This window comes from Bordetella muralis (assembly GCF_965139205.1).
GTDB classification, from domain to species: Bacteria; Pseudomonadota; Gammaproteobacteria; order Burkholderiales; family Burkholderiaceae_B; genus Bordetella_A; species Bordetella_A muralis.
Genome location: NZ_CBCSIU010000024.1, coordinates 1 through 56,905 on the forward strand (window position 1 = coordinate 1; position 56,905 = coordinate 56,905).

The 56,905-nt window shown below is 60.4% G+C and carries 53 protein-coding genes and 1 tRNA gene (1 of these 54 cut by a window edge); 37 read left to right on the top strand and 17 right to left on the bottom strand.

The annotated features are described in order from the left end of the window. Nucleotides 1-431 precede the first annotated feature (431 nt). The 4 genes from xerD to ACNA0I_RS23025 all read left to right on the top strand — a co-directional run bounded on the left by xerD (nt 432) and on the right by ACNA0I_RS23025 (nt 3,394). A complete protein-coding gene (gene xerD / locus ACNA0I_RS23010) occupies nt 432-1,361 on the top strand; it encodes a site-specific tyrosine recombinase XerD (protein ID WP_415808358.1) in 930 nt (309 codons plus the stop codon). Between the two features lie 165 nt (nt 1,362-1,526). Next, nucleotides 1,527-2,015 (top strand): Cys-tRNA(Pro) deacylase, encoded by a 489-nt coding sequence (ybaK, locus tag ACNA0I_RS23015; protein WP_415808359.1) that lies wholly within the window; start codon nt 1,527-1,529, stop codon nt 2,013-2,015. Between the two features lie 204 nt (nt 2,016-2,219). Then, nucleotides 2,220-2,798, top strand: coding sequence for a DJ-1/PfpI family protein (locus ACNA0I_RS23020; RefSeq protein ID WP_415808360.1), 579 nt, complete (start codon nt 2,220-2,222; stop codon nt 2,796-2,798). 215 nt (nt 2,799-3,013) lie between these two features. Beyond that, on the top strand, nt 3,014-3,394 hold the full coding sequence (locus ACNA0I_RS23025; RefSeq protein WP_094821483.1) for a ribbon-helix-helix domain-containing protein: 381 nt from the start codon (nt 3,014-3,016) through the stop codon (nt 3,392-3,394). A gap of 129 nt (nt 3,395-3,523) precedes the next feature. On the opposite strand, the gene pbpG is transcribed toward ACNA0I_RS23025, so the two are convergent. Together pbpG and ACNA0I_RS23035 are read right to left on the bottom strand one after the other, a co-directional pair. Then, nucleotides 3,524-4,720, bottom strand: coding sequence for a D-alanyl-D-alanine endopeptidase (gene pbpG, locus ACNA0I_RS23030; protein WP_415808362.1), 1,197 nt, complete (start codon nt 4,718-4,720; stop codon nt 3,524-3,526). Nucleotides 4,721-4,912: 192 nt separating this feature from the next. Next, a tRNA-Arg gene (locus ACNA0I_RS23035) sits at nt 4,913-4,987 on the bottom strand. Between the two features lie 318 nt (nt 4,988-5,305). Here ACNA0I_RS23035 and ACNA0I_RS23040 point away from each other — a divergent pair. The 3 genes from ACNA0I_RS23040 (at nt 5,306) to katG (ending at nt 8,924) form a co-directional block, all read left to right on the top strand. Beyond that, entirely contained in the window at nt 5,306-6,511 is a 1,206-nt protein-coding gene (locus ACNA0I_RS23040; RefSeq protein ID WP_415808363.1) for an MFS transporter, read from the top strand. A 1-nt stretch (nt 6,512) separates the two neighbouring features. Then, complete coding sequence (locus ACNA0I_RS23045; protein ID WP_415808364.1) at nt 6,513-6,647, top strand: hypothetical protein; 135 nt, start codon at nt 6,513-6,515, stop codon at nt 6,645-6,647. Nucleotides 6,648-6,785: 138 nt separating this feature from the next. Next, the gene (gene katG, locus ACNA0I_RS23050; RefSeq protein ID WP_415808365.1) at nt 6,786-8,924 is read left to right on the top strand and encodes a catalase/peroxidase HPI; all 2,139 of its coding nucleotides are present in this window, start codon (nt 6,786-6,788) and stop codon (nt 8,922-8,924) included. Nucleotides 8,925-9,015: 91 nt separating this feature from the next. Here katG and ACNA0I_RS23055 read toward each other — a convergent pair whose 3' ends face one another. Both ACNA0I_RS23055 and ACNA0I_RS23060 read right to left on the bottom strand, forming a co-directional pair. After that, nucleotides 9,016-9,993 (bottom strand): tripartite tricarboxylate transporter substrate binding protein, encoded by a 978-nt coding sequence (locus ACNA0I_RS23055; RefSeq protein WP_415808366.1) that lies wholly within the window; start codon nt 9,991-9,993, stop codon nt 9,016-9,018. Then, nucleotides 9,990-10,841, bottom strand: a complete 852-nt coding sequence (locus tag ACNA0I_RS23060) for an amidohydrolase family protein (RefSeq protein WP_415808367.1) — start codon at nt 10,839-10,841, stop codon at nt 9,990-9,992. Before ACNA0I_RS23060 ends, ACNA0I_RS23055 begins: the two co-directional genes overlap by 4 nt. Nucleotides 10,842-10,982: 141 nt before the next feature. On the opposite strand from ACNA0I_RS23060, the gene ACNA0I_RS23065 reads away from it, so the two are divergent. After that, nucleotides 10,983-11,867, top strand: coding sequence for a LysR family transcriptional regulator (locus ACNA0I_RS23065; protein WP_415808368.1), 885 nt, complete (start codon nt 10,983-10,985; stop codon nt 11,865-11,867). Nucleotides 11,868-11,882: 15 nt separating this feature from the next. Here ACNA0I_RS23065 and ACNA0I_RS23070 read toward each other — a convergent pair whose 3' ends face one another. Both ACNA0I_RS23070 and ACNA0I_RS23075 read right to left on the bottom strand, forming a co-directional pair. Further along, on the bottom strand, nt 11,883-12,437 hold the full coding sequence (locus ACNA0I_RS23070; protein WP_415808369.1) for an anti-virulence regulator CigR family protein: 555 nt from the start codon (nt 12,435-12,437) through the stop codon (nt 11,883-11,885). A gap of 174 nt (nt 12,438-12,611) precedes the next feature. Next, nucleotides 12,612-14,006 (bottom strand): APC family permease, encoded by a 1,395-nt coding sequence (locus tag ACNA0I_RS23075; protein WP_415808370.1) that lies wholly within the window; start codon nt 14,004-14,006, stop codon nt 12,612-12,614. A gap of 354 nt (nt 14,007-14,360) precedes the next feature. On the opposite strand from ACNA0I_RS23075, the gene ACNA0I_RS23080 reads away from it, so the two are divergent. Continuing rightward, nucleotides 14,361-14,702, top strand: coding sequence for a hypothetical protein (locus ACNA0I_RS23080; protein WP_415808371.1), 342 nt, complete (start codon nt 14,361-14,363; stop codon nt 14,700-14,702). Between the two features lie 83 nt (nt 14,703-14,785). Here the strand turns inward: ACNA0I_RS23080 and ACNA0I_RS23085 are convergent, their stop codons facing one another. Continuing rightward, complete coding sequence (locus ACNA0I_RS23085; protein ID WP_415808372.1) at nt 14,786-15,988, bottom strand: MFS transporter; 1,203 nt, start codon at nt 15,986-15,988, stop codon at nt 14,786-14,788. An 83-nt stretch (nt 15,989-16,071) separates the two neighbouring features. On the opposite strand from ACNA0I_RS23085, the gene ACNA0I_RS23090 reads away from it, so the two are divergent. The 3 genes from ACNA0I_RS23090 (at nt 16,072) to ACNA0I_RS23100 (ending at nt 18,879) form a co-directional block, all read left to right on the top strand. Next, nucleotides 16,072-17,025 (top strand): diacylglycerol/lipid kinase family protein, encoded by a 954-nt coding sequence (locus ACNA0I_RS23090; RefSeq protein WP_415808373.1) that lies wholly within the window; start codon nt 16,072-16,074, stop codon nt 17,023-17,025. 17 nt (nt 17,026-17,042) lie between these two features. Next, entirely contained in the window at nt 17,043-18,038 is a 996-nt protein-coding gene (locus ACNA0I_RS23095; RefSeq protein ID WP_415808374.1) for a metallophosphoesterase family protein, read from the top strand. Nucleotides 18,039-18,108: 70 nt separating this feature from the next. Beyond that, nucleotides 18,109-18,879, top strand: coding sequence for a phosphatase PAP2 family protein (locus ACNA0I_RS23100; RefSeq protein ID WP_415808375.1), 771 nt, complete (start codon nt 18,109-18,111; stop codon nt 18,877-18,879). Here ACNA0I_RS23100 and ACNA0I_RS23105 read toward each other — a convergent pair. After that, the gene (locus ACNA0I_RS23105; protein ID WP_415808376.1) at nt 18,811-19,272 is read right to left on the bottom strand and encodes a PaaI family thioesterase; all 462 of its coding nucleotides are present in this window, start codon (nt 19,270-19,272) and stop codon (nt 18,811-18,813) included. The two genes, ACNA0I_RS23100 and ACNA0I_RS23105, sit on opposite strands and share 69 nt — an antisense overlap. A gap of 359 nt (nt 19,273-19,631) precedes the next feature. Between ACNA0I_RS23105 and ACNA0I_RS23110 the strand changes: the two genes are divergently transcribed. The 16 genes from ACNA0I_RS23110 to ACNA0I_RS23185 all read left to right on the top strand — a co-directional run bounded on the left by ACNA0I_RS23110 (nt 19,632) and on the right by ACNA0I_RS23185 (nt 36,079). Next, nucleotides 19,632-20,750, top strand: a complete 1,119-nt coding sequence (locus ACNA0I_RS23110; protein WP_415808377.1) for a porin — start codon at nt 19,632-19,634, stop codon at nt 20,748-20,750. Nucleotides 20,751-21,032: 282 nt separating this feature from the next. Next, the gene (locus ACNA0I_RS23115; protein ID WP_415808378.1) at nt 21,033-21,392 is read left to right on the top strand and encodes an NADH-quinone oxidoreductase subunit A; all 360 of its coding nucleotides are present in this window, start codon (nt 21,033-21,035) and stop codon (nt 21,390-21,392) included. A gap of 34 nt (nt 21,393-21,426) precedes the next feature. Further along, nucleotides 21,427-21,903, top strand: coding sequence for a NuoB/complex I 20 kDa subunit family protein (locus ACNA0I_RS23120; RefSeq protein ID WP_006217960.1), 477 nt, complete (start codon nt 21,427-21,429; stop codon nt 21,901-21,903). A gap of 66 nt (nt 21,904-21,969) precedes the next feature. Further along, complete coding sequence (locus ACNA0I_RS23125; protein ID WP_415808379.1) at nt 21,970-22,602, top strand: NADH-quinone oxidoreductase subunit C; 633 nt, start codon at nt 21,970-21,972, stop codon at nt 22,600-22,602. 3 nt (nt 22,603-22,605) lie between these two features. Next, complete coding sequence (locus ACNA0I_RS23130; RefSeq protein ID WP_415808380.1) at nt 22,606-23,862, top strand: NADH-quinone oxidoreductase subunit D; 1,257 nt, start codon at nt 22,606-22,608, stop codon at nt 23,860-23,862. 40 nt (nt 23,863-23,902) lie between these two features. Further along, the gene (nuoE, locus tag ACNA0I_RS23135) at nt 23,903-24,397 is read left to right on the top strand and encodes an NADH-quinone oxidoreductase subunit NuoE (RefSeq protein ID WP_094821466.1); all 495 of its coding nucleotides are present in this window, start codon (nt 23,903-23,905) and stop codon (nt 24,395-24,397) included. Further along, entirely contained in the window at nt 24,394-25,761 is a 1,368-nt protein-coding gene (gene nuoF, locus ACNA0I_RS23140; RefSeq protein WP_415808381.1) for an NADH-quinone oxidoreductase subunit NuoF, read from the top strand. The genes nuoE and nuoF overlap by 4 nt, the downstream gene beginning before the upstream one ends. Nucleotides 25,762-25,776: 15 nt before the next feature. After that, complete coding sequence (gene nuoG, locus ACNA0I_RS23145) at nt 25,777-28,104, top strand: NADH-quinone oxidoreductase subunit NuoG (RefSeq protein ID WP_415808382.1); 2,328 nt, start codon at nt 25,777-25,779, stop codon at nt 28,102-28,104. A 1-nt stretch (nt 28,105) separates the two neighbouring features. Continuing rightward, on the top strand, nt 28,106-29,179 hold the full coding sequence (gene nuoH / locus ACNA0I_RS23150; RefSeq protein WP_415808384.1) for an NADH-quinone oxidoreductase subunit NuoH: 1,074 nt from the start codon (nt 28,106-28,108) through the stop codon (nt 29,177-29,179). 21 nt (nt 29,180-29,200) lie between these two features. Continuing rightward, nucleotides 29,201-29,689 (top strand): NADH-quinone oxidoreductase subunit NuoI, encoded by a 489-nt coding sequence (nuoI, locus tag ACNA0I_RS23155; protein WP_094821462.1) that lies wholly within the window; start codon nt 29,201-29,203, stop codon nt 29,687-29,689. Nucleotides 29,690-29,706: 17 nt separating this feature from the next. Continuing rightward, a complete protein-coding gene (locus ACNA0I_RS23160) occupies nt 29,707-30,354 on the top strand; it encodes an NADH-quinone oxidoreductase subunit J (protein WP_415808385.1) in 648 nt (215 codons plus the stop codon). Further along, entirely contained in the window at nt 30,351-30,659 is a 309-nt protein-coding gene (gene nuoK, locus ACNA0I_RS23165) for an NADH-quinone oxidoreductase subunit NuoK (RefSeq protein ID WP_094821460.1), read from the top strand. The genes ACNA0I_RS23160 and nuoK overlap by 4 nt, the downstream gene beginning before the upstream one ends. A gap of 17 nt (nt 30,660-30,676) precedes the next feature. Beyond that, on the top strand, nt 30,677-32,701 hold the full coding sequence (gene nuoL / locus ACNA0I_RS23170) for an NADH-quinone oxidoreductase subunit L (RefSeq protein WP_415808386.1): 2,025 nt from the start codon (nt 30,677-30,679) through the stop codon (nt 32,699-32,701). Continuing rightward, nucleotides 32,698-34,200, top strand: coding sequence for an NADH-quinone oxidoreductase subunit M (locus tag ACNA0I_RS23175; RefSeq protein ID WP_415808387.1), 1,503 nt, complete (start codon nt 32,698-32,700; stop codon nt 34,198-34,200). Before nuoL ends, ACNA0I_RS23175 begins: the two co-directional genes overlap by 4 nt. Before the next feature lie 9 nt (nt 34,201-34,209). Further along, nucleotides 34,210-35,694 (top strand): NADH-quinone oxidoreductase subunit NuoN, encoded by a 1,485-nt coding sequence (gene nuoN / locus ACNA0I_RS23180; protein WP_415808388.1) that lies wholly within the window; start codon nt 34,210-34,212, stop codon nt 35,692-35,694. Between the two features lie 61 nt (nt 35,695-35,755). Next, nucleotides 35,756-36,079, top strand: coding sequence for a DUF2818 family protein (locus ACNA0I_RS23185; RefSeq protein ID WP_415808389.1), 324 nt, complete (start codon nt 35,756-35,758; stop codon nt 36,077-36,079). A 624-nt stretch (nt 36,080-36,703) separates the two neighbouring features. On the opposite strand, the gene ACNA0I_RS23190 is transcribed toward ACNA0I_RS23185, so the two are convergent. The 4 genes from ACNA0I_RS23190 to risA all read right to left on the bottom strand — a co-directional run bounded on the left by ACNA0I_RS23190 (nt 36,704) and on the right by risA (nt 40,058). Next, nucleotides 36,704-37,222 carry a carboxymuconolactone decarboxylase family protein gene (locus ACNA0I_RS23190; RefSeq protein WP_415808390.1) on the bottom strand — a complete coding sequence of 173 codons (519 nt, stop codon included), beginning with the start codon at nt 37,220-37,222 and terminating at the stop codon, nt 36,704-36,706. Nucleotides 37,223-37,276: 54 nt separating this feature from the next. Then, nucleotides 37,277-37,825, bottom strand: coding sequence for a peroxiredoxin (locus ACNA0I_RS23195; RefSeq protein ID WP_415808391.1), 549 nt, complete (start codon nt 37,823-37,825; stop codon nt 37,277-37,279). A gap of 69 nt (nt 37,826-37,894) precedes the next feature. Beyond that, the gene (gene risS, locus ACNA0I_RS23200) at nt 37,895-39,289 is read right to left on the bottom strand and encodes a sensor histidine kinase RisS (protein ID WP_460478166.1); all 1,395 of its coding nucleotides are present in this window, start codon (nt 39,287-39,289) and stop codon (nt 37,895-37,897) included. 34 nt (nt 39,290-39,323) lie between these two features. Further along, the gene (gene risA, locus ACNA0I_RS23205) at nt 39,324-40,058 is read right to left on the bottom strand and encodes a response regulator transcription factor RisA (protein ID WP_094821448.1); all 735 of its coding nucleotides are present in this window, start codon (nt 40,056-40,058) and stop codon (nt 39,324-39,326) included. A gap of 133 nt (nt 40,059-40,191) precedes the next feature. Here risA and tsaB point away from each other — a divergent pair, with 133 nt between their 5' ends. Next, on the top strand, nt 40,192-41,520 hold the full coding sequence (tsaB, locus tag ACNA0I_RS23210; RefSeq protein WP_415808393.1) for a tRNA (adenosine(37)-N6)-threonylcarbamoyltransferase complex dimerization subunit type 1 TsaB: 1,329 nt from the start codon (nt 40,192-40,194) through the stop codon (nt 41,518-41,520). Next, nucleotides 41,517-42,554: a uracil-DNA glycosylase gene (locus tag ACNA0I_RS23215; protein ID WP_415808394.1), complete on the top strand. Its 1,038-nt coding sequence runs from the start codon at nt 41,517-41,519 to the stop codon at nt 42,552-42,554. Before tsaB ends, ACNA0I_RS23215 begins: the two co-directional genes overlap by 4 nt. A gap of 154 nt (nt 42,555-42,708) precedes the next feature. Here the strand turns inward: ACNA0I_RS23215 and lplT are convergent, their stop codons facing one another. Further along, nucleotides 42,709-44,019 carry a lysophospholipid transporter LplT gene (gene lplT / locus ACNA0I_RS23220; protein ID WP_415808395.1) on the bottom strand — a complete coding sequence of 437 codons (1,311 nt, stop codon included), beginning with the start codon at nt 44,017-44,019 and terminating at the stop codon, nt 42,709-42,711. A 262-nt stretch (nt 44,020-44,281) separates the two neighbouring features. On the opposite strand from lplT, the gene smc reads away from it, so the two are divergent. Genes smc through ligA form a run of 3 tightly spaced genes read left to right on the top strand, consistent with a single transcriptional unit; the run spans nt 44,282 to nt 51,023 of the window. After that, the gene (gene smc, locus ACNA0I_RS23225) at nt 44,282-47,812 is read left to right on the top strand and encodes a chromosome segregation protein SMC (protein ID WP_415808396.1); all 3,531 of its coding nucleotides are present in this window, start codon (nt 44,282-44,284) and stop codon (nt 47,810-47,812) included. 44 nt (nt 47,813-47,856) lie between these two features. Continuing rightward, nucleotides 47,857-48,924 (top strand): cell division protein ZipA C-terminal FtsZ-binding domain-containing protein, encoded by a 1,068-nt coding sequence (locus ACNA0I_RS23230; protein ID WP_415808397.1) that lies wholly within the window; start codon nt 47,857-47,859, stop codon nt 48,922-48,924. Next, nucleotides 48,924-51,023, top strand: coding sequence for an NAD-dependent DNA ligase LigA (gene ligA, locus ACNA0I_RS23235; RefSeq protein WP_415808398.1), 2,100 nt, complete (start codon nt 48,924-48,926; stop codon nt 51,021-51,023). Before ACNA0I_RS23230 ends, ligA begins: the two co-directional genes overlap by 1 nt. A gap of 513 nt (nt 51,024-51,536) precedes the next feature. Here ligA and ACNA0I_RS23240 read toward each other — a convergent pair. The 4 genes from ACNA0I_RS23240 to msrB form a co-directional block, all read right to left on the bottom strand. After that, complete coding sequence (locus tag ACNA0I_RS23240) at nt 51,537-52,313, bottom strand: peptidylprolyl isomerase (protein WP_415808399.1); 777 nt, start codon at nt 52,311-52,313, stop codon at nt 51,537-51,539. A 9-nt stretch (nt 52,314-52,322) separates the two neighbouring features. Further along, on the bottom strand, nt 52,323-52,601 hold the full coding sequence (locus ACNA0I_RS23245; protein ID WP_415808400.1) for a BolA family protein: 279 nt from the start codon (nt 52,599-52,601) through the stop codon (nt 52,323-52,325). Between the two features lie 103 nt (nt 52,602-52,704). After that, nucleotides 52,705-53,289, bottom strand: a complete 585-nt coding sequence (locus tag ACNA0I_RS23250) for a septation protein A (protein WP_415808401.1) — start codon at nt 53,287-53,289, stop codon at nt 52,705-52,707. Then, nucleotides 53,286-53,687, bottom strand: a complete 402-nt coding sequence (msrB, locus tag ACNA0I_RS23255) for a peptide-methionine (R)-S-oxide reductase MsrB (protein ID WP_094821438.1) — start codon at nt 53,685-53,687, stop codon at nt 53,286-53,288. The genes ACNA0I_RS23250 and msrB overlap by 4 nt, the downstream gene beginning before the upstream one ends. Before the next feature lie 65 nt (nt 53,688-53,752). On the opposite strand from msrB, the gene ACNA0I_RS23260 reads away from it, so the two are divergent. From ACNA0I_RS23260 to ACNA0I_RS23275, 4 genes are all read left to right on the top strand, one after another. After that, entirely contained in the window at nt 53,753-54,430 is a 678-nt protein-coding gene (locus tag ACNA0I_RS23260) for an energy-coupling factor ABC transporter ATP-binding protein (protein ID WP_415808402.1), read from the top strand. Beyond that, on the top strand, nt 54,430-55,026 hold the full coding sequence (locus tag ACNA0I_RS23265; RefSeq protein ID WP_415808408.1) for an energy-coupling factor transporter transmembrane component T family protein: 597 nt from the start codon (nt 54,430-54,432) through the stop codon (nt 55,024-55,026). Before ACNA0I_RS23260 ends, ACNA0I_RS23265 begins: the two co-directional genes overlap by 1 nt. Next, nucleotides 55,026-55,589, top strand: a complete 564-nt coding sequence (locus tag ACNA0I_RS23270; protein WP_415808403.1) for a biotin transporter BioY — start codon at nt 55,026-55,028, stop codon at nt 55,587-55,589. Before ACNA0I_RS23265 ends, ACNA0I_RS23270 begins: the two co-directional genes overlap by 1 nt. 332 nt (nt 55,590-55,921) lie before the next feature. Beyond that, nucleotides 55,922-56,905 carry the 5' portion of an ABC transporter substrate-binding protein gene (locus ACNA0I_RS23275; protein WP_415808404.1) on the top strand. Its footprint extends 183 nt past the window's final position, so the window shows 984 of its 1,167 coding nt (coding positions 1-984); its start codon is at nt 55,922-55,924; the stop codon falls past the right edge of the window.

Below are 56,905 nucleotides of genomic sequence, written 5' to 3' on the forward strand. Positions count from 1 at the left end.
TGGCAAAACAGGTTCGGCAGGCTCTACGGGCCAGCACGCCCTTNACACGACGAGCCCCGGCTCAGAGCTTCTCGTATTCATCGATGTTGGCCAGCGATATATGAGCTCTCGCGGATTCGCTGATGCTGGCCACCTATAAGGTCTAGACTACATGCATCGATGGCAAGTCACCATTGTGAGTCCCTGTCGCGTGCCGGAGTGTGATGCCGGGCCTATCGCACGGACTCGGCCCATGACCAGGGGCCTCGGCCCGCTTCGCGGGCTAAATCCGCGCTCAACGGCCCGGCATCACACTCCGGCACGCGACAGGGACGTTTTAATAGCGATCATCTCTCATCAGACGTAGATATAACCTTGCAAACTCAGAGACCACCGCGATAGCGATAGGCATCGCTCCCGTGGCACCAGAGATCATCTTTTAGAATCGCCACATGACCTCCACACCGTTAACTTCCCAGCCGGATATAGACGCCTTCATCGACGCCGTATGGCTGGAAGACGGCCTGGCCGCAAACACGCTGGCGGCATATCGACGTGATCTGACTGCGTTTGCACAGTGGCTGGAAAATCCGGCCGAGCATGGCGGCGCCGCGATGGCCACCCAATTGCGAGAGGTTGCGGCCGGCGATATCGAGGCGTGGTTTGCCGCGCGCCACGAGGAGAGCCGCGCGACGACTGCGAATCGCCGATTGGCGGCATTGCGGCGGTTTTATGCGTGGGCGTTGCGGGAACATCGCGCAGAGAAAGATCCCTGTCTGACGCTCAGCGCTGCAAAGCAGCCGCCCCGCATGCCCAAGACGCTGTCCGAGGCGCAGGTCGAGGCGTTGTTGTCGGCGCCCGATTTGAATACCGCGCGCGGGTTGCGAGACCGCGCCATGTTGGAAACACTGTATGCCACGGGGCTGCGCGTGTCTGAGCTGGTCAACGTCAAGGTGCTTGAAGTCAGTTTGAACGAGGGCGTGGTGCGCGTTGTGATGGGCAAGGGCGGCAAAGACCGCCTGGTGCCGCTAGGGGCCGAGGCGGCGCATTGGATCGAGCGTTATATGCAGTCTGCGCGCCCAGAGCTTGCCGGTGCACGGGTGAGCGACGCTTTGTTTTTGACGGGTCGTGCGCAACCGATGTCGCGACAGGCATTCTGGCAATTGATCAAGAAGTACGCCATCATCGCAGGCGTACAGGCACCGTTGTCGCCGCATGTGCTGCGCCATGCGTTTGCCACCCATTTGCTGAATCACGGGGCTGACTTGCGTGTCGTGCAGATGCTGTTGGGACATGCGGATATTTCTACGACGCAGATCTACACGCATGTGGCACGCGAACGGCTCAAAGCGCTGCATGCGGCGCATCATCCCCGCGCTTGAATGCAAGGCACGGCAGGTGAACCGGTTTTCATCAGCGTGATGGATATAGAACACGTGTGAGAGGCGTGTCAGGCCGCTGCGCACCGTGGTATTTTGACGCGCTCTGATTGCCGTCCAGGTCTACACTAACGGGCTTCTGGATTACGCCTAATTGCTGCTTGTGCCATGAGTAAAGCCCGTCACGTTTCCGAAACGCCCGCCACCCAGCTATTGAAGAAAAACAAGGTGGACTACACCGAGCATACTTATGACTATGTCGATCATGGGGGCGCAGGCGAGGCGGCCCGCCAGTTGGGGCTGGACCCTCATGCGGTGGTCAAGACCTTGATCATGGAAGACGAGGCGGCGCGGCCTTTGATTGTGGTGATGCACGGTGACCGCGAAGTCTCGACTAAAAATCTGGCTCGCCAGGCAGGCTTGAAGAAGGTCGCTCCTTGCCATCCCGAGGTCGCGCAGCGGCATTCCGGGTACCAGGTGGGCGGAACATCGCCATTCGGTACGCGCAAGCGTATGCCTGTGTGGGTCGAGGCACAGGTGCTGGAGTATCCCGTGGTCTATATCAACGGCGGACGCCGAGGGTATTTGATCGGCATTGATCCCAAGGTGCTGGTGAGCCTGTTGGGGGCCAAGCCTGTGTCCGTTGCGCTGGAATAGTTCGTATTGTGCGCTGCCGCGGCGGCTTGCCGTGCGGCTGCAATGCGGTAGTTTTCGGTCCGGCCGTATTCCTGTCCAGGCGGTATTCGGTTACCACCTCTTGTTCCGCCTCATGCCGCACAATGTCCTTTCTCATTCAGGCGGCGCTGGACGCGTCGAGCGCCGCCTGAATGTCGCCTCGCAACCAGGAACAGGGAGACAACGATGGCCAAGAAACTCTTGATGTTGGTCGGCGATTACGCCGAAGACTACGAAACCATGGTGCCGTTTCAGACGCTGCTGGCGGTGGGGCATACCGTGCACGCGGTCTGCCCGGGCAAAAAAGCCGGTGACAGTGTCGCGACGGCGATTCACGATTTTGAGGGCGCGCAGACCTATAGTGAAAAGCGCGGGCACAATTTCGCGCTGAATCATGATTTCGAGCAGGTCGATGTGGCGTCTTATGACGGCCTGGTGATTCCAGGCGGGCGTGCGCCGGAATATCTGCGTTTGAACGAACGCGTGCTGGAAATCGTGCGGCAGTTCGATCAGGCGGGCAAGCCTATCGCGGCCGTCTGCCACGGCGCCCAGTTGCTGGCCGCGGCAGGTATTTTGAAGGGGCGCACGTGCTCGGCCTATCCCGCCTGCGCACCAGAGGTTCGCCTGGCGGGCGGCACCTACACCGAGATTGCCATCGATCAGGCACACACCGATGGCAATTTGGTGACGGCTCCTGCCTGGCCGGCTCACCCCGCCTGGTTGGCGCAATTTTTGCAGGTTCTGGGCACCAAGATCACGCATTGATTCGTCTCCAGGCCGGCCGCTGCCTGCTCATCAAGCAGGCAGCAAGGTTGGCCATTACGGCTTGTGTGATCGTGGTCAGTGCCTGCCTGCGGCGAGGGCAGCAGAGTTTGGCGGGGAGTCGCCGTGCCCCTCGGAGCGCGTGGCGTTGTGCCGCCTGGCTTGCCGTGGGAGCGTCACAATCGTACAGTGACGTTCAGCTACCAGGAACTTGCGCCATGTGTGAAATCTTTATTCGTGCCCATCCCGATTCCTACGCGCCCGAGAGCCGCTCGCTGCGGTTGCATGGGGTGGCCACTAGTGTGCGGCTCGAACGTCTGTTCTGGTCGGTGCTCGAGGAAATCGCCGCTCGTGATGGCATGCGGGTGACGCAACTCATCGAGCGGCTTTATGACGAATTGATCGAGTATCGGGGCGAGGCGGCGAATTTCACGTCGTTCCTGCGCGTGTGTTGCCTGCGATATGAGGTGCTGCAGGTGGATGGCCGTATTCCGGCCGATATGGACGTCCCGATCCGCTCGCTGGACGCCCGGGCCGTACTGGCGGGTTTGCCCGGAACGCTGCACGATGGCGCGGTGCTGCAGCGCGCTGCGGCGTGATTGTCCGCTGGTTTTGTTTGGTCCGGCGGGATCGCGCAAGCCCGTGTGGTCAGATGAGCGGCGTCAGACGCTGCGGGTGCAAATTATTCGCAGCGTTCTCGTTACAGGCCAACGGCATGCGCCCTCGGCCTAGCGCATCGACATGACATTCGACCCGGTTGCCGGGGCCAATGAGGCGACGTCGCTTTGCAGAATGCGGCGCATGCGTACGGCATCGCCGATGCGCGAATATTTGCCTTGAGAGTCCAGCAGCACAATGGCAATATCGCGGCCGTTGATGCGGGTCATCATGACCAGGCATTCGCCGGCCTCGTTGATATAACCCGTTTTTGACACCTTGATGTCCCAGTCCGCCTTGCGCACCAGCAAGTTGGTGTTGCGGAATGTCTGGGTGCGGTTGGCGACGTCGACTTCGTATTCGTCGTCGGTGGAATAGCGGTGGATGAGAGGACGCTGGGCTGCCGCGCGCAGCAGGCGCGCCAAATCGTGGGGGGATGACACGTTTTGGCTGGACAGGCCGGTGGGTTCGATGAAGTAGGTGCTGGACATGCCGAGCGCGCGAGCCTTGTCGTTCATGGCCCGGACAAAGGCAGGGATACCGCCCGGATAATTTCGTCCCAGTGCGTGGGCTGCCCGGTTTTCAGAGGACATCAATGCCAGGTGCAGCATGTCGCCGCGGCTCAAACGCGTTCCGACCTGCAGGCGCGATGTCGTGTGCTTGAGGACATCTACGTCTTCGGTGGTGATTTCCAGGACTTGGTCCATGGGCTGGTTGGCGTCCACGACGACCAGCGCCGTCATCAGCTTGGAAATCGAGGCGATCGGCCGTACGACGTTTTCGTTTTTGGCGAACAGGACCGTCGAGGTTTCCAGGTCCTGGGCGTAGGCCGTGGTCGAACGCAGGGCACGGATTTCCTCGCGGATGGAGGCTTCGGCGGTGGGCAGGGCGGCGGCGCTGGCGTGGGCGGCAGCGGTGCGCTGGCGTGCGATGATCGTGCTCTTGCGCGATTGGGTACGCGAAGCGGTTTTCTTGCTCGTGGTGCGGCTTGCGGATTTCTTGGCGCTAGTCTTGGCCGAGGTCTTTTTGGCCTGGGAACTGGACTTTGCCGTCGCCTTGGTGGATTTTTTGGCGGTAGCCTTGGTCGTGGACTTGGCGCTGCTCGTCGCGGTCGTCTTGGATTTCGCTGCCTTGCAGGCAGAGGATTTCGCGTTGGTTTTGCACGGGTCGGCCTTGGCCGCATAGGCCGCGCCAGGCAACAGACTGACCAGTGCCATGGCCAAAGGCACCAGGGTGGTTACAACGGCGCGTTTCCAGAAAAACACCATAAGACTACCGAGACAAAAGGGGTACGCGACCGGACTGGTCAGGGGCGGCTTGAGCGGAGCCGGGAAAAAGTCAGATGAATTATAGACTTACGTGCAGAATTTAAACAGTTTTTTTAACTGTGGCGCAAGCGCGCGATTGCAACAGAGCCTAAGCGTGGCTTTTTTGCCCTGACATGGGGGCAACAAAAGGGATGGCCTCGCCGGGTGGAATCGAACCACCAACTGACCCTTAGGAGGGGTCTGTTATATCCATTTAACTACGGCGAGGCAGGCTCGGAACGCGCAAGTTCCTGATAACAAAGCATATCGTTGGTACGACCATTCGCTTTGCGAGAGCCGAATTCTAGCATCTGGCCGGGTGTGCTTTGGTGCGTCGCAAGATTGCGTTCGCGGGTCTGCGTGGAATGCACTCATATGGTGCAGCCGTGCACGGGGGGCGATACCCCACTCCCGGGCAGGGACTAAACCGTTTTATTACGGCAGCTTGTATATGATGGGCACGATTTCATCACGTGCACAATCTTGGTGCTCAAGCCTGCGCTTTGCATCATGTCGGCGCCCGCGCTAATCCTCTAGGCAAATCAGATGTCTTCATCGCAATCCGTTTCACTACGTACCCTGTGGTTGGGCACGTTGATCGTGCTGCTCGCCATGGGTGTGCGCGCCACGTTTGGGCTGTTCATGCAGCCGATGGGCCTGGCGCATGGGTGGGGGCGCGATGTGTTTTCGATGGCGTTTGCGCTGCAAAACCTGGTGTGGGGCGTGGCCTGTATTTTCATGGGGATGCTGGCCGACCGATATGGTTCGGGGCGCACGATTGCGCTGGGCGCTTTGCTCTACGTCGCGGGCATGATCGGGACGCGCTTGGCGACCGACGAATTCAGCCTGTACATGACAGCGGGCGTGTTGGTGGGCTTGGGCCAGGCCGGTACGACTTTTCCTGTGATTTTGCCGGTGGTGGCGCGCTCGGTGCCACCGGAGTTTCGCAGCACGGCGATGGGTATTGCCAGCGCGGGCGGTTCGATGGGGCAATTTTTGGTGGTGCCTGCCGGACAAATGCTGATCAGCGGGCTGGATTGGACAGGGGCGCTATGGGCGCTTTCCTTGTTGGCGGCGACAGGTATTCCGTTGGCCTACTACCTGCGAGGCAAGCCCGCGACTCACGCTGGCGGCCAGTCGCTGTCTGCCGCCATCCGTCAGGCCTTGCAGCATCCGTCGTTCCACTTTTTGGCCGGCAGTTATTTCGTCTGTGGATTCCATACTGCGTTTATCACGCTGCATCTTCCCGCCTATGTGGCCGACGGCGGATTGAATGCCAGTCAAGGCGCGACGGCGATTGCGTTGATTGGTTTATTCAACGTGATCGGGTCGTTTTACGCCGGCAAACTGGGGGGACGCCATAGCAAGAAGAAACTATTGGCGGGCGTCTATGGCTTGCGCGCCTTTGGCATGTTGTTATTGCTGGCGATGCCCCTTTCGCCCTGGGTGCTGTACGCCTTTGCGGCCTGGATGGGCCTGTTCTGGCTGGGCACGGTGCCGTTGACCCAGGGACTGATCGGGCAGATCTACGGGCTGCGGTATGCCGCTACCTTGTCCGGCATCGCATTTTTGGGGCATCAGGTGGGCAGCTTCATTGGCGTGTGGCTGGGGGGCTATGTCTACTCCACCACGGGGAACTACGACCTGATGTGGTGGATTGGCATTGCGCTGGCCGTCATTGCCGCGCTGTTGTGCCTGCCGGTGCGCGAACAATCGCTGGAATCGCGGCCGGTGCCGCAAGCGGTGGCCTGACATGGCGCGCCGCTCTCTCTGGCGGGCGCTAGGCGCAGTCGCATTGGTAGCGGTCCTCGCGCTGGGGTTTCTCGGATACATGAGACCGGACTTGCAACTGAACTGGGAAACGCTGGCGGCGATGTGCGGGTTTTGAACTGCTTGGGATTGAATTTAAAAATTATTTTTCATGATCGATAGTTAAAAGCTATTTATCGTTTTATTTAGTTCAATTTCATCTCCTAACAAAGCCTGAGTAAGATGAGTGCTCCAGTAACACCAGGGAACCCTCATCGTGTCATCTGAAGCCAAGTGTCCTTTCCATCTCGTCGCCGGCAGCGGTACTACCAGTCACGACTGGTGGCCCAATCAATTGCGTGTCGATCTCCTCAATCAACACTCCAACCGCTCCAATCCGTTGGGCGAGACGTTCAACTACGCCGAAGAATTCAAGAAACTCGACTACCACGCACTGAAGAAAGATCTGCGTGCCTTGTTGACCGACTCACAGGACTGGTGGCCCGCAGACTGGGGTAGCTACGCCGGTTTGTTTATCCGCATGGCCTGGCACAGCGCTGGTACGTACCGCATGGTCGATGGCCGCGGCGGCGGTGGCCGGGGTCAGCAACGTTTTGCACCCTTGAACTCCTGGCCGGACAACGTCAGCCTGGACAAGGCACGCCGTCTGCTGTGGCCAATCAAGCGCAAGTATGGACAGGCGATTTCCTGGGCCGATTTGATGCAATTGGCTGGCAACGTGGCATTGGAAAACAGCGGCTTCCGCACGTTTGGTTTCGGTGCCGGCCGTGAGGATGTGTGGGAACCTGATCTGGATGTGAACTGGGGCAATGAAAAGGCCTGGTTGGCGCATCGCAAATCCGAGGCATTGGAGGGCAGCCCGCTCTCGGCGACAGAGATGGGTTTGATCTACGTGAACCCTGAAGGCCCGGAGGCCAGTGGCGATCCGCTGTCTGCAGCGCCGTTTATCCGTGCGACGTTCGGCAACATGGCGATGAACGACGAGGAAATCGTCGCGCTGATCGCGGGTGGTCACACGCTTGGCAAGACCCATGGCGCTTTCCCGGCCGACAAGATCGGCGAGGCGCCAGAGGCCTCGCCGCTCGAATCGCAGGGCTTGGGCTGGACTTCCGGCTATGGCACCGGCGTCGGCGCGGATACCGTGACTTCGGGTCTCGAAGTCGTGTGGACGCAGACCCCCACACAATGGAGCAACCACTTTTTCGAGAACCTGTTCAAGTACGAATGGGTGCAGACGCGCAGTCCGGCAGGTGCCATTCAATGGGAAGCCAGCGACGCCGAGGCCATCATCCCCGATCCGTTCGACCCGTCGAAAAAGCGCAAGCCGACAATGTTGACGACGGATCTGACACTGCGCTTTGACCCGGAATTCGAAAAAATTTCCCGTAGATTCCTTGAGGATCCGCAGGCGTTCAACGAAGCCTTTGCTCGTGCCTGGTTCAAACTGACCCATCGCGACATGGGGCCGAAGGCGCGCTACCTCGGACCGGAAATTCCGAAAGAAGATCTGATTTGGCAGGATCCGTTGCCCGCGCCCGTGCATGCGCCGACCCTTGCCGATATCGCCGATCTGAAGGCCCGCATCGCTGAGTCCGGATTGACCGTCGGTCAGTTGGTCTCAGTGGCCTGGGCTTCGGCGGCCACGTTCCGGGGCGGCGACAAGCGAGGCGGCGCTAATGGCGCACGCCTGGCCTTGGCGCCCCAAAAGGACTGGGCAGTCAATCAGACGGCAGTCTGTGCATTGGATACGCTCAAGGCGATCCAGCAGGCCAGCGGCAAGGCCTCATTGGCTGATGTGATTGTGCTGGCGGGTGTGGTCGGCATCGAGCAGGCTGCCAAGGCGGCCGGTGTGGCGATCGAGGTCCCGTTTGTGCCGGGCCGTGTCGACGCGACGCAGGAACAGACCGACGTGCCGACGTTTGAACTGATGGAGCCGGTCGTTGATGGTTTCCGCAACTACGGCAAAGGCGGTCAGGGTGTGCGCACGGAGGAATGGTTGATCGACCGGGCACAGTTGCTGACGCTCTCTGCGCCGGAGTTGACTGTGCTGATCGGCGGCCTGCGGGTGCTGGGCGCCAATTACGACGGCGGCACACATGGCGTGTTCACCGATCGTGTTGGTGTTCTGAGCAATGATTTCTTCATTAATCTGCTCGACATGAACACGGCGTGGACTGCCACCGATGACAGCGCCGAAGTCTTCGCAGGGCGTGATCGCAAGACAGGTGAGGTGAAGTACACCGCCACGCGCAATGACCTGGTGTTCGGCGCGAACTCGATCCTGCGCGCTTATGCAGAGGTTTACGCTGCCGAGGATGCGCGCGAGCGGTTCGTACGCGACTTTGTCGCCGCCTGGGCTCGGGTGATGAACCTGGATCGTTTCGACGTGCAGTGATCCCCGCATCGTAAGGGATAGCAGAACGCAAAACCGGTCGCCAAGGCGACCGGTTTTGCGTTCTGCGAAAGCGAGATGCGCGGGTGCGCGATCAGTCCAGCTTCAAGTTGGCTTCGCCGACCACTTTTTGCCATTTGGCGATTTCCGCTTGCCGGAATGTGTCCAGCTCGGCAGGCGTGGACCCAATGGCTTCTGCACCGATTCCTGCCAGGGTTTGAGCGACGCCGGGATCTTTCAGAACCTCGGCCAGGGCTTTGGACAGTTGATCGAGGATGGCTGGGGGCGTGCCTGCAGGGGCGAAGATCGCATTCCACTCATAGGACTCATAGCCGGGAACCCCCGATTCCGCAATCGTGGGCAGGTCTGGAGCGGATGGCGAACGTGTGGCGCCGCCTACCGCCAATGCACGCAGCTTGCCATTCTTCACGTGTTGCCAGCCAGAGCCCATCGAAGCAAACATCACGGGTACCTGGCCTGCCATGACGTCCAGCATGGCAGGGCCGCCACCTTTGTACGCGACATGTACCAGGTGCGTACCGGCCATCAGATTAAAGAGTTCGCCTGCCAAGTGTTGCGCCGATCCTGGGCCAGCCGAGGCGAAGTACACAGGATGGGCGGGATCTTTCCCTTTTGCAATGACATCGGCCACTGTTTGAAAGGGCGCGTTGGGGGTGACCACCAGCATATTCGGGACGCGCAACAACAGCGACACCGGGGCGAAATCTTTCAGCGTGTCGAACTGCATTTTGCTGTGCACTGCCGGGTTTTGGGCGTGATTGGACGCGTCGAGCATCAACGTATAGCCGTCTGGTTTCGCTTTGGCGACCACGGCGCCGCCGATCATGCCGCCTGCGCCACCTCGATTTTCGATGACGACGGGCTGGCCCAGTTTTTCAGCGAGTTTGGGGCCAATGAGCCGTGCGACCACGTCGACCGTTCCGCCGGGTGGATAGGTGACCACCATGGTGATGGGGCGTTCGGGATAGGCGGCCAGCGCGGCGGAGCAGGTCATCAACGTCGCGGCTATCGTGGCCACAGTACGGCAAGTCAAAGAAAATAACGGATTCATGGAGTGTCTCCCTCGATATCAAACAAGGCCGATGGGGTGGCGGCCAATATGGTGTGCAGGATGCTGGGGTCTGTGACCCAGTCGCGCAGCCAGGCAACGGTGCGTGGATAGTTCGCGTGATGCTGGTTTTCGGTATGAGGCCAATCGCTGCCCCACATCAGCCGGGTGGCCGTAAAGGCCTGCAAGAGCTGTTCGGTCGCCTGGTGTCCGAGCGTCGCGCTTTGTTCGGCGGGCCACAGGCGATAGGCTGCCGACAGCTTTACCCAAATCCGGCCGCTGGCTGCCTGATCGAGCAGATAGCGAAAACCGGGGTCGTCAATCCCCGCCGCAGGATCCGGCCTGCCGAAGTGGTCCACCACGATGTGGCAGCCTGCAGTGAGCAGGGATGGCAGCACGTCAGGCAGACGAGCTGCGGGAATATGCACCTCGACGTGCCAGCCCAATGGATTGATGTGCTCACACAATGCGCGCCATGCCGTGGACTGCAGGTCCGGCGCGGGCAGCCCAAACAGATTCAGCCGTATGCCACGCACACCGGCGTGATGCATTGCAGTCAGTTCTTGGGCGGTGATCTGTTCAGGATCTACGACGCTGACGCCACGCAATCGATGCTTGGCCTGGGCCAAGGCGCTCAATAGAAAGCGGTTGTCCGTGCCGAGGAAACTGGGCTGCACCAATACGCCGTGGGACAGACCGTGAGCATCCAGATGCATCAAATAGTCGGCAAGCGTGGCATCGTAGTCCGGCGTATAACGCCGGCGGGAAGCCATGGACAGACCACGCGTAAAAACGTGGGCATGTGTGTCGATGGCTACCGGGGTTGATAGCGGGGATGGGGCTGAAGTCAAACCAGCGTCTCCAATGGCACGCCGTGTTGCTTCGAGCGCTATGCGGCCATTTGTTTGTATGGGTGTGGAATGGCTCGCATTCTAGGATTCCCAGATATATTGATCTATGCTGAATAGGTTAATTATTCATATCCTTTTAATATGGAAACGAGGCATCTTCGCCATTTTTTGGCCGTCATCGACCGAGGGAGCGTCAGCGCTGCCGCCAATTGGTTGGGCATTGCACAGCCCGCGCTGTCCCAGTCTCTCGCCCGCATGGAAAAAGAATTAGGAGTGCAGTTGTTTGTACGCAGCCGGCGGGGCGCCGCACCGACCGCAGCCGCCCAGTCGATCTTGGAAGATGTCCGGATCAGCGTGGCGCGTATTGATGCCGCGGCCAGACGGGCTCAAGACATTGCCAAGGGCAGTGCCGGCCAATTGACCATCGGATTAGTGAGCTCCGCGTTGTTCGACATGTTGCCGCGAGCGTTGCGCGCCTTGCGCCGCGCCGCGCCTGGCGTGCGTGTTGTCCTGAGGGAAATGAGCAATGCCGAGCAGGCCGATGCGTTGGTGAGCGGCGAAATCGATCTTGGTCTGATGCATACGCCCGTGGCCGTTGCGGGCAAAATGCGTGAACGCCTGCTATTGCGTGATCGTCTGGTGGCGGCCGTGCCTGACGAATTCGTCGTCTCGGAGCAGGGCACGGTATCGTTGGCGCAGATCGCAGAAGCGGGACTGGTGCTGTATCCGCAAAACCAATTACCGGTTTTTTATGCAGGCATTCTGGATGCCTTGCGCAAGGCCGGCCTGACGCCGCATGTGGCCCAAGAAGCCAATCGTACGTTGACGGTGCTGGCTTGCGTGGCGGGCGGCTGCGGCGTGGCGCTACTGCCCAGCTGGATTCAGTCTATGGACTTTCGCGGAGTACGCTTTTGCCAGGTGCACGATGGCGATGAGTTGCCGAGTTTCGATCTCAGTGCCATCTGGCCCGCCAAGTCGGTACCGACCTTGGCGGATGTGTTTGCGAATCTGGATGTGACGACGTAGCACGCGTTTGTCTTGCTAATCAAATACATCAAACAGCACATCCGCGATGATCGCGGTGCCGATGGCCACCAATATCAGATCCGTGCCGGCCACTTGCCATTCGTAGCCCGGATGAACGGGTAAATGCGCCAGCATGGGGCCGGGCACCATTTTTTTGGCTATTCCCGGAGGCAGGGGCTTGCCGCGTGCCAGATTCTTGCGGATGCCGGGAGGCAATGCGGTATAGCGCGTTGCGCCATAGTCGACGGCATAACCGCGGGCCGTCGATACCGTGATGCCTGCGTAGCTGAGCGAAACGTTGACGTCGCTGTCTCCGCCGCCATGACCACCTTTGCCGTTGTTGCCGCCTTTTGAGTTGGATGATTTGTTGGAGTGGCTGCCGTTGCTCTGGCCGTTGTTTTTGCCGTTGCCATTCCCCTGGTTTTTGCTTTTTCCGTTTCCGTTTCCACCGCCTTGGCTGGACTGAGACGACTTCCCCTTGCCCTCGGGTGGTGCGGCCAGAGGCTGGCTGACGAGTGCGACCTGGCAGATCACGGCCGCAAAGAGGGTAGCTAATGAGGGTGCGCGCATGGTAAAGGACTCCCGCTTGTTTTGAGTATTCGACTGGCGAACCCAGTGTATGCCACCGTTTTTCTGCCGGGGTATCAAATGAGCCGCCGAGCGTTGCTAGTATGACAAAATGCAACAAAAAACGCCCCGCGCAGGGCAAGCGGGGCGTTTGGTGGACGGTGACAGGCCGGTCGATTAATCGTCGGTCAAATGTTCCGGATCCAGATGGCGGTGTTCTTTGCGATGCACCAGCACCGTGATCCCCCACATGACGACACCCAGGGCCAGCAACCATCCGGCTACCTGATACTGAATCGGATCGCGGCCCGTCAGTGGGGTGACCAGAAAGATGCAAGCAGCGGCGCCCACGCATGACAGCACCGTATTTGCACGGAAATGCTCGTGTTGGACGCGGTCTTTGCGCAGTACCAGTACCGCCACGTTGACAAAGGCAAACACCCCCAGCAACAGCAGCGCCGTGGTTCCGCCCAGGGCGCTGATAGCCTTGGAGTTGCTGGAAGACACCAGCACGATCAGCCCCAGGCCCAGCGCGGTCGTAAACAGAATCGCCGACCACGGGGTGTGATTGCGGGCATGCACATACGACAAAAACTTCGGCAGCACGCCTTGGCGCGACATCCCATACAGGAGCCGGCTGGCCATCATCATGTTGATCAGCGCCGAGTTCGCCACGGCAAACATCGAAATGATCGGCATGACGGTTTCCATCGGCAGACCGGGGGCGGCGCGTTGGACCACCAGCACGAGCGGGGTGGAGCTCGCGGCCAGTTCACCGACCGGAATCAAGGCGACGGCACAAATGGATACCAATACATAGATGACGGCGGTGATTCCCAGGCCGGTCAACATGACTTTAGGAAAGATACGGTGCGGGGCATGGACCTCTTCGGCCATGTTGACCGAGTCCTCGAACCCGACCATGGCAAAAAATGCCAACGCCGTCGCAGACGTGACTGCCAGGAAGACACTCTTGTTTTCCGGGGTTTCGAATGCCACGACGCGGGAGAAATCGGCTTGGCCGTTACTGATGGCATAAAAGCCCAACAGGATCACCAGCAGCAGCCCGCTCAGCTCGACCAGCGTCAGGACGACGTTGGCTTTTACGCTTTCTGACGCGCCACGGAAATTGACCACCATGATCAACAGCATGAATCCCAGCGCGCCCATCGTCACGGCTGTGGGGGCGTTTTCTAGCCCCAGCGCCACGAACAAATTGGCAGCAAACGCTCGCGAGGCCGTCGCCGCGGAGGTCAGTCCCGAGCACATCACCGTAAAGCAGACAATGAATGTCAGAAAATGAATGCCGAACGCTTTATGCACATAGAGTGCGGCGCCAGCAGCCCGCGGATATTTGGTGACCAGCTCCAGATAAGAAAACGCGGTGAGCAACGCCACGAAAAAGGCCACTAAAAAAGGAGCCCATGCCGCCCCGCCGACTTCGGCGGCGACCTGCCCTGTCAGAGCATAGATCCCGGTGCCCAGAATGTCGCCAATAATGAACAACAGCAGCAGCTTTGGCCCCATGACCCGTTTCAATTGGGGGTGTTCTGCGCTATCTTGCGTAGACATACTTCTCTCCTCTAGTTATTTCCGCCGGGTGCAAGTATGTCGCTGGCGGCTTCTGTCTCGTGATTGACTGTGTCACCGGTAATTACGAGAGGTTTCCATCGTGCGCCGATTTAATGAGATCCAAGGGGCGCAAAATGTGCGTCAATCGGTCGCATTGCTATTTATTGTGTTTTCTGTGCAAATTATGATTGCGGTCCCCGCCGGATAGGAGTATTTCTATACCTAACAGCAGTTCGTGACTAACACGCTGGTGTTTTGGTGGACCGGGGCAGCAGAAGTCCGGCCACGCTGAAGTGCCAGGCCAGTAGCTGTGCAGGCAATGTGTCTGCACAGGCGTAGAGCGAGGAGGCGCATATGGCAGTGGTATACGCGGATTTTGTACGTGAACGAGGCAAGGGTGGACGTACTGTCAAGACTTACCGTGCCAAATCACAGCGCGCAAAGGCGTATCAACGCGCGACCGCGGCAGCAGCACAACGGGCAGCAGCACCGGTTCATGTTCGCCAGGGCGGGGCCATTTTCTGGATGATCATGTTGCTGGCGCCTTTGGCAGGCTTGGCGGCGCCCTTGTTGGCAGTGCCTCTTATCGGTGAACCGCAAGGATGGATTTTGGCCGGTGCCGGATTGTTGGCCTGTGTCTTGATGCTATTGCGTTTGGCGATGCACGAGGCAGACCACGCTCAGCATAGCAAGTAGTCTTCATCGCATAGGTTTTGGATGCCGGTGTGGCCCTCGTGGGTCGCACCGGCATCGCCGTTTTGAGCGGCGATTCTTTCTTTTTATCCGTTTTTCGCCGAGGGGTTGCCTCGCGGCAGCCAGCGCCAGAATACTGCTGCCGCGCCCAGGCCAAATATTCCCATGGTACCGACGGCCAGAGCCAGCGACGCGACACCTGTCATGATCGACAGCACCACGGGCCCCAGGCTGCTGCCCATGTCGGCGACCAGCCGCCAGATCCCCAGAAATTCGGTACGCCCCTTGGTGGGGGCCGCGTCGGCGCCCAGCGTCATGACGATACCGGAACTGATGCCATTGCCCAGGCCCAGCATCATCGACACCACGATAAAGCCGATGACGCCCGTGCTGAGCGAGGTGCCAATCAGGGCGACCCCCATCAACAACGTAGAGGGTACCGCGACCCACAGGCGTCCGCGCCGATCCATCAAGGTACCGGCAGGGTAGAACACCGACATATCGATCGCTGCGACCAGGCCATAAATCAGAGACGTTGTACTGGCGCTCATGCCTAGATGGTCCGCCCAGAGCGGAATGACGACTTGCCGCGACGCGCGCACGGCACTGACCAGCAGGATGCCCAATCCCAGGGTCAAGAGCACTCGGCTGTGCGAGCGCGCGATATCGAGCAGTCGCGGTTTGGCGTGGGCCGAGCCGCCTGGTTGGCGCTCGGGCGGCGCCATGTCAGGCGCATGATAGGCAATCAGGCCGGCGCCCATCATGGCAGCGATCGCGACCCAATAGGCCCCGTCCAGGCCCATGAAATGGATCAATGCTGCACCGGCAAAGGGCCCGGCAAAGGCACCGATCCGCATCGTGCCTGCCAGTGTCGACAGTGCCCGCGCCCGCATATAGACCGGTACCGCATCGATCATGTAAGTCTGCCGGGCCAGCATGAAGATCGACGACGCCATGCCGATAAAGAACACGCCGACGGCGAGCATCCAGGCATGGCTGGCGAAGATGCACAACAACAGGGCCAGGACACTGAGCGCCGCCGCGCCGACCATGGAGTGCCGCTCGCCATAGCGCGAGGTCACGAGCGCCGCAGGGATATTGCTGACGAGCGAGCCGATGCCGATCAGCGCCACGATGAGTCCCGAGGTGGCGACGGACGCGCCCAACTCGCGGGCGCTCAGTGCCACTACCGGCAGAATGGCGCCGTTACTTACACCGTAGAGAACCGATGGGCCGAACGCCGGAACGGCTATTTTTTTTAAACTGAAAGGCGCGTCGGGGCTCTGCACGGTGAGGCCAAAAAGTAAGATCAGGCGCTATTCTAGACCTTTGCGGCTTGCTTGCCGGGGGCGTGGCGCGCTATCTTTGCCGCATGCAGCCTCTACATTTGACTGGCGACGAGCCATTTTTCATTGTGCTGAATACAGGCTCCGGCCGTGATGACGCCAGTGATGTCCAAGCGACCATCCAGAGGGTGCTGGACGAGGCGGGACGCCGCTATACCTTGATGCCGGTTCACGATGGCCGGCAGTTGCCCGCTATGGCGCAAGAGGCCGTGGCGCGTGCGCGCGAGCAGGGCGGAATCGTCGTAGCGGCGGGCGGTGATGGCACGTTGAGCGCGGTGGCTCAGGCAGTGCTGAGCAGCGGCTTGCCGTTCGGCATTTTGCCTCAGGGCACCTTCAATTATTTCGGGCGTACCTATGGGATTGCGCAGGACACCGAACTGGCTACCCGATGCCTGCTGGCGGCACAACCGCAGCCGGCCCAGGTTGGGCTGGTCAACGGCCGGCTGTTCTTGATCAATGCCAGCCTCGGTTTGTATCCCCAACTGCTCGAAGACCGCGAGGCTTACAAGCGGCGATATGGGCGCAGCCGGTTGGTCGCGGTCTGGTCGGCGCTGGTGACCCTGGCGCGGGCTCACCGCCAATTGACGGTGCACCTGGAGCATGAGGGCCAGGTGCGGACCTTGCGTACGCCAACCATCGTCGTGGGCAATAACGAGTTGCAGTTGGAGCAGGTTGGGATTGCCGAGGCTCCTGCGTTGCAGCAGGGCCAGCTTGTCGCGATGGGGGTTCGGCCGGTGGGCACATGGGCTCTGTATGGCCTGGTGCTGCGTGGCTGGCTCAGCCGTCTGGGCGATGCGGATCATGTGTTCAGTTTCGGGTTTGAACACCTGACCGTGCGCCTGTCGCGGAACAGGCGGCGCATCAAGGTCGCCCTGGATGGAGAAATCCATTGGCTCGATGCGCCGCTGGAATTTCGCGTGTCGGAGCAGCCGTTGCAATTATTGGTGCCTCCCCCGTCACTGCGCGCGGCGCGCGCCTGAGGGGTGACGGAATATCAATGACACGGATTCTGCACCTTTCAGACACGCATTTCGGTACCGAGCGCGAACCTGTCGTTCAGGCGCTGTTGAGGCTGGCGAATGAGTGGCAGCCCGATCTGGTGCTGTTGAGCGGCGATATCACACAGCGAGCGCGGGGTGCCCAGTTTGCAGCGGCGCGGCGCTTCGTGCAGGCGTTACAGCGCCCGGTACTGGCCGTACCTGGCAATCACGATATTCCGTTATTCAACGTGCTGGCGCGTTGGTTGAATCCGTACGGTGGGTATCGCCGGGCAATGGGGGCCGTGCTGGAGCCGGCGGTCGAAATGCCGGGACTTTTGGCGATCGGGGTGAATTCGACTCGGCCAAGCCGGCACAAAAACGGCCAGGTGGATCGGAGGCAGGTCGAGCGGGTCGTGCAGCGGCTCAGAAAATCGAGTCCTGATTGCCTGAGGATCGTGGTGTTGCATCATCCTGTGCGCGCTGCCGTAGAAAGCGATCAGTCCAATTTATTGATCGGACGCGAATGGGCGGTGCCGGCCTGGATCGAGGCTGGCGTGGATCTCATATTGGGCGGACATATTCATTTGCCATATGTATTGCCCGCGTCAGAGCTCTCTACCGCAGTGCCACCTGGCCTGGAGGCGGGCACAGCATCGGCGAATGCCTTCGGCATCGTCGATGTGCCGACGATGTCGGACGCAGCGGAGGCTGTCGGTGTTTTGCGCGGATCGGATCGTGCTGATGTATCCGAGGTTTCGGGTGCAGATGCATCGAGTGCTGCACATGTTTCAGGTACCGTCGGCGCCAGCCGTCGGGCCTGGGTAGTGCAGGCCGGAACCGCGGTGTCGCAGCGCGTGCGGGGCGGTATTTCAAACTCGATCAATCTGATCGAACACGAGGCCGGGCAGGGACAGCACCAGTGCGTCATCCAGCGCTGGGACTATGCTGCCGATCTCCAGGCGTTTGCGCGTGCCAATAGCCAGACCTTGGATTGGTCTCGTGGTGCGCGATAAGGTTTTGCTACGGGTTGACGGCAGTCTTTGCGTGCAACCTTTCTTATTTTTTGTTCCTCGTTGATGTTGTATGGAAACAGTCGCGCATTGGGCCGCTGCCTACCCCTTGTTGATTCTATTGGTGATATCGGCCGCCGCGGGGGGCGTGGTCGGCGGGTTGAGCCGCCGTCATGACGCCCGGTCGCCATTGTCTGGACAGGGGGCATACTGGTCCGTGGCCGGCGGGGCCGGGGTGACGTTTCTCTTGATTGCTGTCGCGATGAGTCTGGGCAGTCCTTTGGTCCGGTTTGACAATCTGCTGGCTGCGGCGCTCGGGCAGTCCATGCCATCGTGGTTGTTGTGGATGCTGTCGTGGTTCACCTTTCTGGGAAATCGCAACCTCCTCGCGTTGATCGCCAGCGCGTTGACGCTATGGCTGTGGTGGCGGGGTGAGCGCGCGACGGCGGTGCTTTGCGCGGTCGTGACCGGCGGCGGGGGGTTGCTGAATATGGCGATGAAGCACACATTTGAGCGCGTTCGCCCCGAGTATGTGCATGGTTACGTCCACGAAGTCGGCTGGAGCTTTCCCAGCGGCCACGCGTCTGCATCGATGGCCGTATATGGATTTGCGTGTTATCTGGCCGTGCGCATGATGCCGGTGCGTTGGCATCATGCGTGTCTGGCGGGCGGCGCGATGCTGATCGCGGCGATCGGCGTCAGCCGCGTGCTGCTGCAGGTGCACTATTTGAGCGATGTGATCGCCGGTTTTGCCTTGAGCCTGGCCTGGTTGTCACTATGCCTGGGCATGATGAGACGCTGGTACCGACCACGTGCTGACGATGTGGGCCACAGGCTCCGATGAGTGTTCCCCGTGCAGGAGCACTTCGCCTGCCGTCATTCTGCCGATTTTGAGCAGGCGGGCGTCGGCAATGATGGCGCCCGCCGGGCTTTTGCGTAAAAAGTTGATGGTGAGACTGGCTGTCACGGCGTTGGCCTGACCGGTGGCGCCGACTACCGCCGCATACAACACCAGATCGGCGAGTCCCATCAGCATGGGGCCCGCGACAATGCCGCCGAGTCGTTGATGGCTGTCCCGGGCGGGCAGGACTGCGCGTGCCGTGCCGTAGCCAATGTCGGTAATCTCTATGCCCAGTACTTCTGCAAAAGGGTGCTGTTCCGCCAGCAGGCATTGAAAATCAGCCACGCTGATGCGTGGCGGCTGGGTGGCGGCCGTCGGCTCCGTGTAAGCGCTCATGGTGTTCCCTGGCGAGTTGTTTCCAGTCTGTGCAGACCTGTATCCACTATTGTTTCGCGTTACTAAAATAAGGAGCGTAGCAGACCGGCCGCCAAAGCATCAGCTTGACGTCAGGTCGCGCCAATGCTGGCTCTCACAGGGGTTTAGGGTAAACACTTAGAGGAATTGGGCTGAGATCGGCGAGTGTTGCAGTATCCCAACATCTCGGGCGTCGATCTCCCTCTTTTATGGGGAGAACCGTAGCCAGTACGAGGGTTTTTTGATGCAATAGCGTCAACTTCCCTTCGCGGAGTTAGGGGGGCGCAGGTTCTTCGCAAAACCAGGCGCCCTTGTCACTCAAATCAACGGAGATTTCTTAAATGAAAAAGACTCTGCTCGCTGCCGCCCTGCTCGCTGGCTTTGCCGGCGTGGCCCAGGCAGAAACCTCGGTGACGCTGTACGGCATCATCGATACCGGTATCGGCTACAACAAGGTGAAGGGCGACGGCTGGGACAGCGGTAGCCGTGTCGGCATGATCAATGGCGTGCAGAACGGTTCGCGTTGGGGCCTGCGTGGCACCGAAGATCTGGGTGATGGCCTGCAAGCCGTCTTCCAACTGGAAAGCGGTTTCAACTCCTCCAACGGTAACTCCGCTCAAGGCGGCCGTCTGTTCGGTCGTCAAGCCACCATCGGTCTGCAAAGCGACAGCTGGGGCCGTCTGGACTTCGGTCGTCAAACCAACATCTCGTCCAAGTACTTCGGTTCGATCGATCCGTTCGGCGCTGGTTTCAACCAAGCCAACATCGGTGTGGGCCTGAGCGCTGCCAACACGGTTCGCTACGACAACCTGGTTCTGTACCAAACCCCGTCGTTCAGCGGCTTCCAAGCTGGCGTCGGTTACTCGTTCAACGCTGATGACGAGAACGATGAGCAAACCGGCTTCCGTACCGCCGACAACACCCGTGCCATCACGGCTGGTCTGCGTTACCAAAACGGTCCTCTGAACGTCGCGTTCTCGTACGATCAGTTGAACGCCTCGAACCAGATGTCGCAAGAGGCAACCGATGCTACCCCGCGTATGTACGCCATTGGCGGTTCGTACGACTTTGAAGTTGTGAAGCTGGCTCTGGCCTATGCTCGCACCACCGATGGCTGGTTTGGTGGTCAAGGCATCAACGGCGCGTCGTTCTCGCCGGATCAACGCGGTCTGGGCAGCAACCTGTTCGCCGACGGCTTCAAGGCCAACAGCTACATGGTGGGCTTGACCGCCCCCATCGGCGGCGCTTCGAAGCTGTTCGGTTCGTGGCAAATGGTTGATCCCAGCAACGATCGCCTGACCGGCGGCGACGAGAGCATGAACGTGTTCTCGCTGGGCTACACCTACGACCTGTCCAAGCGTACCAACCTGTACGCCTACGGTTCGTACATCAAGAACTACGCGTTCTTGGAAGACGTGAAGAGCACCGCTGTTGGTGTTGGTATCCGTCACCGCTTCTAATCGGCTGCGGGGCGCAAGCCTCGCTTCGATTGATTGCGTATGAGCGGACCTTGGTCCGCTTGCGAAAAAAGCCGCCTCTCGGGGCGGCTTTTTTCATGGGATTTTCTTGTTGCTGCGGTGCCTTAAAATAAAACAATGCTCCCTCGGCGAGGGCGGCAAACCGCAGGGGTGATGCGACGGGATTATTGTTCGCGCTAACTCGTTTTTGGGCGGTTGGGTTCAGCGCATCGTCACTTTGCAAATGCTACAATCTGAAGGTTTGCGCATTTGACGGACGCCAAAATGAACTTGCAACAGTATTTTCCCGTCCTGCTGTTTATCGCAGTGGCTACCCTGATCGGGTTTGCGCTGTTGACGGCGGGTTCGCTCTTGGGGCCTCGCCGCCCCTACGCTGAAAAGCTTTCAGCGTATGAGTGCGGTTTTGAGGCCTTCGAAGACGCTCGTATGAAGTTCGATGTGCGCTACTACCTGGTAGCCATCCTCTTCATCCTGTTCGATCTCGAAATCGCCTTTTTGTTCCCGTGGGCGATTGCTCATGGCACGGTTGGTCTCGTCGGTTTCTGGACTGTCATGGTCTTTCTGACGATTCTGACGGTCGGCTTCATCTACGAATGGAAAAAGGGCGCGCTGGATTGGGAATAACCCAAGGCTCTCCTGCACGCTATCAGAGACAACTATGGCTATAGACGGCATCCTTAAGCAAGGCTTTATCACCACCAGTGCCGACAAGTTCCTCAACTGGGCAAAAACCGGCTCCATGTGGCCCATGACCTTTGGTCTGGCCTGTTGTGCGGTGGAAATGATGCACGCCGGTGCGGCGCGCTACGACCTGGATCAGTTCGGCATCATTTTCCGCCCCAGCCCCCGTCAGTCCGATCTGATGATCGTGGCCGGCACGCTGTGTAACAAAATGGCGCCCGCGCTGCGCAAGGTCTACGACCAGATGCCCGAGCCGCGCTGGGTGGTTTCCATGGGATCGTGTGCGAACGGCGGTGGTTATTACCACTATTCGTACTCGGTGGTGCGTGGTTGTGATCGTATTGTGCCGGTCGATGTTTACGTGCCGGGCTGTCCGCCTACGGCCGAAGCATTGGTCTATGGTCTGCTGCAAATGCAGAACAAGATCCGACTGACCAACACTATTGCCCGCTGATCGCATTTCGCCGCGCCATGTAGTGCGCCGGCGGTGCTCGTCAGCATATCGGTTTACCTAAGCGACATGACGATGACCAGGCTCGAAACCCTGAAACATAACCTGCAGGCTGCGTTGGGGGCGGATATCGCCCTGACCGAGGCATACGGCGAGCTCACGCTCGAGGTGCCGGCCGATCAATGGATCACGGTCTGCAACAAGCTGCGTACGGATGCCAGCCTGCACTTCGAAACCTGTATCGATCTGTGCGGCGTTGATTACCTGACCTGGGGTAACGGCAGCCGTCAACTCGAGACGGAAAATACGGCCGGCGGCGCGCCGAGCCTGCGCTATGCAGTGGTGGTGCACTTGCTGTCCGTCACGCACAACTGGCGCCTGCGGGTGCGTACGTTTGCGCCCGATGACGAATTCCCCATCGTGACCTCGCTGCTAGGGTGCTGGCCCGGGGTTAACTGGTTCGAACGAGAGGCGTTTGATTTGTATGGCATCGTTTTCGAAGGCCATCCCGATCTGCGCCGCATTCTGACCGACTACGGTTTCATCGGTCATCCTTTCCGCAAAGACTTCCCCCTGTCGGGCAACGTCGAAATGCGCTACGACCCGGAACAGCGCCGCGTGGTGTACCAGCCGGTCACCATCGATCCGCGCGAAATCACCCCGCGTGTCGTGCGCGAAGACTCCTACGGCATGGGGCGTTAAATCATGGCAGAAATCAAGAACTACACTCTGAACTTCGGTCCTCAACACCCGGCCGCGCACGGTGTGCTGCGTCTGGTGTTGGAGCTCGATGGCGAAGTGATTCAGCGCGCCGATCCTCACATTGGGTTGTTGCATCGCGCCACGGAAAAACTCGCTGAACACAAGACTTTCATCCAGGCGCTGCCCTATATGGATCGCCTGGACTATGTGTCCATGATGTGCAACGAGCACGCCTATGTCATGGCCATCGAAAAGCTCCTGGGTGTCGAAGCGCCCCTGCGCGCGCAGTACATCCGCGTCATGTTCGATGAGATCACGCGTCTGCTCAATCACCTGATGTCCCTGGGCTCGCACGCCCTGGACGTGGGCGCCATGGCCGTGTTCCTGTATGCCTTCCGCGAACGCGAAGACCTGATGGACTGCTACGAGGCGGTCTCGGGGGCACGCATGCACGCGGCCTATTACCGGCCGGGCGGTGTGTATCGTGATTTGCCGGACACCATGCCGCAATACGGTGACAGCAGCAAATACCGCGGTGAAAAAGACCTGCGCATCATGAACGATGCGCGCTCGGGTTCGCTGCTGGATTTTATCGAGGACTTCACCAACCGGTTCCCGGCGTGCGTCGATGAATACGAAACGTTGCTGACCGACAACCGTATCTGGAAACAGCGTCTGGTCGGCATTGGTGTGGTCGACCCTGATCGCGCCAAGGCTCTGGGTTTTACCGGCCCGATGTTGCGTGGTTCGGGCGTGGCCTGGGATCTGCGCAAGATGCAGCCGTACGAGGTTTACGATCTGCTCGAGTTCGACATCCCGGTGGGGGTGAACGGCGACTGCTATGACCGTTATCTGGTACGCGTGGCCGAAATGCGCGAAAGCAACCGCATCATTCGCCAATGCGTGGAATGGCTGCGCAACAACCCCGGTCCGGTCATGATCGAGAACCACAAGGTCGCGCCGCCCAGCCGTACCAACATGAAAACCAACATGGAAGAGCTGATTCACCACTTCAAGCTCTTCACCGAAGGTTTCCACGTTCCTCCTGGCGAAGCTTACGCCTCGGTGGAGCACCCCAAAGGCGAATTCGGCATTTATCTCGTGTCCGACGGCGCCAACAAGCCTTACCGCCTGAAGATTCGGGCACCAGGATTTGCCCATTTGCAATCGCTCGATGAGATGGCCCGCGGTCACATGATCGCCGACGCCGTCACCATCATCGGCACGCAGGATATCGTTTTCGGCGAAATCGACCGCTGAACCCTCAGCCCGACCGCCCCGCATAACCCGGATTCAAACTATGCTGCTTTCCGCACAGGCCTATCAGAAAATCGATCGGGAACTTGCCAAGTTCCCGGGCGACCAGCGCCAGTCGGCCATCATGGCTTCGCTTGCCATCGCGCAAGAAGAAAAAGGCTGGCTCCCTCCCGAGGTGCTCGAAGATGTGGCCAATTACATTGGCGTGCCTCCTATCGCAGTGCAGGAAGTCGCCACGTTCTACAACATGTTCGACACCCGGCCCGTAGGCAAGCACAAGATCTCCGTGTGCACGAATTTGCCCTGTGCCTTGCGCGATGGCGAAAAGGCGGGCGATTTCCTCAAGCGCAAGCTGGGTATCGAGTTCCGTGAGACCACCCCCGACGGCCTGTTCACGCTGGTCGAAGGTGAATGCATGGGGGCTTGCGGTGATTCGCCCGTGCTGCTGGTCAACAACAAACATATGTGTGTGCGTATGACCGAAGAAAAACTCGACGCGCTGGTCCAAGGCCTGAAAGCGCAAGGAGAATCGGCATGAACGCGCCCGATCTGTACCAACGTTTGGCTCAGGGCTTGGATCCCAACCCGCTGAACGATCTGTCGAATTCCATGTGTCTGCATGGCCGTCATATTGCGCCGCAAATCATGGCGGACGTCGACGGCAGCAACTGGCACCTGCAAGACTACGTCAAGCGCGGCGGCTACGAGGCGTTGCGCAAGATCCTGACCACGGGCATGAAGCCCGAGGACGTGATTGCCGAGGTCAAGGCCTCCGGCCTGCGCGGCCGTGGCGGCGCGGGTTTCCCGACGGGCCTGAAATGGAGCTTCATGCCGCGCGCATTCCCGGGTCAAAAATACCTGGTGTGCAACTCCGACGAAGGCGAGCCCGGCACGTTCAAGGATCGCGACATCCTGCGCTTTAACCCGCATATCGTGATCGAAGGCATGGCGATTGCCGCCTATGCCATGGGCATCAGCGTGGGTTACAACTACATCCACGGCGAGATCTTCGAGGTGTATCAGCGCTTCGAAGAGGCTCTCGAAGAAGCCCGCGCCGGCGGTTTCCTTGGCGACAAGATCTTCGGTTCCGATTTCAGCTTCCAGCTGCATGCCTTCCATGGCTACGGTGCCTACATCTGCGGCGAAGAAACCGCGCTGCTCGAGTCCCTCGAAGGCAAAAAGGGCCAGCCGCGTTTCAAGCCGCCGTTCCCGGCCAGTTTTGGTTTGTACGGCAAGCCCACCACCATCAACAACACCGAGACTTTCGCGGCGGTGCCCTGGATCATCCGCAATGGCGGCCAGGCCTATCTCGAAGTCGGCAAGCCCAATAACGGTGGCACCAAATTGTTCTCGATCTCGGGCGACGTTGAGCGTCCGGGCAACTACGAGATCCCGATGGGTACGCCGTTCCCCAAGCTGCTGGAATTGGCTGGCGGCATGCGTGGCGGCAAGAAACTCAAGGCCGTGATCCCCGGCGGTTCGAGCGCACCCGTGCTGCCCGCCGACATCATGATGGACACCACCATGGACTACGACTCGATCTCCAAGGCCGGGTCCATGCTGGGTTCGGGTGCGGTCATCGTCATGGACGAAACCCGCTGCATGGTGAAGTCGCTGTTACGGTTGTCGTATTTCTACTTCGAAGAAAGCTGCGGTCAATGCACGCCGTGCCGTGAGGGCACGGGCTGGCTGTACCGCATGGTGCACCGTATCGAGCATGGCCAAGGTCGCAAAGAAGACCTCGATCTGCTCGACAACGTGGCCGGCAACATCATGGGTCGCACCATTTGCGCACTGGGTGACGCTGCCGCTATGCCGGTACGCGGCTTTCTCAAGCACTATCGCGACGAATTCGCGCACCACATCGAGCACAAGTCGTGTGTGGTTCCGCATTATCTGTAGGTCTCAGGAACAGCAATGGTTGAATTAACCGTCGACGGCAATCAGGTCGAAGTCCCCGAGGGCAGCATGGTGATGCATGCGGCCCAGAAGATCGGCTTGTATGTGCCCCATTTCTGCTACCACAAGAAACTGTCCATCGCGGCCAACTGCCGCATGTGCCTGGTTGAAGTGGAAAAAGCGCCCAAGGCGCTGCCCGCCTGCGCTACGCCGGCCACGAATGGCATGGTGGTGCACACCTGCTCAGAAAAAGCCAAGGCCGCGCAGAAGTCGGTCATGGAATTTCTGCTGATCAATCACCCGCTCGATTGCCCGATCTGCGATCAGGGCGGTGAGTGCCAGTTGCAGGATCTGGCCGTGGGCTATGGCGGCTCTGCCTCGCGTTACCGCGAAGAAAAGCGCGTGGTCTTTCACAAGGATCTCGGCCCGCTGGTATCGGCCGAGGAAATGTCCCGTTGTATCCACTGCACCCGTTGCGTGCGCTTTGGCCAGGAAATCGCCGGCGTCATGGAACTGGGCATGCTGGGCCGCGGCGAGCATTCCGAGATCACGACTTTCGTGGGCCGCTCGGTCGAGTCGGAGCTCTCCGGCAACATGATCGATCTCTGTCCCGTCGGCGCGTTGACCTCCAAACCGTTCCGCTATACCGCCCGCACCTGGGAATTGGCGCGCCGCCGTACGGTCAGCCCGCACGATAGCCTGGGCGCCAATCTGGTGGTGCAGGTCAAGGGCGAACGCGCCATGCGCGTCGTGCCTTTCGAGGACGAGGCCATCAACGAATGCTGGATCAGCGACCGCGATCGCTTTTCCTACGAGGGTCTGAACAGTGGCGATCGTCTGACCGCTCCGATGATCAAGGGCGCGGACGGCAAGTGGCAGGAGGCCTCCTGGGCCGATGCGCTGCAAGCCGTCGCCCAGGGCCTGTCGCGCGTGCGTGATAGCCACGGCGCGGGCCAGATCGGCGCCTTGGCTGCCGAGTACGCCACGACCGAAGAATTCGCCTTGCTGGGCCGTCTCGTGCGCGCCCTGGGTTCGGAAAACATCGATTTCCGCCTGCGTCAGACCGACGCGAGCTTCGACGCTGCCTTGTCGGGCGCGCCGTGGCTGGGCATGCCGATTGCCGATCTGGATTCGCTGGATCGTGTGCTGGTGGTCGGTTCGTTCCTGCGCAAAGATCATCCGCTGATGGCGCAGCGCCTGCGTCAGGCTGCCAAGCGCGGCACGCAAGTATTGCTGGTTGACAGCGCCGCGGATGATCCTCTGCTGCCGGTGGCTGGCCGTATCACGGTTGCGCCGTCGGGCTTGCCGCTGGCTCTGGCCCAAGTCGCAGTAGCGCTGGCCCAAGCTAAAGAGCAATCCGTTCCCGCCGAGTTCGCCTCGGTGACGCCGGACGAAAACGCCAAGCGTATCGCCGCCAGCCTGGCCTCGGGCAGCAACGTCGCTGTGTTGATGGGCAATCTGGCCGTCGCATCGCCGCAGGCTTCGCTCCTGGCTGCCAACGCACGCAGCATCGCCGATATCGCCGGTGCGCGCTTCGGGTTCCTGACCGCCGGTGGCAATACGGTGGGCGGTTATCTGGCCGGCGCCGTGCCGGGGCAGGGCGGCAAAACTGCTGCTGCCATGTTGGCCGAGCCGCTCAAGGCCTATATCGTGCTGCACGCCGAGCCCTCGCTGGATGCCGACAACGGTCCCCAGGCCGTGGCTGCGTTGCGCGCCGCTGAGTTCGCTGTGGCGCTCACGCCGTATGCATCGTCCGCCGAGGATTGGGCCGACGTCATGCTGCCCGTGTCGCCGTTTACCGAAACCTCGGGCACCTTTGTCAACGCCCAGGGCCTGCCGCAGAGTTTCAAGGGCACCGTTACCCCCTTGGGTCAGACGCGTCCCGGTTGGAAAGTCCTGCGCGTGCTGGGCAATGTGTTGCAACTGCCGGGCTTTGACGACGAGACCTCCGAATCCGTGCGCGACACCGCGCTGGCCGGTGGCATCGAGAGCCGTCTGTCCAACGAGATCAAGGCCCCGCGTGGCCTGGGCCAGGTGGCCACATCGCTCGAACGAGTGACCGATGTGCCGATCTATCGCACCGATGCCATCGTGCGTCGTTCGTGGCCCCTGCAAGACGCACCCGCGTCGCAGGCCCCCGCGGCACGCATGAACGGCGCCACCTTGGCTGGGCTGGGCCTGGCTGCAGGCGTCAAGGTTCGCGTGAGCGGTGCGGCCGGTTCGGTCGAGCTTGAAACCGTCCAGGATGATGCTGTGGCCGATCGTTCGGTCCGCATTGCGGCGGCCTTCGAACAAACTGCCGCCCTGGGTGGCGCATTCGGTGAAATCAGCGTGGAGCGTGCCTGACATGGAATGGCTCAATACTCTTGAAAGCCACGGTCAGGCCTTGCTGGGCCCGACGGCCTGGCTGGTGATCTGGACGATCGTCAAGATCGTCGTCATCGCGGTTCCCATCATTTTGTGCGTGGCTTACCTCACGTACTGGGAACGCAAGATGATTGGCTGGATGCACGTGCGTCTGGGACCGACCCGTGTCGGTTTCCGGGGCTTGCTGCAGCCGTTTGCCGACGTGTTCAAGCTGCTCACCAAAGAAGTCGTCGTTCCCACGCAGGCCAACAAGATCCTGTTCGTCGTGGCGCCGGTTGTCACGCTGATGCCGGCCTTGGCCGCCTGGGCCGTGGTGCCGTTCGGTCCCGAGATCGTGCTGGCCAACGTCAATGCGGGTCTGCTCTACGTGATGGCGATCACCTCCATCGGCGTGTATGGCGTGATCGTTGCAGGTTGGGCGTCGAACTCCAAGTACGCCTTCCTGGGCGCGCTGCGGGCTTCGGCACAAATGGTGTCTTACGAGTTGGCCATCGGTTTCGTGCTGGTGACGGTGTTGCTGGTTTCCGGCAGCCTGAACATGTCCGAGATCGTGATGGGGCAGGGCCGCGGTTGGTTTGCCGAGCGTGGCCTGACGTTCCTGTCGTGGAACTGGCTGCCGCTGTTGCCGCTGTTCGTGATCTATGTGATTTCGGCCGTGGCCGAAACCAACCGTCACCCGTTTGACGTCGTCGAAGGCGAATCCGAAATCGTGGCCGGCCACATGGTCGAATACTCGGGTATGGCGTTTGCCCTGTTCTTCCTGGGCGAATACGCCAACATGATTCTGTTGTCAGCCATGGCAGCGATCATGTTCCTGGGAGGCTGGATGCCGCCGATCGATATCGCGCCGTTGACCTGGATTCCGGGTTGGTTGTGGCTGGGTCTGAAGACATTCTGCGTGGTGTCGTTGTTTGTGTGGTTCCGCGCGTCGTTCCCTCGTTACCGCTATGACCAGATCATGCGGTTGGGCTGGAAAATTTTCATCCCGCTGACCGGCGTTTGGCTGGTCGTGGTGGCGATCTGGATGCAGACGCCCTGGAACATTTGGCGTTAACGCGTCAAGCAGAGGCAGGATATGGAAGCGATCAAAGATTTCTTCGGCAGCCTGATGCTGGCCGAGTTGCTCAAGGGCATGCGCCTGACGGGCAAGTACTTTTTCAAGCGCAAGGTCACCTTGCGTTATCCGATGGAAAAAACGCCGACGTCGGCGCGTTTCCGTGGCTTGCACGCGTTGCGCCGCTATCCCAATGGGGAAGAGCGCTGTATCGCGTGCAAACTATGCGAAGCCGTATGTCCGGCCTTGGCCATCACGATCGAATCGGACGTGCGTGACGACGGCACTCGCCGCACTACGCGCTACGACATCGATCTGACCAAGTGCATTTTCTGCGGTTTCTGTGAAGAAAGCTGCCCTGTGGATTCGATCGTGGAAACCCACATTCACGAATACCACGGTGAAAAGCGCGGCGACCTTTATTTCACCAAAGACATGCTGCTCGCCGTCGGCGACCGCTACGAAGCCGAAATCGCCCGCCGCCGGGCCGAAGACGCGCCATACCGTTGACGCCCAAGGTCTGACTCATGACTTTTACCACTGTCCTGTTCTACATATTGTCTGCGGTCCTGGTGATCGCCGCGTTCCGCGTCATCACGGCGCGCAGCCCGGTGACTGCCGTACTGCATTTGATCCTGGCGTTCGCCAACGCCGCCATGCTGTGGATGCTGCTCGGGGCCGAGTTCCTGGCGCTGCTGCTGGTGTTGGTGTACGTCGGCGCTGTCATGGTCCTGTTCCTGTTCGTGGTCATGATGCTCGATATCCGTATCGACGCCTTGCGCGGCGGACTCAAGACCTATCTGCCGCTGGGGCTGATCATCGGTGTTGTGCTGGTGCTTGAAATGTCGTTCGTGCTGGCCAGCACCTGGTATGGCGCGGGCCCGCAGGCCGTGACTGCCGGCGACTACAACAACAGCCGTGCCCTGGGTGAGGTGATGTACACGCAATATGTGTACGCCGTCGAAGTCGGCGCCGCATTGCTGCTGGTCGGTATGGTTGCCGCCATCTCGCTGACTCTGCGCCGCCGTCGCGACGCCAAGTACAACGATCCCGCCGCCGCCGTGCGTGTGCGCGCCAAAGACCGTTTCCGCCTGGTCAGCATGCCTGCACAGAGCGATCGTGCCCAGGGCCGCGTCGCCACGCCGGCCGACGGTGCCCAAGGAGAAAAACAATGACGTTGACGCTGGCTCATTATCTGGTGCTGGGGGCGATCATGTTCGCCATCGGTATCTTTGGCATTTTCCTGAACCGCCGCAATCTGATCATCCTGCTGATGTCCATCGAGCTGGTGCTCCTGGCTGTCAACATGAACTTCGTGGCGTTTTCCAGCTGGTTTGGCGATACCGCCGGCCAGGTGTTCGTGTTCTTCATCCTGACGGTGGCTGCTGCCGAAGCCGCCATCGGTCTGGCGATTTTGGTGCTGCTGTTCCGTAACCTGAACACGATCAACGTTGACGAACTCGATCGCCTGAAGGGCTGACGGGGTATTGGAAGAAAATGTCTAGTTCACCCAATCTGTACTTGCTGATTGCGCTGGCCCCCTTGGCCGGTGCGATCCTCGCCGGGCTGTTCGGCACCGGGTTCCTGGGCCGGCCGATCGGCCGCCGCGGTTCCCACATCATCACCATCCTGGGGGTGTTGATCTCCGCGATCGGCTCGGTGATCGTGCTGCGCGACGTGCTCAACGGCCACACCTTTGACGGCGCCGTCTACACCTGGAGCCTGATCGGCCAGACCAAACTCGAGATCGGTTTCCTGATCGATCCGCTGTCGGCCATGATGATGGTGGTGGTCACCTCGGTGTCGTTGATGGTGCACATCTACACCATCGGCTACATGGCGGATGATCCTGGCTATCAACGCTTTTTCGCCTACATCTCGCTGTTCACCTTCTCGATGTTGATGCTGGTCATGTCCAACAACATGGTTCAGCTGTTCTTCGGTTGGGAAGCCGTGGGCCTGGTGTCGTACCTGCTGATCGGTTTCTGGTACACCCGTCCGACGGCGATTTTCGCCAACATGAAGGCCTTTCTGATCAACCGCGTCGGTGACTTCGGTTTCGTGTTGGGGATCGGCCTGCTGTTCGCCTACGCTGGCACCATGCACTACGGCGAGGTGTTTGCCCAGGCCGATACGCTGGCTGCTCAAACGCTGCCCGGCACGGACTGGATGCTGTTGACGGTGGCATGTATCTGCCTGTTCATCGGTGCGATGGGTAAATCCGCCCAGGTGCCGTTGCATGCCTGGCTGCCCGACTCGATGGAAGGTCCGACCCCGATCTCGGCGCTGATCCACGCGGCCACCATGGTGACCGCCGGTATCTTCATGGTGGCGCGTTTCTCGCCACTGTTCGAACTGTCGGATACGGCGCTGTCGTTCATCATCGTGATCGGTGCGATCGGCGCATTGTTCCTGGGTATCCTGGGTATCATCCAGAACGACATCAAGCGCGTGGTGGCATATTCCACACTGTCGCAGCTCGGTTACATGACGGTGGCGCTGGGCGCCTCGGCCTACTCGGTCGCGATCTTCCACTTGATGACGCACGCGTTCTTCAAGGCGCTGCTGTTCCTGGGGGCGGGCTCGGTCATCATCGGCATGCACCACGATCAGGACATCCGCAACATGGGCGGCCTGCGCAAGTACATGCCCATTACCTGGATCACGTTCCTGCTGGGCACGCTGGCGCTGGTGGGGACCCCGTTCTTCTCTGGTTTCTATTCCAAGGAACACATCATTGAGGCTGCGGGTGCCGCCAACGTGTGGGGCGCGACCTTCGCTTATTACGCAACCCTGATCGGCGTGTTCGTGACCTCGCTGTACTCGTTCCGCGTGTACTTCCTGGTATTCCATGGCAAGGAACGCTTTGATACCAGCGGTGGCCACGCGCACGGCCATGGTCATGACGACCACGGTCACGACGATCATGGCCATCACGGCGGCACGCCGCACGAGTCCCCATGGGTCGTGACGCTGCCCCTGGTGTTGCTGGCTATTCCGTCGGTGCTGATCGGCGCCTGGGTGGTCGATCCGATGCTGTTCGGCGGTTTCTTCGACGGCGTGATCAAGGTGCTGCCGCAGCATCCCGCCATGCACGAACTGCACGAAGAATGGCACGGCTGGGTGGCCTTCGGGATGCATGCATTCCAGACCCTGCCGTTCTGGCTGGTGGTCGCCGGCGCAGTGATTTCCTGGTACTGCTACCTGATCAACCCCAAGGTCCCGGCTGCGATCAAGTCCAGCTTGTCGGGCGTGAACAAAGTGCTTGAGAACAAGTACTTCGTCGACTGGGTCAACGAACAGATCATCGCGCGTGGCGCGCGCTGCCTGGGCTACGGCCTGTGGCAACGCGGCGACCGCGGCTTGATCGATGGCTTGCTGGTCAACGGCAGCGCTCGTGTGGTCGGCTGGGTGGCTGCAATCAGCCGTCATCTGCAGTCCGGCTATATCTATCACTACGCGTTCGCGATGATCATCGGCATCATGGCTCTGATTACTTTCTTTGTGCTGATTCCCCAATGATGGCAAGCGACATGGCATCCAACACTTTTCCCTGGCTAACGCTTGCGATCTTTGTTCCGATCGTATTCGGCCTGCTGGTGCTGGCCCTGGGCCGCGATGACCGGCCTGGGCTGACACGTGGCTTGTCTTTGATTGGCGCGATTGCGGGCTTTCTGGTCACGATTCCGCTGTACACCGGTTTTGATTCCTCGACGGCTGCCATGCAGTTCGTCGAAAAAGCCCCCTGGATCGAAGCCTTCAACGTCAACTATCACCTCGGTATCGACGGTATCTCGCTTTGGTTCGTGCTGCTGACCGCCTTCATCACCATCATCGTGGTGCTGGCAGGCTGGGAGGTCATCACCAGCCGCGTATCGCAGTACATGGCCGCCTTCCTGATCCTTTCGGGTCTGATGGTGGGCGTGTTCGTGGCGCTGGACGGCATGCTGTTCTACGTGTTCTTCGAAGCCACGCTGATCCCGATGTACATCATCGTCGGGGTGTGGGGCGGTCCGAATCGCGTCTACGCTGCGTTCAAGTTCTTCTTGTACACCTTGATGGGCTCGTTGCTGACGCTGGTGGCATTCGTCTACCTGTGGAATGTTTCGGGCGGCTCGTTCGATATCCTGACCTGGCACCAAGTCAAACTGGGCCACACGCCGCAGATCCTGATCTTTGTGGCCTTGCTCGCAGCGTTCGCGGTCAAGGTGCCGATGTGGCCGGTGCACACCTGGTTGCCGGATGCCCACGTCGAGGCGCCTACCGGCGGTTCGATCGTGCTGGCGGCCATCATGCTCAAGCTCGGCGCCTATGGCTTCCTGCGTTTTTCGTTGCCGATTGCACCGGATGCCTCGCATAGCCTGGCTGGCCTGATGATCGCGTTGTCGCTGATTGCCGTGATCTATATCGGTCTCGTTGCCATCGTGCAAGACGACATGAAAAAGCTGGTCGCGTATTCGTCCGTGGCTCACATGGGTTTTGTGACCCTGGGCTTTTTCATCTTCAACACCGCCGGTGTCGAGGGTGCGATCGTTCAGATGATCTCGCACGGTTTCGTGTCGGGTGCGATGTTTATGTGTATCGGTGTGCTGTATGACCGCATGCACTCGCGGCGCATTGCCGATTATGGCGGTGTGATCAACGTCATGCCGCGCTTTACGACGTTCTTTGTGCTGTTCTCCATGGCCAATAGCGGCTTGCCCGCCACGAGCGGTTTCGTGGGCGAGTTCATGGTCATCATGGGTGCGGTCGAGCACAACTTCTGGATCGGTCTGTTGGCTGCGACGGCGCTGATTCTGGGGGCCTCGTACTCGCTGTGGATGGTCAAGCGCGTGGCCTTTGGTGATATCGCCAACGATCATGTGCGTGAACTCACCGATATCAACGGCCGTGAATTCCTGATTCTTGGCGTGATGGCTATCGCTGTGTTGTACATGGGTATCTATCCCAAGCCCTTTACCGACGTCATGCACGTTTCGGTCGAGGCCCTGCTGCAACACGTTGCCATCTCGAAACTGTAAGACTGACTCATGATGCAATCTCACATTGATTTCGCCTTGGCTACGCCCGAGATTCTGTTGCTGATTTTCGGTCTGGCGATTCTGCTGATCGATGCGATCAGCACTCATCCCGAGCGCAAGCCCACTTTTGTGCTGACGCTGCTGGCGTTGGGTGTGGTGACCGTCGTCTCGTTGCTGCAATGGAAAAACGGCACGGTGGGTCGTACGTTCAATGGCCTGTATGTGGCCGACAATCTGTCGCACCTGCTCAAGGTCGCGTCGTACATTGCCGTTGCGGTGACGCTGATTTACGGCCGTGCTTACGCACAAGTCCGCGACATGCTGCGCGGCGGTGAACTGTATGTGTTATCGCTGATGGCGCTGTTAGGCCAGATGGTGATGATCTCGGCAGGTAACCTGATCAGCGTGTATCTGGGCCTGGAACTGATGTCTCTGGCGCTGTATGCCTTGATCGCGTTGCGTCGTGATGATGTGGTCGCCACCGAAGCCGCCATGAAGTATTTCGTGCTGGGCGCATTGGCCTCGGGTTTCCTGCTGTACGGTATGTCCATGGTGTACGGGGCGACTGGCCATCTGGATATCGTCGAGATTTCCAATGTCATCGCGGCTGGCAAGCAGGAAAATATGGCGCTGGTATTCGGCGTGGTGTTCCTGGTGGCGGGTCTGGCGTTCAAGCTGGGCGCGGTGCCGTTCCATATGTGGGTGCCTGACGTTTACCAGGGTTCCCCGACTGCTGTGACGCTGATCCTGGGCGCTGCGCCGAAGCTGGCCGCGTTTGCGATTACGCTGCGTTTGCTGGTGGAAGGCCTTCATGGTCTGGCTGCCGATTGGCAACCGATGCTGATGATCCTGGCGATTCTGTCGCTGGCCATTGGTAACCTGACTGCGATCGCGCAGACGAACTTCAAGCGCATGCTGGCGTACTCCACGATTTCGCATGTGGGTTTCGTGCTGTTGGGGCTGATGTCGGGTGTCGTGGCAGGTAAACCTGATGCGTCGGCGAATGCCTACGGTGCGTCGTTGTTTTACATGCTGATCTATGTGCTGACCACGCTGGGCACTTTCGGCATGGTTCTGTTGTTGTCGCGTCAGGGTTTTGAGTGCGAGCAGATCGATGACCTCAAGGGCCTGAACCGCCGCAGCCCGTGGCATGCTGCATTGCTGCTGCTGTTGATGTTCTCGCTGACGGGTATTCCTCCGATGGTGGGCTTCTACGCCAAGCTGGCTGTGCTGCAAGTGCTGGTGGATGCCGGCTACGTGTGGCTGGCGGTGGTGGCCGTGGTGTTTTCGCTGATCGGCGCGTTCTACTACCTGCGTGTGGTCAAGGTGGTGTACTTCGACGAGCCGGCTGCTGACGCTGGCAAGATCGCGGCACCTTCCAGCCATTGCGGTGTGTTGTCGGTCAATAGCGCATTGATCCTCGTCCTGGGTATTCTGCCTGGTGGCTTGATGGCATTGTGCGTGCACGCGATTCAGACCTCTCTGGGTCTGTGAGGTAGGCGATACCTGTGCGTAATAGGGCGATGACGCGGTCGAACACGATAGGGGGATGGTCATGAACCAGACCTTGGCTGTTTGGCTGCTCATCGCTCTTGCTTTAGTCAGCGCGAATTTGCCGTTCTTGACTGAGCGAGTGTTGACGGTGCTGCCGTGGAAACGGGGCACCGTGGTCAAGCCGTTCTGGCTGCGTATGGTTGAGCTCTTGCTGTATTACGCAATGGTGATGGGCCTGGGGTTTGCTTTTGAAGCGGCCTTGGGGAATCCGTTTGCTCAGCGGTGGGAGTTTTACGCGATCACCTTTAGTCTGTATCTGGTGCTGGGGTATCCGGGGTTTGTGTTTCGGTATCTGTTTAAGCGGCATCCTGTGGCTAGAGGGTGAGAGTTGTTCGGGCGCATCTCTGTATGAGGTGCGTTTTTTTTGGGCTGAATCGGGGGGCAGGGTTCTGTTGGTCGTCGAGCCGAGGCAATCGGCCCGGCCGGGCTTCACAAAGTCGGTCCGGCGCGCGGGCCCCTACGGGCCTCCCTACGGTGGCTGCTCGCTCGACTTTGAGGCGCCCGGCCGGGCCGATTGCCTCGGCTCGACTGGCAGCAATTAGAATTCTCTGCATCGCCGGCACGACTTTCTTGCTTGGCGTTTTTCTGCAGCCGCAATGGAAGAGAGAAAGATCTTACGGTGCTGCTTTCGGCGGACGCCCTGCGCGTCCCCCTCAAGCGATCGGTCCGGGCATGCGACGGGGTGGCGTGGTGCCAGTTGGAAGATCTGCTTGGCTGCGATCGAGGCTTGCGACGATGATGCGTGGCGCACTGCTTTGATGGTGCATCTATTGCATGTGAGCGCCTCGTGGTCGAGCGGAGCGGACACCGTAGGGAGCGCGAACGCGCGGACGAGGTGAGCGAACGCGATGTCCGGCGCGCAGGGCGCCGGACCGGCCACGTGAAGCCCCCACGCAGCCACTGCCCCGCATCGACGTCCATAAGTACTACTAAACCACCCGCAGCAAAATCACTTCCCTTGGGCAGCCAACGACAACGCCGCAGCATTCACCACAGCCGCAATCCGCCCCACATCCCGCAGTTGCTCCACACTGAATCCATCTTTCTTCAGATTCTCATAGTGCGACTGCACGCAGAAATGGCATTTACCGATGATGGAAGCCGCCAAGGCAAACAGCTCGAAGCGTTTCTTATCCACCCCGCCATGCGTCGCATATGCATTCATCCGCAACTGCGCCGGCAGGCTTTTGAGCTGATCGTCGCCGGTCATCTCCACGTAGGGATACCAGACATTGTTCATGCCCATCAACGCCGAGGCCGTCAGCGCGGCATTGGCGTCGGTTTCCGACAGGCCGCTTTTGAATGCCTCGATCAGCACGGGGCTGCGAGCTGCAAAGGCGGCCGACAGGGCGGCGCCTACGGCGTCTTCGGGGGCCAGCGTCGAACGGGCAATCACACCGTCCAGATTCAGGCGAATGTCTTTGGCCCAATCCGGCAGTTGCTCCTTGATGGCTGAGATGAATTCCATAGTTTTTACCTATAATCTGGATCAGGAAAAGCCCGGCAGGGCCGGGCTGAGAAATTACAGCGTTGCGCCGCCAACCGTACGGTTGCAGGGGCACAGCTCATCGGTTTGCAGACCGTCGAGCAAGCGCAGGATTTCTTCGGGGTTGCGACCCACGTTCAGGTTGTTGACCGACACGTGCTGGATGGTGTTGTCCGGATCGACGATGAAGGTAGCGCGCAGAGCGACGCCAGCTTCTTTGTCACGGATGCCCAGTTGGTCGATCAGCGAGCCGGTGACGTCGCCGAATTGGTAGTGACCCAGCTTGTTCAGGTCCGGGTGCTCACGGCGCCATGCCAGCTTCACGAATTCGTTGTCCACGGAACCGCCCAGCAGGACAGCGTCGCGGTCTGCGAAGTCATTGGCCAGCTTGTTGAAGCCGACGATTTCGGTCGGGCACACGAAAGTGAAGTCTTTCGGGTAGAAGTAGATGATTTTCCACTTGCCGGGAAAGGAGCTTTCGGTGATGTCTTCGAACGCCGAAACACCGTTTTCTTCGTGCTGATTGAAGCCAGGCTTGACACCGGCAACCTTGAAGGGCTCGAGTTTATCGCCAACAGTTTTCATGAATGCTCCCGTAAGTTGTTGGGTGGAATGAAGGCACACAGTATCGCGTGCTAAGACCCAAATTTTACGCTATTGGCTATCGCTGTCTAATTGATAATTTCTAAATCGAGCTTTGGGAATCTCTATCCTTGCGGTTAATCCGCCGCCCGCCCGTTCCAGCATTTTCAGTGAGCCGCCCACGTGCTTGAGCAACCGTTCGACAATGGCCAAGCCCAAGCCTGCTCCGCTGACGCCTGTGCGCGCTGCCTCGCCCCGAGAAAAGGGGCGGAGCAGGCGATCGACGTCATCGGGGGCGATGCCCGGCCCACGATCAGAGACTTCGATGATCAGCGAACTGCCTTCACCATGCAGACTCATGATCAGATGAGCCTGGCCATCGGCAGAACGGCCGTAGCGGCGGGCATTTTCGATGAGGTTGCTGACAACGCGTTTCAGGTCCAGGGCCGTGACGCGGGCGTGCAGGTCGGGTTCGATGAACGCGTCCAGATTGCCGCCTAAAGAGGCGGTATGGCTGCGTTCGCGCTCGTATAGCTCTGCGAGGATTTCGGAGATATTCGTGGCGACTTGGGGCAGGGAGCCCGCGGGGCGAGCGTATTCCATCAGCTGGCCGATGCTGTGATCGATTTGCCCCAGGTCATCGTCGATCGCCTGGCGCGCATCCTCGGACACGCCGCTCATCTCGATCTCGAGCCGCATGCGGGCCAGCGGAGTGCGTAAATCGTGCGAAATCCCCGCCAGCATCAGTTCGCGATCGGCTTCGGCTTGCCGGAGGTCTTTTGCCATCCGGTTAAACGAGGCGTTGAGATCCCGGATCTCCAGCGGGCCGTTTTCGGGCAGGGAGGCAGGTGTTTCGCCACGGGACAGTACCTGTGCCGCCCGGGCCAGGCGGGAGAGCGGCCGATTGACAAAGCCCACGCTGACCGCAGCCCCCACGAGAGAGAGCAACAGGGCAGTGGCGCCCCAGCCCAGCCATTCAATGCCGCCCGTCAGGCCGATTTGTTCGCGTTCGAAGACGAGCCAATACAAGTCCTGGTTGATCTGGAAACTGACCCAGAAGCCCGGAACCTGATTGACGCCCCACATGATCTGGGTCTCGGGCCCAAAGCGGGTGCGTATATGCTGGGCGACACGTTGCCAGTAGTCGTCTTCGGGCAACGCCTCGGTGAAATCCGTGACTTCGCGGGGATAGACCTGGATCCCCTCGTTGGTGGCCAGGTCCAGCAGCAGCTTGCTGCGCTCGGTGTCGTCGGAATAGATCAGCGCGGTGCGGGTGATATTGACGGCCGTGATGACCCGTTGCGCCATTTGGTTGGCGCGCGGGCCGAGTTCCATGCTGAAGAAAACCTGCAGCCATGCCCCGAGGCTCACGAGCATCAGGGCTGCCAGCAGCAGAAATGTGCGGCCGAACAGCCCTAACCTGAGTCGTGAGGTCAGGTTGCGAAGGATCCTGCGTACACCGGGCACAAGACGTCGTGCTTGTCGAGATCCTTTGGGACGATCAGCTGCCACCATCCGGAACGAAGACGTAGCCCAGACCCCAGACCGTCTGGATGAAGACCGGCTTGGACGGGTTGGGTTCGATCAGTTTGCGCAAACGCGAGATTTGCACGTCCAGACTGCGATCGAAGGCTTCGTATTCGCGGCCGCGGGCCAATTCCATCAGCTTGTCACGCGACAGCGGGATCTTGGGGTGACGCGCAAAGACCTTGAGCACGGAGAATTCGCCCGTGGTGATGGGGACTTGTTCGTTGTTGCGCGTGAGGGTACGGGTCGACAGATTGAGGGTATACGGTCCAAACGCGATGGACTCGTTTTCCTGGCTGGGAGCACCGGGATGCTCTTCGGTGCCCCGGCGGCGCAGGATGGCGTTGATACGGGCCAGCAGTTCGCGGGGGTTGAAGGGCTTGGACAGATAGTCGTCGGCGCCCATTTCGAGGCCAACGATGCGGTCGATTTCCTCGGCCTTGGCTGTCAGCATAATGATGGGGGTATTGTCGTGACCACCACGCAGGCGGCGGCAGATCGACAAACCGTCCTCACCGGGCAGCATCAAATCCAGAACGAGCAGGTCAAAATGCTCGCGCTGCCAGAGCTTGCCCATTTCCTTGGCGTCTTCGGCGACAAAGACGTTGAATCCTTGTTCCGACAAGTACCTGCGCAGCAGATCGCGCAGGCGAGGATCGTCATCGACGACGAGAATTTTGCGGACGGGATTGGTGTTTTGCGTATTCATGGCCGGAAATGTAACAGTGACAAGAATCAACGGCTAGTGGGTATTCACAAGATATTACACATTGCGCATTAAGGTTGAAATCCCCCCGTTGGTCCTAGGGGAGGGTTCTTTGGATTTCGTACAATCTCTCCCTATGAATTTGAACCTGCTGGCCCTCGAAACCTCCTCCTCGCGTTGCGGGGTGGCCCTTTTGCGCGAAACCGATGCGGGTTGCACGGTTTCCGTGCTGGAGCACGAAGGTGCCCAGGAACACGCCGAGCGATTGCTGCCGATGGCGGGACAGCTCCTGGAGCAGGCAGGGCTGACGCCAGGGGACCTGGACGCGATCGCGTTTGGTCAGGGGCCAGGGGGCTTTACGGGCTTGCGAGTCGCCTGCGGCGTCGCTCAGGGGATGGGCTTGGCGCTGGGGATACCCGTGGTGCCCATTGTGTCTCATCTGGCGGTGGCGCACGAAATCGGCGCGCAACCGGGGGGCATGGTCCTGGTGGCGCTGGATGCCCGCATGAACGAGGTCTATCTGGCCGCCTACGCCTATCGGACGGACAGCGAGCGTCCTTGGCTGACCTTGCAGGCGCCTATGCTGATCGCCGCGGACGAGGCGGTGCCCTGGGCCGAGCATCATCTGCCGTTATGGGCGGCCAATGACCAGGCCGAACGGTTGGGCCATGGTTTGGCCGGTGGGCTGGTCGATGGCTTGGCAGGCGGCTTGGTCGGCGGAGTGATTGCCCCGTCCGCGGGGACAACCCTGCGTTTGGCCGGGGACGCGTGGGATGTTTACGCGGCTGAGATGGCGCCGCCCGCAAATTGGCGGCGCCATGCTGCCGCACGGCCTCAGGCCAGCGCTGTGGCGCATTTGGCGCGCCAGGCATGGTTGCGAGGCGAGGCGGCAGCTCCCGAGTTGGCCGCGCCCTTGTATGTGCGAGACAAAATCGCCTTTACGACGGCGGAACGCGAGCGCGGTTTGGGGGGCAACCCCAAGGCCGTACCTGCCTGGCCCGCGCCAGTACTCGAGCCCATGGCCGAGCCGGATGTGGATGCCGTAGCCGAATTGGAGGCCAGCTTGCAGGCATTTCCCTGGACGCGAGGCAATTTTGCGGATGCATTGGCCTCGGGATACGAGGCTTGCGTACTGCGTCAGGGCGGCAAGGTCGTCGGGTTCTGCCTGGTGATGCTGGCGCCCGACGTGGCGCATTTGCTAGTGATAGGCGTGCCTCGCGAGCATCATCGCCAAGGTCTGGGCAGTGTGCTGTTGGCGTGGTGCGAGCAAATCGCCCGGCAACAGGATTTGCCTGCTGTGATGCTTGAGGTGCGGCCGTCCAATACGTCTGCGCTGGCATTCTACGAAAAAAGCGGTTTTAAGCGTATCGGCGTGCGTCGCGGCTATTATCCTACGGGTAAGGGACAGCGCGAGGACGCCTTGGTGATGCAGAAAATGCTGGTGAGCGAGGGATCGTCGCAATGACGCCGGTGCTTGACGACATGGCGGCTCCTCGCATCAATGCGCTGCAAAAACTCTGGCTGCGCGAAATCGGTATCGAGAAAACCTGGCTAAAGGCTGCGGATCCGCAGCCGCTGCCGGCGGCATCGGTGCTTTCGGCGCAGGCGCCTGCCTCGGACGCTGATGCCGGTGCACGCCAGGATCCGGCGGCCCAGGCAAGAGACGCGCTGCGGGCAGGGGGACATCCCATTGCCGGCGATGGCGCAATGATGCGTTCGAATGCCGCGGGCGGTGCCGGACATTCTGATGCAGGCGGTGGCGCGGATTCGCTCGGCATAGAAGGCCGCCGCGCGGAGGCTCCGCCTGCGGCAGGGGCGTCCGCCCAGGGCGAACGTGCAGGCGCGCCCGTGCGGCCTGCGTCGACGCAGCCCCGCCCACCAGCAGGCGTCGCGCCCGCGGCGCCTGCGCCGGCCCCTACGATAGAGCCCGTTGTCGCCGCGACCGATTTCGATGCTTTGCGCGAACAGGTCCAGCAGTGCACGGCCTGTGGCCTGTGCCAGGGGCGCCGCCATGCCGTTTTCGGCATGGGCGCTCGTCCTGCGCGCTGGATGGTCGTGGGGGAGGCGCCGGGCGAGCAAGAAGACCGTCAGGGCCTACCGTTCGTTGGGCGCTCCGGCCAACTGCTGGACGCGATGTTGAGCGCCGTGGGGATGAGCCGCGAAAAAGACGTCTTTATCGCCAACGTGATCAAGTGCAGGCCGCCGGGCAATCGCAACCCCAAGCCCGAGGAAATTGCCGCGTGCAGTCCATACCTGAAGCGGCAGATTGAGCTGATTCGACCCGAGCGGATCCTGGTGCTGGGCCGTTTTGCCGCCCAGACCCTGTTGGGAACGGATGCCACCATAGGCAGTCTGCGCGGACGCCAGCATGTGTGGACCATGGACGACGGGCATCGGATTCCCGTGGTGGTCAGTTATCACCCGGCGTATTTGCTGCGCAGCCCGGTCGAAAAGGCGCGCGCATGGCAAGATCTGCAACTCGCAATGGCCTTGACCTGAACGCTGACAGGCTCCCTGGCCTGGGGTAATGATCAGCCAAGGCTGCAGAGGCCGGCGTCAGGCCAAATGTCAGGTCACGCAGGCGCAGCCACCCAGGATAATCGCCGTGACACTTGAATGAGCGCTCAGCAACTGGCGTTCATCGCCCGGGCGCTCAATGCTGCTTGATCGCGTGGCCGTGTCCTTCCTGGCCGATTTGCTCGTGCAGTGCGGGATCCGCGTTGAGGTTGCGGCGGCTCCAGCGCATGAACAACACCATCAGGATCGCGACCAGCACGCCAAACAGCACGATCACGACGTTGATCGGCATTTCCAGCCACAGCATCAGCGTATAAACCGCCACCATCAACAAGATGTTGAGCTGTTCGTTGAAGTTTTGCACGGCGATGGAGTGCCCGGCCGACAGTAGGACATGTCCCCGGTGCTGCAGCAGCGCATTCATCGGTACGACAAAGAACCCGGCTAGCCCGCCCGTCAGGAGCAGGACGCCGTAAACCGCCCACGTGCTGTGCACCAGCGGCATGAGCAGTACCACCAGACCCATCAGGGCCCCGACGGGCAAGACGCATAAGGCTTTGCGCAGGGGAATGCGTCCCGCCAGAATGGAGCCCACGACGGTGCCTACGGCTGCGACGCCCATCAGCATCGAGGCCTCGTCGAGCCTATAGCCCAGATGCTGCCGTCCCCACTCGATCACGATCAATTGCAGGACCGCGCCGGCTCCCCAGAACAGGGTGGTGACGGCGAGGGAAATCTGTCCCAGCTTGTCCTGCCACAGGACGCGGACATAGCTGGCAAAGACGCGTGTCAGCTTGATGGGATTTTTCTGTTGCGGCGGATAGCGCACATGGGTGTTGGGGATCAGCAGATTGCAGAGCGCGGCCAGCAGATAGACGCAGGCAATGACGAGAATGGCGGCTTCGGCCGGGGTGTGCACCCATTTGCCGATGATGTGGTGATCAAGCAGCAGGGTCGAGGTGGCCGGAGAGATCAGTACGCCTCCCAATACCGTCCCCAGAATGATGGAGAACACGGTCAGGCCTTCGATCCAGCTATTGCCCTTGACCAGCATTTCCGGGGGCAGCATTTCGGTCACGATGCCGTATTTCGCAGGCGAGTAGGCGGCAGCGCCGACGCCTACCAGGCCATAGGCCACACAGACCAGATAGGTCTGGTATTCCTCGGGAACGCCCAGGTTGGCATAGAGGAACATCAACAGGCAGCCGGAGACCTTGAGGGCGTTGGTGGCGAACATCACCCGCCCTTTGGGGAACGAGTCAGCGACTGCGCCGACAAATGCCGCGAGCACCACGTACGACAGTGCGAACGACCATTTCATCAGCGGCGCCATCCAGTCTGGGCCATGCAATTCCAGAATCAAGGCGATCGCCGCAATGAACAGTGCATTGTCCGCCAGAGACGAGAAGGCCTGAGCGGCCATGACCAGATAAAACCCGCGTTTCAAAAGAGAGTCCCCGGTGGCTGCCGGCAAATCGGCAGCGGTGAAAAATCTGTTTCGGATGAAAAAAAAGTGTCAGCGAGTATAGCGTCTGACGTGTGGATGATGGGATTAGCGTCGTTTTCAGCGTGGGCCGGCAACAGCCTGGGGTATCATACGAGCCACACTAGATTCGCCATTCTACGGTCCCCGAGGGGCCGGTTCGCTATTCGTAGGGCAGGTCTGTTCAACGCGTTTCGTTCAACCCCACCCGTCCATCCATCGTACTGTGCGCCTGACTCAACTAAAACTCGCCGGATTCAAATCGTTCGTCGATCCCACTGTGATCCCCGTACCCAGCCAGCTGGTGGGGGTCGTGGGACCCAATGGCTGCGGCAAATCTAACATTATTGATGCGGTCCGCTGGGTGTTGGGCGAGGCCAAGGCCTCCGAGTTGCGTGGCGAATCCATGCAGGACGTGATTTTCAACGGCTCGGGCCATCGTAAACCTGCCGCGCGGGCGTCTGTCGAAATGGTATTCGACAACAGCGAAGGCCGCGCTGCAGGCCAATGGAGCGCTTATTCCGAGATCGCGGTGCGCCGCGTGCTCACGCGCGACGGCACCAGCAGTTACTACGTCAACAACCAGCAGGTACGCCGGCGCGATATTCACGATATTTTCCTGGGCACCGGCCTGGGCGCGCGTGGCTACGCCATTATCGGTCAGGGCATGATCAACCGCCTGATCGAGGCGCGTCCCGAGGAATTGCGTGTCTTCCTCGAAGAAGCCGCCGGCGTCTCGCGCTACAAAGAACGTCGCCGCGAAACGGAAAATCGCCTTTCCGATACTAGGGAAAACCTGACCCGCGTCGAAGACATTCTGCGCGAATTGGGATCGCAGTTGGAAAAGCTCGAGGCGCAGGCCGAGGTGGCCCGCCAATACCGCGAGTTGCAGGCCGACGGCGAGAAAAAACAATTTGCCCTCTGGCTCCTGAAAGAAACCGGCGCGCGCGATGAACGCCAGCGCAAGAACCAGGACATGGCGCAGGCCCAGACCAACCTCGAGGCGGCCATCGCGGGGCTGCGTGCTGGCGAACTCGAGCTGGAGTCGCGCCGCCAGGCCCACTATGCCGCCAGCGACGCCGTGCACACTGCCCAGGGACAGCTTTACGAGGCCAACGCGCAGGTCAGCCGCCTCGAGGCGGAGATCCGCCACGTGGTCGATTCTCGTAACCGCCTGCAGGCGCGGCGTGATCAACTGCAGCAGCAGATCGCCGAATGGGAAACCCAACAGGCCCACTGTGTCGAGCAGATCGCCCAGGCCGAAGAAGACCTCGCCGCCAGCGCCGCTCGTACCGAAGAAGCGCGTGCGCAGGCCGAAGAAGCCCAGGCCAGCCTGCCTGCGACGGAATCCCGGGTGCGCGATGCCGCGGCTTCGCGTGACGAGATGCGCGGGGCCTTGGCTCGTGTCGAACAGAATCTGGCCCTGGTCGCACAGACACAACGCGATGCCGACCGCCAACTGCAAAACTTGGAGCAACGCCGCGAGCGCCTGCAGCAGGAATTACGCGAATTGCACACCCCGGATCTCGCCAGGCTGGAGCAATTGGCGGGCGACCGTGCGGTGGGCGAGGACCAGCTCGAAGAAGCCCAGCAACAGCTCGCTGACCTGGAAGCCCGGGTCCCAGAGGCTGACGCCGAACGCAGCCGCGCACAGACAGCCGCCCAACAGGACGCGCAGACACTGGCCCGCCTGGAGGCTCGCTTGGCCGCATTGGTCAAGCTGCAGGAAGACGTCCAGAAGCAAGGCGCGCTAGAGCCTTGGCTCGCCAAGCATGAGCTGACCGGCCTGGCACGGCTGTGGCAAAAGCTGCATATCGAGCCTGGCTGGGAAAACGCCCTGGAAGCCGTCCTGCGCGAGCGCATGGCCGCCATGGAGGTGCGCAACCTGGACTGGTCGCGAGCCTTTGCCGAGGACGCTCCGCCCGCGCGCCTGGCGTTTTATCAGGTTCCGGCTGCGGCGCCGGCACCGGCTGCGCCCGCGGGGTTGACGCCCTTGGCGAGCTTGTTGCGCATTACCGATCCAGACCTGCGCACGTTGCTGAACGACTGGCTGCGCAACGTCTATACCGCTGCCGACATGGGCCAGGCACTGGCGGCTCGTGCGACACTGCCGCCTGGCGCCGCATGCGTGGTGCAGGCCGGGCATCTGGTCGATGCGCATAGCGTGCGGTTCTATGCTCCCGATTCCGAGCAGGCAGGCATGCTCGCTCGCCAGCAGGAAATCGAAAACCTGCAGCGCGAGATCAAGGCGCATCAGCTGATTGCGGACCAGGCGCGAGCCGCCGTGGCGCGCGCCGAGAGCGCATGGCAGCAGGTGTCGCAGGCCATTACGCCAGCACGCCAGCGCGTCGCTGAAGTGACGCGCCGGGTGCACGACATTCAGCTCGAACACTCGCGTTTGCAGCAGCAGGCCGAACAATCGGGCGAACGGGCGACTCGCCTGCGCCAGGACCTAGAGGAAATCGCAGCCCACGAGGAAGACCTGCGTGCCACACGCGAAGAGGCCGAGGCGCGTTTCGAAACGCTGGACCAGGAATTGGGCGAGCATCAGTCGCGTTTTGCTGATGCCGAGATGGCAGGCGAAGACCTCGCCGCGCAAGCCGAGGCTGCTCGTGCCAAATTGCGCGAACTCGAGCGCGCGGCCCAGGAGGCCGAGTTTGCCGAGCGCGGCGTGCAATCGCGTATCGCGGATCTGCAACGCAATCGCCAGTTGGCCATCGATCAAAGCCAACGCGGGGCCGTCGAGCTCGAACAATTGCAGGCCGAGTTGGCTGAGTTCGATGCGTCTGCGTCGCAAGCCGGCTTGCAAGACGCGCTGGAGGCGCGAGCCGAGCGCGAAGAAGCCCTGACCCGGGCGCGCCAAGAGCTCGACAACCTGTCGGCCCTGCTGCGCGGCGCCGACGAAGAACGCATGCAACAAGAGCGTGCGCTGGAACCGCTGCGCGCGCGCATCACCGAACTGCAATTGCAAGAGCAGGCTGCTCGTCTGGCCGAGGAGCAATTCACCGAGCAGTTGAATGCTCGTGAGGTAGACCGTGAGACCCTGGCTCGGGAACTGGCCGATCGCCCCGATGAATGGCGCCGGGCCAACTGGCTGCAATCCGAAGTCGGCCGTATTTCCCGTCAGATCGATTCGCTGGGCTCCGTGAACCTGGCCGCATTGGATGAGCTCAATGCCTCGCGCGAACGCAAGGAGTTCCTCGATTCCCAGCAACAGGATTTGCTGACGGCGATCGATACCCTCGAAGACGCCATCCGCAAAATCGATCGCGAAACGCGCGAGCTGCTGCAGGCGACGTTCGATACGGTTAACGGCCACTTTGGCGAGCTGTTCCCCCGGCTGTTTGGCGGCGGTGAAGCCAAGCTCACGATGACCGGCGACGAAATCCTGGACGCAGGCGTGCAGGTCATGGCGCAGCCGCCTGGCAAACGAAACAGCACGATTCATTTGTTATCAGGTGGTGAGAAAGCGTTGACCGCCACGGCACTGGTGTTCGCATTGTTCAAACTGAACCCTGCGCCATTCTGCTTGCTGGACGAGGTGGATGCCCCGTTGGATGACGCCAATACCGAGCGCTACGCCAACCTGGTGAGCAGCATGAGCGAGCAAACGCAGTTCCTGTTCATCTCGCATAACAAGATCGCGATGCAAATGGCCAAACAATTGGTCGGCGTTACCATGCAAGAACAAGGGGTTTCGCGTATCGTTGCTGTTGATATTGATTCGGCCGTGCAAATGGCCTCCGAAGCCGCATAACCACTACAACGGAAGGGCGCTGCCTCGCAGCGCAGGATTGACACATGAGCGACTTGCAGATTGGGCTGATTGCCCTGGGTGTACTGCTGATACTGCTGGTATTGGGATTCAACTGGTGGCAGGACCGCCGTGCGCGCAGTCGTATGCAGGCGCGTTTTCCTGCTTCCGAGCAAGATCCTCTATTCGGCGCGAACGAGGCGGCCGGACGCCCCGCTGCGCCCGAGGCACAGCGCCGTGAGCCTGGCATGGGCGGCGGGCAGGCGACCGCTCATGCTGCGGCGGCAGCGGCACCAAGCAATGATCTGGATGACACCGAAGAGCCCGATCCCGCGTGTGAAATCGTGATCGAGGTCCAATTCGGCGAGCCTGTGCGTGGAGCCGATTTATTGGCCGCGGTGCAGGGACTGGATCAGGTCGGGCGTAAACCGGTGCGCCTATTTGCGTCCACCGATCGTGGCCGTCATCGTGCCCGCATTCATCCCGAAGAGTCTTATGCATCGTTGCAGTTGGCTGTGTTGCTCGCCAATCGCAGCGGCCCCTTGACTGCCATCGAATGGTCGCAGGCCTGGGCGCGTGCGCAGGACCTCGCCGATCGTTTCGAAGCGACAATCGAAGGCCCGGACCAGCAAGTGGTGCTGGACCGTGCCGGCAAGCTCGATACCCTTTGCGCCTCGCTCGATGCGCAAGTTGGTTTGACGTTGTTGATGGGGGCCCCGCGAGCCACAGCCGAAGTCATCGGTGTAGCGCGTGAGTTGGGCTTTGCGGTGGATGGCGCACGTTTGGCATGGCTGGCCGATAACGGCGTAGCGCGCTTTACGTTGTCGCGCAGCGATGGCGCAGGCTTTGACGACGGTATGGCGGTGGTGGATCGTCTGGTGCTGTTATTGGACGTTCCGTGCAGCCCCGAAGACCCGCGCGCATTTGGCCGCATGGTCGATGTGGGTCGCGACCTGGCCCGGCGTTTACAGGCAGAACTGGTCGACGATCAAGGCAAATCCGTGGTCGATGGCATGGAAACAGGTATCGACGAACAATTGCAGAAGCTGTTCCAGCAGTTGGACCAGGCCGGCTTGCCCGCCGGCAGTGAGCGCGCACAAAGGGTGTTTGCCTGATGGTTGAGCACGCCAGCGCCACCGAAGCGGCGCAGCGGGCCGCCGAGCTGCGCCACGAGATCGAACAGCACAATGTGCACTACTACGTGCAGGATGCGCCCACGATTTCAGATGCCGACTACGACGCGCTCATGCGTGAACTGGTCAAACTGGAAACCGAGCATCCCGAGCTGATCACACCCGAGTCGCCTACCCAACGGGTGGGGGCGGCACCTTTGGCCGCATTTGGCAGCGTGCAACACGCCGTGCCAATGTTGTCCTTGGGCAATGCCTTCGAGGCCGAGGATGTCCAGGCGTTCGATCGTCGCGTTTCCGACACCCTGCGCGGGGCGGGTCTGTTGCGCCTCGATCAATCTCCAGAATACTTCTGCGAGTTGAAATTCGACGGCTTGGCCATCAGCTTGCGCTATGAGGACGGCGTGCTCGTCCAGGCGGCGACACGCGGAGACGGTCAGACCGGCGAGGACGTGACGGCCAACGTGCGTACGATTCGCGTCGTCCCTCTGCGTTTGAAAGGCGCAGCCCCTCGTGTGCTGGAGGTGCGGGGCGAGGTCCTGATGAATCGCGCCGACTTCGAACGTCTGAATCGTACTCAGGCCGCGCGCGGTGAAAAGGTTTTCGTCAATCCGCGTAATGCGGCGGCAGGGAGCTTGCGCCAATTGGATCCGCGCATCACGGCTCAGCGTCCACTACGGTTTTTTGCCTATAGCTGGGGCGAAGTGCACGGCTTGCCGGGCACGCAATCGGGCTTGTTCCAGGAGCCCACGGGCAATGCACGCCAGCAATCCACGCTGCCGCATGACTCGCACGGCGCCATGTTGAGCTGGCTGGCTGAATTGGGTCTGCCCGTCAACACGCAATACAACAAGCGCGTCCTCGGCGCCGAAGGGCTGCTGGCATTTTACGAACAAGTCGGTCGCGAACGGCCGGGCTTGCCGTATGACATCGATGGTGTGGTCTACAAGGTCGATTCCCTGGCAGCGCAAAAAGTGCTGGGTTTCGTCGCACGTGCGCCGCGCTTTGCGGTAGCGCACAAGTTTCCCGCCGAAGAAGCCACGACGCGATTACTGGACATCGAGGTGCAGGTGGGACGTACCGGCGCCATCACGCCGGTGGCGCGACTGCAGCCTATCTTTGTGGGCGGCGTCACGGTCACCAATGCGACACTGCATAACGAGGACGAAATCCGCCGCAAAGATGTCCGTATCGGCGACACCGTCATCGTGCGCCGCGCTGGCGACGTGATTCCCGAGGTTGTGGGGCCCGTCTTGAGCCAACGGCCGCAGGACGCGCGCGAGTTCGTCATGCCGACTCGCTGCCCCATCTGCGATTCGGCGATCGAGCGCACAGAAGACGAGGCGATTGCACGATGCACGGGGGGACTTTTCTGTGCGGCCCAGCGCAAACAAACTCTCTGGCATGCGGCGGGACGCAAAGCGCTGGACATCGATGGCCTGGGTGAAAAGCTGGTCGATCAATTAGTCGAAAGCGGGCGCGTCAAATCGTTGGCTGATTTGTACAGCCTGACGGCATTTGAATTGGCTGCTCTCGATCGCATGGGCAAGAAGTCCGCCGAGAACCTCGTGGCGGCAATCGACAAGGCACGTACGCCGACTTTAGGGCGTCTGTTGTTTGCGCTGGGCATTCGCCATGTAGGCGAGACCACGGCTCGCGATGTGGCCCGTCATTTCGGCAGCATTGAGGCCATCATGGATGCGGACGAGGAAGCCTTGTCCGGTGCGCCCGATGTCGGCCCTGTCGTTGCGGGTTCGATTCGGCGCTTTTTCGCCGAGCCGCATAATCGTGAAATCATCGAGTTGCTCAAGGCCCAAGGTGTACATGCGGTTGCTGAAGCAGGGCCTGAGGGCAATGCGCTGGCAGGCAAGACGTTTGTCTTGACCGGGACCATGCCTACCTGGACGCGTGACGAGGCTACTCGGTACATCCTGGCGGCGGGGGGCAAGGTCAGTGGTTCGGTCTCCAAGAAAACCGCTTATGTGGTGGCGGGGGAAGAGGCTGGCAGCAAGCTCACCAAGGCGCAGGAATTAGGTGTGACGGTGTTGGATGAGGATGGGTTGAAGGCTCTGTTGGGCGTTTGATCTTGTTCTGATGGTCCGGTTGCTATGGTTATGTTGAGGTGAAGTCATGGCCGTGTGCTCATGCGTCGGATGGAGTTCTTTTGGCGCAGGAGCTCGGCGTGTAAAAGCCCCGCCGGGCCTATCGCATTAGCAAAGACAGCTTAAAAAAATGCTGATGGCAATCAGCCCTCGTTGCATTCCCTCATCATCAGTCCCTGTCGCGTGCCTGGGCGTGGCGCCGGGCCGTTGAGCGCGGATTTAGTCCGCGCAGCGGACCGAGGCCCCTGGTCATGGGCCGAGTCCGTGCGATAGGCCCGGCGCCACGCCCAGGCACGCGGCAGGGACGCCTTCATAGAGACAATCAAGAGCAGCAAATGCCTCCACAACACCAACAGCGATAAAAAAAGCCCCAGTTCAAAACCAGGGCTCTTCTTCACAATCATCATGCAACGGCCAGCTAGCAAGATCCGTTAACAAACGCGTCCTGCCAAACCTGACCACAGTACTAAACCGCAGCCAGGCGCACCATCAACATTACTTGATCGTAGCTTTCGCGCGCAGTTGCTTCTGGTATTCACCCAGCGCCTGCTGACGCAGCATTTCCTCGAGTTGCGGACGGACCTGATCCAGCGGGGGGAATTCCACCGGACGGGTGTCCTCGACCTCGATGATGTGCCAGCCGAATTGCGTCTGCACCGGCTTGTCGGCCAACTGGCCTTTCTTCAGGCTGCTGACGGTGTCGGCAAACGGCTTGACGTAGTTGGTGGGAGCAGCCCAGCCCAGGTCGCCGCCATTGGCGCCGCTACCAGGATCCTTGGAGTTTTTCTTGGCCAGATCGGCGAACTTGCTTTTGTCTTTCTTGATCTGCGCGAGCAAGTCGTTGGCGGTTTTCTCGTCTTCGACCAGGATGTGGCGGACCTTGTATTCCTGTTGGCCAGCTTGTTGCTGCTTGGCCTTGTTGTACTCGTCCTGAATCTGCTTGTCGGTGACGGGATGCTTTTTCAGGTAGTCGGCCATCAGCGCGCGAACCAGGATGCCTTCGCGGGCCAGCGAGATTTCGGTCTGGACGTCGGCTTGTTTGGCGATGCCGTCTTTTTCGGCCGCCTGGACGAAGATCTGGCGGTTGATCATTTCCTGCTTGACCTGTTCGCGCAGTTGCGGCGAATCGGTTGCGCCCTGGCTGACCAGCAGTTTGACGAATTGATCCAGGCTTTGCTGAGAGATCGCCTTGCCATTGACGGTGGCGACGTTCTGAGCAAATGCAGGTACCGCGACCGCGCAAGCAGCGGCCAGCATCACGATGCGTTTCATGGATTTCCTTTAGGATTTTGTCAGAGGGGCTTGGGCGTCAAGCGCAAGCGCATGGATAGGATGAGGGATCAGGTCTTGCAAAAGATCATACACCAGACGATGCCGGGCAACCGGCGTCAAACCGGCAAAGCGCGAGGCCACGATACGTACATGGTAATGGCCAGCACCACCTTGTGCGCCCGCGTGTCCGGCATGCAGGTGCGAGTCGTCTCGGATGTCCAGGGCGGTCGGCTCCAGGGCAGCCAGGCGAGTGCGTATCAGCGCGATGCGGTCAGTGGTGTCGGGCATGAGTAAAACAATGAACGATGGGTAAAACGATCAGACCTTAAACAGAGAATACAAGCAGATGACTCAAACGGATGAAAATCGGACGATGAGTCCTCGCTGAGCATCACTCTTTGCCTATTTCGCGTTGGGGATCATTGGCCTCTGGTTGGCTGGGATGCTGCATGTGCTTGCCGAGCCACAACGACTGGCCAATCACAAATACCAGTAGCAACCCCATCAGCCCGAAGACCTTGAAATTCACCCATTGCGATTCCGTGAAATGGCCGGAAAACGCCACGTACAGATTAATGGCGCCGGCGGCCAGGAAAAACAAGGCCCAGCTCAGGTTGAGTTTGTCCCAGGCTGTATCGGAAAGTTCAATTTGGGTACCGAGCAGCCGGCGCATCAGGTTGCGGCCGAACAGGAAACGAGAACCGAGCAGGGCGCCGCCAAACAGCCAATACAGGACCGTGGGCTTCCATTTGATGAACACGTCGCTGTGCAACCATAAGGTCGCGCCGCCGAAAATCACAATGACCGACAGGTTGATCCAGTGTGTCATTTCGATACGTTTGCCTGTTGCCCGTAACCAGACAAACTGGGCAACCGAGGCGGCGATCGCCACCGCTGTTGCGGTATAAATATCGGCAAACCGGTACGCGATGAAGAAAAGGATCAGCGGGAACAGGTCAAACAGGAATTTCTTCATTCGTTCTCGAGGGGTTCGAATTTGAGCGATACCGAATTGATGCAATAACGCAGCCCGGTGGGCTCCGGCCCGTCGGGGAATACGTGGCCCAGATGGGAGTCGCAGATATTGCACAGGACTTCGGTGCGCACCATACCGTGAGAGGTATCGCGTTCTTCGCGCACGCGCGCTGGATCGATAGGCTCGAAATAGCTGGGCCAGCCACAGCCGGCGTCGAACTTGGTGTCCGACGCAAACAGCGGGGTGCCACAGCCGATGCAACGGTAAATGCCCAACTGCGTCGTGTCCCAATAACGGCCGGTAAAGGCGCGCTCGGTGCCTTTTTGGCGCGCTACCGCGTATTCTTGTGGCGTCAGTTGGGCGCGCCATTCCTCGTCGGTTTTACGTACTTTTTCCATATAACCTCTTGGAGCCCGGATGATTGAAATGGTTCAAGCATGGGGTTCGGGCATAATTCCGCCCCATGTTAATCGAGTTTGAACACGCCGTCGTTGCCACGCCGCATTCTCAGGCATTGCGGGGGGTGAGTTTGACCGTCGATCAGCGCCGGGTAGGCGTGGTCGGCCCGAATGGCGCCGGCAAGAGCACCTTTGCCAAGCTGCTCAATGGTCTGGTGCTGCCGACGGCCGGCCGGGTGACCCTCGATGGCCTGGATACCCGGCACGATATCAAGGCGATTCGCCGCCAGGTAGGGTTCGTGTTCCAGAACCCCGAAAATCAAATCGTATACCCTATTGTGCGCGAAGACATGGCTTTTGGCCTGAAAGCGCAGCGTCTGCCCGCGCAAGAGTCGGCAGAGCGCATTCAAGCCAGCCTGGACGGCTTGGGGGTCGGGCATCTGGCGGACCGGGCGAGCCACACCTTATCTGGCGGTGAATGCCAACTGGTGGCGTTGGCATCGGTACTGGTGATGCGCCCGGCCCTGGTGGTATTTGACGAGCCTACGACACAACTGGACCTGCGCAATCGTAATCGGGTCGCCGGCGCGATTGCCGGGCTGGAGCAGCAAGCCGTCGTCGTCAGCCATGATCTGGAATTGTTGCAGGACTTTGATCGTGTCCTGGTGGTCGTCGACGGCCAGATCGCTGCGGACGACAGTCCCGGCCCTGCGTTGCGCTGGTATCGGGAGCACTGCGCGTGATGATCGAGCCCCTCTATATAAAGGGTGATCGCTGGCTGCATCGGCTGCCTGCCGGCTATAAGTTGGCAGCGCTGGTGATTGCGGGCATCGGCTTGTTTCTGGTGCAGAATGTCTGGGCGTTGACGGCGGCATTCGCAGTGTCCTGCTTGTTGGTGTGGTCTACCGGCGTGGGGGCGGCGGCTTGCTGGCGTCAGGTGCGTGGCCTGGTTTGGGTGCTGGCGGCAATTGGTGTGTTCGCCGTGGTGTTCCAGGGCTGGCTGCCGGCGGCTATTGTGCTGCTGCGCATCGCGACCTTGGTCGGCCTGGCTTTGGCGGTGACGCTGTCGACGAGGAGTTCGGACCTGATCGCCGTCTGCGAACGCGCTTTATCCCCGCTGGACCGGCTAGGATGGGTGGACGCAGGCAAGGTGGCACTTGCCCTGGCCTTGACCTTGCGTTTCGTACCGGAAATCTGGCGTCATTATCAGGAAATCCGCGAGGCCCAGGCGGCACGCGGTTTGGCCCGACATCCCCTGGCCTTGCTGGTGCCGTTGGTGGTGCGGACATTGAAACGGGCCCAGCAAGTCGCTCAGGCCATTGATGCGCGTGGTGAATAGTGAAAACTCAAGATACCGTGTTGATTGCGCTGTTTGCAGCGCTGATTGTGGTGCTGAGTCTGGTGCCGCCGATCCCCCTGCCGGCTATTCCTGTGCCAGTGACTTTGCAGAGCCTGGGCGTCATGCTGACTGGCGCCATGTTGGGGCCGGTGCGCGGCGGGTTGGCCTGCTCGCTATATTTGCTGCTGGCCGCAATTGGACTGCCCGTGCTGCCCGGCGGCCGTGGCGGGCTGGGCGTGTTTTTCGGCCCGACCGGCGGTTTTCTGTTCGGCATGGCGCTAGGCGCCTTCGTGACGGGTTGGCTGGCGCGTAGCTGGGTCCGTGCCCCGGGCCAGAGCGTCAGGACCGTACTGGCTTATGGCTTGGCGTGCATCGCTGGCGGTATTGGCGCCGTGTATCTGATCGGCGTGCCATGGCTCGCCTGGGTGACGCAGATGGGCTTGGGCAAAGCGATGATGGCGATGTTGGTATTCATCCCGGGTGATCTGGTCAAGGTTGCCGTTGCCTCTTGGGTGGCGTGGCGTGTCGAACGCGTATGGCCGATTCTGCGGGAATCCCCTTAATGACGCCGTTCCCGGTCAGAGGCAACATTCGCTATTGTTGAATGCATTTGATTTTTTGGTGTGCCCATCTGACCGTGGGGAACGGGGAGGGCAGCCTTCGCCAATCGCGGCGGGCTCGTCGTCCGCGCGGCCGACGGCAGGCTGCATGTGGGGTCACTTCTACACCGAGATGCTTGCACGCATTCGAAGGCAGACTAGGGAAGTCACGGGGTTCTATTTGAAGGCTATTTGATACACTTCTGGCTCAAATATCTGAATTTCTGTATAACGTCAACCGGGCTCACTTTCCCGATTTCGGGGCCATAACAAGAGCCCACACAGGAGACAACAACATGACGCGCAAGTATTTCGGCTTGTCCGCGGCCGCCGCGGCTGTGGCGCTGAGCCTGCCGCTACTGGCCAGTGCCCAGGTCAAGGTGGGAGTCACCCTCGCCAGTACCGGCCCGGCAGCATCGCTGGGGATTCCTGAGCGCAACACGGTGGCATTGCTGCCCACCGAAGTCGCAGGTCAAAAAATCGAGTGGATTGTGCTGGATGATGCGACCGACACGACTCAGGCCGTGAAAAACTCGCGCAAACTCGTCTCTGACGACAAGGTCGACGTATTGGTCGGGACCTCTGTCACCCCAGGCTCGCTCGCCATGGTGGACGTTGCCGCCGAAGCCAAAGTCCCTATGATCAGTGTCGCTGCCAGCGCCAAGATCGTTGAGCCGGTTGATGACAAACGTCGCTGGGTCTTCAAGACGCCGCAAAACGATGCCTTGATGGCCAGTGCCTTGGCCGATGCCTTGGTCAAGTCCAAGGTGAAAACCTTGGGCTTTATCGGTTTTGCCGATGCCTATGGTGATGGTTGGTTGGCAGTGATGCGCGAGGCCGTCAAGGGCAAGGGCATCGAGATCACGGCGGTCGAAAAATACGGCCGCACGGACACGAGCGTCACGGGCCAGGTACTGAAATTGGTCAGCGCCAAGCCCGATGCGATTCTCATCGCAGGCGCCGGTACGCCCTCGGCACTGCCGCAAAAAGAACTGCGCGCGCGCAATTACCGAGGCACGATTTATCAAACGCACGGTGCGGCCAACAATGACGTGTTGCGCGTTTGCGGCGCAGATTGCGACGGCATGCTGCTGCCTGCGGGCCCGTTGCTGGTTGCGGCGCAATTACCTGACAGCAATCCGGTGAAAAAATCGGCCCTGGCCTACACCACCGCCTACGAAGGCAAGTATGGCGCCGGCACCACCAATACCTTTGGCGGCCATATGTGGGACGCAGGTCAGTTGATCGTTGCGGCCTTGCCCGAGGCGCTAAAGAGCGGC

Coding starts and splice junctions, on each gene's coding strand:
- xerD (WP_415808358.1), top strand. CDS start 432: ATGACCTCCACACCGTTAACTTCCCAGCCGGATATAGACGCCTTCATC.
- ybaK (WP_415808359.1), top strand. CDS start 1,527: ATGAGTAAAGCCCGTCACGTTTCCGAAACGCCCGCCACCCAGCTATTG.
- ACNA0I_RS23020 (WP_415808360.1), top strand. CDS start 2,220: ATGGCCAAGAAACTCTTGATGTTGGTCGGCGATTACGCCGAAGACTAC.
- ACNA0I_RS23025 (WP_094821483.1), top strand. CDS start 3,014: ATGTGTGAAATCTTTATTCGTGCCCATCCCGATTCCTACGCGCCCGAG.
- pbpG (WP_415808362.1), bottom strand. CDS start 4,720: ATGGTGTTTTTCTGGAAACGCGCCGTTGTAACCACCCTGGTGCCTTTG.
- ACNA0I_RS23040 (WP_415808363.1), top strand. CDS start 5,306: ATGTCTTCATCGCAATCCGTTTCACTACGTACCCTGTGGTTGGGCACG.
- ACNA0I_RS23045 (WP_415808364.1), top strand. CDS start 6,513: ATGGCGCGCCGCTCTCTCTGGCGGGCGCTAGGCGCAGTCGCATTGGTA.
- ACNA0I_RS23055 (WP_415808366.1), bottom strand. CDS start 9,993: ATGAATCCGTTATTTTCTTTGACTTGCCGTACTGTGGCCACGATAGCC.
- ACNA0I_RS23065 (WP_415808368.1), top strand. CDS start 10,983: ATGGAAACGAGGCATCTTCGCCATTTTTTGGCCGTCATCGACCGAGGG.
- ACNA0I_RS23070 (WP_415808369.1), bottom strand. CDS start 12,437: ATGCGCGCACCCTCATTAGCTACCCTCTTTGCGGCCGTGATCTGCCAG.
- ACNA0I_RS23075 (WP_415808370.1), bottom strand. CDS start 14,006: ATGTCTACGCAAGATAGCGCAGAACACCCCCAATTGAAACGGGTCATG.
- ACNA0I_RS23080 (WP_415808371.1), top strand. CDS start 14,361: ATGGCAGTGGTATACGCGGATTTTGTACGTGAACGAGGCAAGGGTGGA.
- ACNA0I_RS23090 (WP_415808373.1), top strand. CDS start 16,072: ATGCAGCCTCTACATTTGACTGGCGACGAGCCATTTTTCATTGTGCTG.
- ACNA0I_RS23095 (WP_415808374.1), top strand. CDS start 17,043: ATGACACGGATTCTGCACCTTTCAGACACGCATTTCGGTACCGAGCGC.
- ACNA0I_RS23100 (WP_415808375.1), top strand. CDS start 18,109: ATGGAAACAGTCGCGCATTGGGCCGCTGCCTACCCCTTGTTGATTCTA.
- ACNA0I_RS23105 (WP_415808376.1), bottom strand. CDS start 19,272: ATGAGCGCTTACACGGAGCCGACGGCCGCCACCCAGCCGCCACGCATC.
- ACNA0I_RS23110 (WP_415808377.1), top strand. CDS start 19,632: ATGAAAAAGACTCTGCTCGCTGCCGCCCTGCTCGCTGGCTTTGCCGGC.
- ACNA0I_RS23115 (WP_415808378.1), top strand. CDS start 21,033: ATGAACTTGCAACAGTATTTTCCCGTCCTGCTGTTTATCGCAGTGGCT.
- ACNA0I_RS23120 (WP_006217960.1), top strand. CDS start 21,427: ATGGCTATAGACGGCATCCTTAAGCAAGGCTTTATCACCACCAGTGCC.
- ACNA0I_RS23125 (WP_415808379.1), top strand. CDS start 21,970: ATGACGATGACCAGGCTCGAAACCCTGAAACATAACCTGCAGGCTGCG.
- ACNA0I_RS23130 (WP_415808380.1), top strand. CDS start 22,606: ATGGCAGAAATCAAGAACTACACTCTGAACTTCGGTCCTCAACACCCG.
- nuoE (WP_094821466.1), top strand. CDS start 23,903: ATGCTGCTTTCCGCACAGGCCTATCAGAAAATCGATCGGGAACTTGCC.
- nuoF (WP_415808381.1), top strand. CDS start 24,394: ATGAACGCGCCCGATCTGTACCAACGTTTGGCTCAGGGCTTGGATCCC.
- nuoG (WP_415808382.1), top strand. CDS start 25,777: ATGGTTGAATTAACCGTCGACGGCAATCAGGTCGAAGTCCCCGAGGGC.
- nuoH (WP_415808384.1), top strand. CDS start 28,106: ATGGAATGGCTCAATACTCTTGAAAGCCACGGTCAGGCCTTGCTGGGC.
- nuoI (WP_094821462.1), top strand. CDS start 29,201: ATGGAAGCGATCAAAGATTTCTTCGGCAGCCTGATGCTGGCCGAGTTG.
- ACNA0I_RS23160 (WP_415808385.1), top strand. CDS start 29,707: ATGACTTTTACCACTGTCCTGTTCTACATATTGTCTGCGGTCCTGGTG.
- nuoK (WP_094821460.1), top strand. CDS start 30,351: ATGACGTTGACGCTGGCTCATTATCTGGTGCTGGGGGCGATCATGTTC.
- nuoL (WP_415808386.1), top strand. CDS start 30,677: ATGTCTAGTTCACCCAATCTGTACTTGCTGATTGCGCTGGCCCCCTTG.
- ACNA0I_RS23175 (WP_415808387.1), top strand. CDS start 32,698: ATGATGGCAAGCGACATGGCATCCAACACTTTTCCCTGGCTAACGCTT.
- nuoN (WP_415808388.1), top strand. CDS start 34,210: ATGATGCAATCTCACATTGATTTCGCCTTGGCTACGCCCGAGATTCTG.
- ACNA0I_RS23185 (WP_415808389.1), top strand. CDS start 35,756: ATGAACCAGACCTTGGCTGTTTGGCTGCTCATCGCTCTTGCTTTAGTC.
- ACNA0I_RS23190 (WP_415808390.1), bottom strand. CDS start 37,222: ATGGAATTCATCTCAGCCATCAAGGAGCAACTGCCGGATTGGGCCAAA.
- ACNA0I_RS23195 (WP_415808391.1), bottom strand. CDS start 37,825: ATGAAAACTGTTGGCGATAAACTCGAGCCCTTCAAGGTTGCCGGTGTC.
- risA (WP_094821448.1), bottom strand. CDS start 40,058: ATGAATACGCAAAACACCAATCCCGTCCGCAAAATTCTCGTCGTCGAT.
- tsaB (WP_415808393.1), top strand. CDS start 40,192: ATGAATTTGAACCTGCTGGCCCTCGAAACCTCCTCCTCGCGTTGCGGG.
- ACNA0I_RS23215 (WP_415808394.1), top strand. CDS start 41,517: ATGACGCCGGTGCTTGACGACATGGCGGCTCCTCGCATCAATGCGCTG.
- ACNA0I_RS23230 (WP_415808397.1), top strand. CDS start 47,857: ATGAGCGACTTGCAGATTGGGCTGATTGCCCTGGGTGTACTGCTGATA.
- ligA (WP_415808398.1), top strand. CDS start 48,924: ATGGTTGAGCACGCCAGCGCCACCGAAGCGGCGCAGCGGGCCGCCGAG.
- ACNA0I_RS23240 (WP_415808399.1), bottom strand. CDS start 52,313: ATGAAACGCATCGTGATGCTGGCCGCTGCTTGCGCGGTCGCGGTACCT.
- ACNA0I_RS23245 (WP_415808400.1), bottom strand. CDS start 52,601: ATGCCCGACACCACTGACCGCATCGCGCTGATACGCACTCGCCTGGCT.
- ACNA0I_RS23250 (WP_415808401.1), bottom strand. CDS start 53,289: ATGAAGAAATTCCTGTTTGACCTGTTCCCGCTGATCCTTTTCTTCATC.
- msrB (WP_094821438.1), bottom strand. CDS start 53,687: ATGGAAAAAGTACGTAAAACCGACGAGGAATGGCGCGCCCAACTGACG.
- ACNA0I_RS23260 (WP_415808402.1), top strand. CDS start 53,753: ATGTTAATCGAGTTTGAACACGCCGTCGTTGCCACGCCGCATTCTCAG.
- ACNA0I_RS23265 (WP_415808408.1), top strand. CDS start 54,430: ATGATCGAGCCCCTCTATATAAAGGGTGATCGCTGGCTGCATCGGCTG.